This is a genomic window from Streptomyces sp. NBC_01669 (genome assembly GCF_026339735.1).
Lineage (GTDB): Bacteria > Actinomycetota > Actinomycetes > Streptomycetales > Streptomycetaceae > Streptomyces > Streptomyces yanii.
Genome location: NZ_JAPEQG010000001.1, coordinates 8,079,013 through 8,136,683 on the forward strand (window position 1 = coordinate 8,079,013; position 57,671 = coordinate 8,136,683).

The 57,671-nt window shown below is 68.8% G+C and carries 38 protein-coding genes and 9 pseudogenes (1 of these 47 running past the window's edge); 17 read left to right on the plus strand and 30 right to left on the minus strand.

The window, feature by feature from the left end:
• Positions 1 to 14: 14 nt before the first annotated feature.
• The 3 genes from OG972_RS36305 to OG972_RS36315 all read right to left on the minus strand — a co-directional run bounded on the left by OG972_RS36305 (position 15) and on the right by OG972_RS36315 (position 2,521).
• Positions 15 to 803, minus strand: coding sequence for a maleylpyruvate isomerase family mycothiol-dependent enzyme (locus OG972_RS36305; protein ID WP_266988755.1), 789 nt, complete (start codon positions 801 to 803; stop codon positions 15 to 17).
• 21 nt (positions 804 to 824) lie between these two features.
• Positions 825 to 1,193 (minus strand): SCO4225 family membrane protein, encoded by a 369-nt coding sequence (locus OG972_RS36310; RefSeq protein ID WP_266990939.1) that lies wholly within the window; start codon positions 1,191 to 1,193, stop codon positions 825 to 827.
• 110 nt (positions 1,194 to 1,303) lie between these two features.
• The gene (locus OG972_RS36315) at positions 1,304 to 2,521 is read right to left on the minus strand and encodes an MFS transporter (RefSeq protein WP_266988756.1); all 1,218 of its coding nucleotides are present in this window, start codon (positions 2,519 to 2,521) and stop codon (positions 1,304 to 1,306) included.
• Between the two features lie 165 nt (positions 2,522 to 2,686).
• Here OG972_RS36315 and OG972_RS36320 point away from each other — a divergent pair, with 165 nt between their 5' ends.
• Positions 2,687 to 3,901: an ROK family protein gene (locus tag OG972_RS36320; RefSeq protein ID WP_266988757.1), complete on the plus strand. Its 1,215-nt coding sequence runs from the start codon at positions 2,687 to 2,689 to the stop codon at positions 3,899 to 3,901.
• Between the two features lie 24 nt (positions 3,902 to 3,925).
• Here OG972_RS36320 and OG972_RS36325 read toward each other — a convergent pair whose 3' ends face one another.
• The 7 genes from OG972_RS36325 to OG972_RS36350 all read right to left on the minus strand — a co-directional run bounded on the left by OG972_RS36325 (position 3,926) and on the right by OG972_RS36350 (position 15,844).
• Positions 3,926 to 4,339, minus strand: a complete 414-nt coding sequence (locus OG972_RS36325) for a RidA family protein (RefSeq protein ID WP_266988758.1) — start codon at positions 4,337 to 4,339, stop codon at positions 3,926 to 3,928.
• Between the two features lie 417 nt (positions 4,340 to 4,756).
• Entirely contained in the window at positions 4,757 to 5,140 is a 384-nt protein-coding gene (locus OG972_RS36330; RefSeq protein WP_266988759.1) for a hypothetical protein, read from the minus strand.
• A gap of 4 nt (positions 5,141 to 5,144) precedes the next feature.
• Complete coding sequence (locus OG972_RS49630; protein WP_353961655.1) at positions 5,145 to 5,441, minus strand: DddA-like double-stranded DNA deaminase toxin; 297 nt, start codon at positions 5,439 to 5,441, stop codon at positions 5,145 to 5,147.
• 361 nt (positions 5,442 to 5,802) lie between these two features.
• Complete coding sequence (locus tag OG972_RS36335; RefSeq protein WP_266988760.1) at positions 5,803 to 6,315, minus strand: hypothetical protein; 513 nt, start codon at positions 6,313 to 6,315, stop codon at positions 5,803 to 5,805.
• 69 nt (positions 6,316 to 6,384) lie between these two features.
• Positions 6,385 to 6,819, minus strand: a complete 435-nt coding sequence (locus OG972_RS36340; protein ID WP_266988761.1) for a hypothetical protein — start codon at positions 6,817 to 6,819, stop codon at positions 6,385 to 6,387.
• A 43-nt stretch (positions 6,820 to 6,862) separates the two neighbouring features.
• The gene (locus tag OG972_RS36345) at positions 6,863 to 7,570 is read right to left on the minus strand and encodes a hypothetical protein (RefSeq protein WP_266988762.1); all 708 of its coding nucleotides are present in this window, start codon (positions 7,568 to 7,570) and stop codon (positions 6,863 to 6,865) included.
• Positions 7,571 to 7,660: 90 nt separating this feature from the next.
• Positions 7,661 to 15,844, minus strand: a complete 8,184-nt coding sequence (locus tag OG972_RS36350) for a DNRLRE domain-containing protein (protein ID WP_266988763.1) — start codon at positions 15,842 to 15,844, stop codon at positions 7,661 to 7,663.
• 480 nt (positions 15,845 to 16,324) lie between these two features.
• On the opposite strand from OG972_RS36350, the gene OG972_RS36355 reads away from it, so the two are divergent.
• Positions 16,325 to 16,792: a hypothetical protein gene (locus OG972_RS36355; RefSeq protein ID WP_266988764.1), complete on the plus strand. Its 468-nt coding sequence runs from the start codon at positions 16,325 to 16,327 to the stop codon at positions 16,790 to 16,792.
• A gap of 116 nt (positions 16,793 to 16,908) precedes the next feature.
• Positions 16,909 to 17,523, plus strand: a complete 615-nt coding sequence (locus OG972_RS36360) for a M23 family metallopeptidase (protein WP_266988765.1) — start codon at positions 16,909 to 16,911, stop codon at positions 17,521 to 17,523.
• A gap of 8 nt (positions 17,524 to 17,531) precedes the next feature.
• On the opposite strand, the gene OG972_RS49320 is transcribed toward OG972_RS36360, so the two are convergent.
• Complete coding sequence (locus OG972_RS49320; RefSeq protein WP_323135917.1) at positions 17,532 to 17,654, minus strand: hypothetical protein; 123 nt, start codon at positions 17,652 to 17,654, stop codon at positions 17,532 to 17,534.
• On the opposite strand from OG972_RS49320, the gene OG972_RS49325 reads away from it, so the two are divergent.
• Positions 17,653 to 17,991 (plus strand): hypothetical protein, encoded by a 339-nt coding sequence (locus OG972_RS49325; RefSeq protein ID WP_323135918.1) that lies wholly within the window; start codon positions 17,653 to 17,655, stop codon positions 17,989 to 17,991. The two genes, OG972_RS49320 and OG972_RS49325, sit on opposite strands and share 2 nt — an antisense overlap.
• A gap of 330 nt (positions 17,992 to 18,321) precedes the next feature.
• A pseudogene (locus OG972_RS36370) lies at positions 18,322 to 19,502 on the plus strand (helix-turn-helix domain-containing protein).
• 96 nt (positions 19,503 to 19,598) lie between these two features.
• Here the strand turns inward: OG972_RS36370 and OG972_RS36375 are convergent.
• Positions 19,599 to 19,762 (minus strand): annotated as a pseudogene (locus OG972_RS36375) (TetR/AcrR family transcriptional regulator); the annotation flags it as partial.
• Between the two features lie 203 nt (positions 19,763 to 19,965).
• Here OG972_RS36375 and OG972_RS36380 point away from each other — a divergent pair.
• The 3 genes from OG972_RS36380 to OG972_RS36390 are packed head-to-tail and all read left to right on the plus strand — an operon-like array spanning position 19,966 to position 23,608.
• Complete coding sequence (locus tag OG972_RS36380) at positions 19,966 to 20,268, plus strand: SHOCT domain-containing protein (RefSeq protein WP_266988766.1); 303 nt, start codon at positions 19,966 to 19,968, stop codon at positions 20,266 to 20,268.
• Positions 20,265 to 21,041: an ABC transporter ATP-binding protein gene (locus tag OG972_RS36385; protein WP_266988767.1), complete on the plus strand. Its 777-nt coding sequence runs from the start codon at positions 20,265 to 20,267 to the stop codon at positions 21,039 to 21,041. Before OG972_RS36380 ends, OG972_RS36385 begins: the two co-directional genes overlap by 4 nt.
• Positions 21,038 to 23,608 carry an ABC transporter permease gene (locus OG972_RS36390; protein ID WP_266988768.1) on the plus strand — a complete coding sequence of 857 codons (2,571 nt, stop codon included), beginning with the start codon at positions 21,038 to 21,040 and terminating at the stop codon, positions 23,606 to 23,608. Before OG972_RS36385 ends, OG972_RS36390 begins: the two co-directional genes overlap by 4 nt.
• A gap of 77 nt (positions 23,609 to 23,685) precedes the next feature.
• Here the strand turns inward: OG972_RS36390 and OG972_RS36395 are convergent, their stop codons facing one another.
• A complete protein-coding gene (locus OG972_RS36395) occupies positions 23,686 to 24,210 on the minus strand; it encodes an ATP-binding protein (RefSeq protein WP_266988769.1) in 525 nt (174 codons plus the stop codon).
• Positions 24,211 to 24,397: 187 nt separating this feature from the next.
• The gene (locus OG972_RS36400; RefSeq protein ID WP_266988770.1) at positions 24,398 to 24,742 is read right to left on the minus strand and encodes a hypothetical protein; all 345 of its coding nucleotides are present in this window, start codon (positions 24,740 to 24,742) and stop codon (positions 24,398 to 24,400) included.
• Positions 24,743 to 24,993: 251 nt separating this feature from the next.
• Here OG972_RS36400 and OG972_RS36405 point away from each other — a divergent pair, with 251 nt between their 5' ends.
• Positions 24,994 to 26,127: a PLP-dependent cysteine synthase family protein gene (locus tag OG972_RS36405; protein WP_266988771.1), complete on the plus strand. Its 1,134-nt coding sequence runs from the start codon at positions 24,994 to 24,996 to the stop codon at positions 26,125 to 26,127.
• Positions 26,128 to 26,209: 82 nt separating this feature from the next.
• Here the strand turns inward: OG972_RS36405 and OG972_RS36410 are convergent, their stop codons facing one another.
• The 3 genes and pseudogenes from OG972_RS36410 to OG972_RS36420 form a co-directional block, all read right to left on the minus strand.
• Positions 26,210 to 26,689: an SRPBCC family protein gene (locus OG972_RS36410; protein WP_266988773.1), complete on the minus strand. Its 480-nt coding sequence runs from the start codon at positions 26,687 to 26,689 to the stop codon at positions 26,210 to 26,212.
• Positions 26,690 to 26,787: 98 nt separating this feature from the next.
• Positions 26,788 to 28,260: an SDR family oxidoreductase gene (locus OG972_RS36415; protein WP_323135960.1), complete on the minus strand. Its 1,473-nt coding sequence runs from the start codon at positions 28,258 to 28,260 to the stop codon at positions 26,788 to 26,790.
• Between the two features lie 177 nt (positions 28,261 to 28,437).
• Positions 28,438 to 28,986 (minus strand): annotated as a pseudogene (locus OG972_RS36420) (hypothetical protein); the annotation flags it as partial.
• A gap of 103 nt (positions 28,987 to 29,089) precedes the next feature.
• On the opposite strand from OG972_RS36420, the gene OG972_RS36425 reads away from it, so the two are divergent.
• Positions 29,090 to 30,841, plus strand: a complete 1,752-nt coding sequence (locus OG972_RS36425) for an IS1182 family transposase (protein WP_266988775.1) — start codon at positions 29,090 to 29,092, stop codon at positions 30,839 to 30,841.
• Here OG972_RS36425 and OG972_RS36430 read toward each other — a convergent pair.
• A pseudogene (locus OG972_RS36430) lies at positions 30,800 to 31,997 on the minus strand (RNA-guided endonuclease InsQ/TnpB family protein). The gene OG972_RS36425 and the pseudogene OG972_RS36430 overlap by 42 nt on opposite strands.
• Positions 31,998 to 32,079: 82 nt before the next feature.
• Here OG972_RS36430 and tnpA point away from each other — a divergent pair.
• Positions 32,080 to 32,478, plus strand: a complete 399-nt coding sequence (gene tnpA, locus OG972_RS36435) for an IS200/IS605 family transposase (protein WP_266990943.1) — start codon at positions 32,080 to 32,082, stop codon at positions 32,476 to 32,478.
• A gap of 103 nt (positions 32,479 to 32,581) precedes the next feature.
• Here the strand turns inward: tnpA and OG972_RS36440 are convergent.
• Both OG972_RS36440 and OG972_RS36445 read right to left on the minus strand, forming a co-directional pair.
• Positions 32,582 to 34,060: pseudogene (locus OG972_RS36440) on the minus strand (hypothetical protein); the annotation flags it as partial.
• Positions 34,061 to 34,212: 152 nt separating this feature from the next.
• Entirely contained in the window at positions 34,213 to 34,659 is a 447-nt protein-coding gene (locus OG972_RS36445; RefSeq protein ID WP_266988777.1) for an SRPBCC family protein, read from the minus strand.
• Positions 34,660 to 34,789: 130 nt separating this feature from the next.
• Here OG972_RS36445 and OG972_RS36450 point away from each other — a divergent pair, with 130 nt between their 5' ends.
• The 3 genes from OG972_RS36450 (at position 34,790) to OG972_RS36460 (ending at position 43,271) form a co-directional block, all read left to right on the plus strand.
• A complete protein-coding gene (locus OG972_RS36450; RefSeq protein ID WP_266988779.1) occupies positions 34,790 to 35,602 on the plus strand; it encodes an ABC transporter ATP-binding protein in 813 nt (270 codons plus the stop codon).
• Positions 35,603 to 36,077: 475 nt separating this feature from the next.
• Positions 36,078 to 39,026, plus strand: a complete 2,949-nt coding sequence (locus OG972_RS36455) for an AAA family ATPase (RefSeq protein WP_266988781.1) — start codon at positions 36,078 to 36,080, stop codon at positions 39,024 to 39,026.
• Between the two features lie 498 nt (positions 39,027 to 39,524).
• The gene (locus tag OG972_RS36460; RefSeq protein WP_266988783.1) at positions 39,525 to 43,271 is read left to right on the plus strand and encodes a S8 family serine peptidase; all 3,747 of its coding nucleotides are present in this window, start codon (positions 39,525 to 39,527) and stop codon (positions 43,269 to 43,271) included.
• 843 nt (positions 43,272 to 44,114) lie between these two features.
• On the opposite strand, the gene OG972_RS36465 is transcribed toward OG972_RS36460, so the two are convergent.
• The gene (locus tag OG972_RS36465; protein WP_266988785.1) at positions 44,115 to 44,957 is read right to left on the minus strand and encodes a DeoR/GlpR family DNA-binding transcription regulator; all 843 of its coding nucleotides are present in this window, start codon (positions 44,955 to 44,957) and stop codon (positions 44,115 to 44,117) included.
• A gap of 302 nt (positions 44,958 to 45,259) precedes the next feature.
• Here OG972_RS36465 and OG972_RS36470 point away from each other — a divergent pair, with 302 nt between their 5' ends.
• Positions 45,260 to 47,581, plus strand: a complete 2,322-nt coding sequence (locus tag OG972_RS36470; protein ID WP_266990945.1) for a hypothetical protein — start codon at positions 45,260 to 45,262, stop codon at positions 47,579 to 47,581.
• A gap of 141 nt (positions 47,582 to 47,722) precedes the next feature.
• Here OG972_RS36470 and OG972_RS36475 read toward each other — a convergent pair whose 3' ends face one another.
• The 6 genes and pseudogenes from OG972_RS36475 to OG972_RS49635 form a co-directional block, all read right to left on the minus strand.
• Positions 47,723 to 50,155: a right-handed parallel beta-helix repeat-containing protein gene (locus OG972_RS36475; protein ID WP_266988787.1), complete on the minus strand. Its 2,433-nt coding sequence runs from the start codon at positions 50,153 to 50,155 to the stop codon at positions 47,723 to 47,725.
• Between the two features lie 150 nt (positions 50,156 to 50,305).
• Positions 50,306 to 50,914, minus strand: a complete 609-nt coding sequence (locus tag OG972_RS36480) for a hypothetical protein (protein WP_266988789.1) — start codon at positions 50,912 to 50,914, stop codon at positions 50,306 to 50,308.
• A 133-nt stretch (positions 50,915 to 51,047) separates the two neighbouring features.
• Positions 51,048 to 51,872, minus strand: a complete 825-nt coding sequence (locus OG972_RS36485) for an MOSC domain-containing protein (RefSeq protein WP_266988791.1) — start codon at positions 51,870 to 51,872, stop codon at positions 51,048 to 51,050.
• 87 nt (positions 51,873 to 51,959) lie between these two features.
• Entirely contained in the window at positions 51,960 to 52,439 is a 480-nt protein-coding gene (locus OG972_RS36490; protein ID WP_266988793.1) for a DUF6643 family protein, read from the minus strand.
• A gap of 691 nt (positions 52,440 to 53,130) precedes the next feature.
• A pseudogene (locus OG972_RS36495) lies at positions 53,131 to 53,664 on the minus strand (class I SAM-dependent methyltransferase); the annotation flags it as partial.
• Between the two features lie 256 nt (positions 53,665 to 53,920).
• A pseudogene (locus OG972_RS49635) lies at positions 53,921 to 54,229 on the minus strand (hypothetical protein); the annotation flags it as partial.
• Positions 54,230 to 54,700: 471 nt separating this feature from the next.
• Between OG972_RS49635 and OG972_RS36505 the strand changes: the two are divergent.
• A pseudogene (locus OG972_RS36505) lies at positions 54,701 to 54,871 on the plus strand (sensor histidine kinase); the annotation flags it as partial.
• Positions 54,872 to 54,891: 20 nt separating this feature from the next.
• Here OG972_RS36505 and OG972_RS36510 read toward each other — a convergent pair.
• Together OG972_RS36510 and OG972_RS36515 are read right to left on the minus strand one after the other, a co-directional pair.
• The gene (locus tag OG972_RS36510) at positions 54,892 to 56,175 is read right to left on the minus strand and encodes a cytochrome P450 (RefSeq protein WP_266988797.1); all 1,284 of its coding nucleotides are present in this window, start codon (positions 56,173 to 56,175) and stop codon (positions 54,892 to 54,894) included.
• Between the two features lie 143 nt (positions 56,176 to 56,318).
• Positions 56,319 to 56,582 (minus strand): transposase, encoded by a 264-nt coding sequence (locus OG972_RS36515; protein ID WP_266988799.1) that lies wholly within the window; start codon positions 56,580 to 56,582, stop codon positions 56,319 to 56,321.
• On the opposite strand from OG972_RS36515, the pseudogene OG972_RS36520 reads away from it, so the two are divergent.
• Positions 56,502 to 56,884 (plus strand): annotated as a pseudogene (locus tag OG972_RS36520) (transposase); the annotation flags it as partial. The gene OG972_RS36515 and the pseudogene OG972_RS36520 sit on opposite strands and share 81 nt — an antisense overlap.
• Here OG972_RS36520 and OG972_RS36525 read toward each other — a convergent pair.
• A protein-coding gene (locus tag OG972_RS36525; RefSeq protein ID WP_323135919.1) for a 2OG-Fe(II) oxygenase family protein crosses the window boundary here: on the minus strand, positions 56,859 to 57,671 show its 3' portion. It continues 30 nt past the right edge of the window; 813 of the gene's 843 nt are visible here — the last part of the coding sequence; its start codon lies off the right edge, out of view; the stop codon is at positions 56,859 to 56,861. The pseudogene OG972_RS36520 and the gene OG972_RS36525 overlap by 26 nt on opposite strands.

Below are 57,671 nucleotides of genomic sequence, written 5' to 3' on the forward strand. Positions count from 1 at the left end.
TGCCCGTACGCCGGTCAGGACCAGGTGATCCCCGAGTTCTCGCACCACAGGCGTGCGAGCCCCCGGTCGCCCGACACCGCCACCGCCGTGAGCGGCTTCCGGTTCCAGAGCGTGAGATAGAGCTCCTCGGCCGTTCCGCTCAACTCGCAGTCCCCGGAACCCTCTTCGGGTTCGCCCGCCCCCGTGGTGCGGACGGCCTGCGGCGGCTCCGCCGAGAGACGCACGGTCCATGCGGCGTCCGCGTCCGTGGCATGCACCCGCAGCGTACGCGGGACGTCGGTGCGCACCCGGCTCTTCGGGCGGGCGTGCAACCCGCGCAGCAGCTCGTCGATCCCGTCCAGCGCCAAACCCGCCGCCACCGGTGACAGGGGACCGCCGCGCGCGGACTCGGCATCCACCCGGTGAATCGTCGTCTCGTGCGCCTGCCGTCGGGCCCAGAACGCAAGCGGGGACGGTGCGGGAAGAAACGTCCAGCACTCCAGATCGGCGGGGGCGCCTGCCAACGCGGCCACCAGCCCGCCGTGCCCCTCGCGGAACCAGTCGAGCAGCGCGCCCCCGTCCAGATCGGGCTCCCCGCCGTCGGGGTGGTACGCGGTGTGGCCCTCGATGACATACGCGGTCGCCCAGCGGTGCACCATGCCGGTGTGCCGGAGCAGATCGCGTACCTGCCAGCCGGGACAGGTCGGCACCGGTGCGCCGGGCCCCGCCTGTTCCGCCGCGGCGGCCAGCAGGTGTCCCGCGCCGGCGAGCGACCTGATGTGGTCGGCGATTCCCGTCGTCTCCATGCTCTCCATGCTTTCCATGGTCGAGATTGTGACAGCGGCTCAGGCACCCTGGGGACGGGCGGAACGGGACCGGCCGCCACGGCGCACCAGCCGTACGAACCAGCCGAGGGCGAGCGCCTGCACCAGGACGGACACGACGAGGGCGAGATAGACGAACCAGGCCGGACCGGCGGCGTCCGCTCCCCACAGCGTGCTGCCGACGAAGAACACGAACACCGTCGGCGCCGCGAGCAGGAACAGCCACACGCCCGCGAACGACGCGTCCTCGTGCGGGACGAACAGGGTGTCCACGGCGACGAACACCGATGTCGCCAGAACCACGCCGAGGTAGATCAGCGAGGCGGGATTGCCGAAGGTCAGTCGTGCGAGCGCGCGGAGGTGCTGCTTGTTCATGCCCGGCTTGTTCATGGTCTGCTCCCCGTGGACGGTTGACACTTCCATGGTGCGACCGGGGAGCGGGACCTGCCTGAGTACACCTACTCAATCGGGCATCAGTACGTGAGACGTGCGTACGTCGATCAGGCGCGGGTCACCGCATGGCGAGCCGCATAGCCCAGCACGGATGCCGCGCCCGCCAGCACCGCCACCGTCGTCAGAGCGACGGGCAGCGAGAACCAGTCGGCCAGGAACCCGATCGCGGGCGGCCCCAGCAGCATTCCGCCGTAGCCGATCGTCGACGCGACGGCCACTCCGCTCGGACCGGCCAGCTCGCCGGCCCGGCCGACGGCGACGGGGAAGATGTTGGCCAGCCCGAGACCTGCGACGGCGAAGCCGAGCAGGGCGAGCCAGGCCGTCGGGGCGAGCGAGCCGAGGAGCATGCCGGCCGCGCCGGTGGCGCCGCCCGTGACGAGCGTGCGGGTCTGCCCGAGTCGTTCCAGCAGCGCGGTGCCGGTGAGCCGGCCCGCGGTCATGGCCAGGGCGAACAGGGAGTATCCGGCTGCGGCGATGCCCGGTCGGGCATGCAGGTCCTGTTCCAGGTGGAGCGCGCTCCAGTCGGCCAGTGCGCCTTCCCCGTACGCGGTGCAGAGCGCGATCACGCCGAACAGCAGCACCACCTTGCGGGCGCGCCCGGTCATCCGGCGCGGCTGCTCGGTGCGGTCGGTCACGGATACGGTCCAGGGAGCCCGGTGCCGCAGCAGGGTCGGTCCGGCGGCGGCGGTGACGAGCAGTCCGACCCCGGTGAGGACGAAGAGATGGGTGGCGGGGGAGAGCCCGCCGGCGACCAGTCCGCCGAGGCCGGCGCCGAGCATGCCGCCGAGGCTGAACGCGGCGTGGAAGCTGGGCATCACGGGGCGCCGCAGGCCGGCGACGAGATCGACCGCTGCGCTGTTCATCGCCACGTTCATCGCACCGTACGCCGCACCGAAGACCAGCAGCACCGAACCGAGCGCGAGCGCCGAATGCGTCTGCGCGGGCAGGGCGATGGCGAGTGAGAGGAGTACTCCGCACACCACGGTCACGGGGTGGCTGCCGAATCGTCGGCAGAGCCCGCCGGCGAGCATCATGGTGATGACCGCCCCCGCGGAGACGCCGAGCAGCGCGAGGCCGAGAGTGGAGGCGGAGGCGCCGGTCTGGTGCTTGATGGCCGGGATGCGGACCACCCAGCCGGCGAAGAGGAAACCGTCGAGGGCGAAGAACACGGTCAGTGCGGTACGGAGGCGGGCCGACGAGGGTGGGGCGGTGTCTCCGCCTGGTCCCCCCGGTAGGGCCGTCCGCAGTTTGTTTAGTTGCGGCACAAACTCAGCATAGGGGCCCACGGACAACAGACGCAAGACGGTCTCCCGCCGGAGCGGGCAGCGGCATCCGACCCGGCGGCGCAGGGCGGCCTCCGTGACCGAAGCCGACAGAAGTCGGCCACCGGGGCGTCGGCAGCGGCTCCGGATCATGGGAGACTCGGCCCCATGAACGGCAAGGCGACCACCACCCGGACGAAGTTGGAGAGGGGCCGGAGCGCGCTCGGACCCGCGCTGGAGCTGGTCCACACCGGACGCGCGCCCACCCGCGCCGTGCTCACCTCCGAGCTCGGCGTCACCCGCGCGACCGCCGGCGCGGTCGCCGCGGAGCTGGAGGCGCTCGGCCTCATCCGCGTCGACTCGAGCCCCGGCTCCGCAGCGGGCTCACAGGGCCGCCCCTCGCACCGGCTGGCCGTCCGGGAGTCCGGTCCGGTCGCCATCGCCGCGCAGGTGCATGCCGACGGATTCCGCGCCGCGCTGGTCGGGCTCGGCGGGCGGCTCGTCGCCACCGCCCCCGGCTGTGTCACGGTCACATCGGACCCGGCACAGGTCGTGGGCGAAGTCGTCGACGCGTGCGCCCGGTTGCTGCACGACAGCGGGCTGCGCTGCGTCGGCGCGGGACTCGCCGTCCCCTCCGCCGTGGCCGAACCGGAGGGCACCGCGCTCAACCCGCTGCACATCGCCTGGCCGGCAGGCGCCCCGGTCCGCGAGATCTTCGCCACGTGTGTACGGGAAGCAGGCATCCCCGGCCCCGCGTTCACCGGCAACGACGTCAACCTCGCCGCGCTCGCCGAACACCGGCACGGCGCCGGCCGCGGGGCCCAGCACCTGCTCTGCGTGGCCACGGGCCACCGTGGCGTCGGCGGTGCCCTTGTCCTCGACGGCCGTCTGCACACCGGCAGTTCGGGCCTGGCCCTGGAGGTCGGCCATCTCACCGTGAACCCGGAAGGGCGCCCCTGCCACTGCGGCGGGCGCGGCTGCCTCGACGTCGAAACCGACCCGCTCGCCTTCCTGACCGCCGCCCGCCGGGAACCGGGCCCCGAGGAATCCCTGCTCAAGCAGGCGAGTGACCTGCTGCGCACCGAGTACGAGGACGCGGCGGTTCGGAACGCGGCCGAGGAGCTCATCGACCGGCTCGGCCTCGGCCTGGCCGGCCTGGTCAACATCCTCAACCCGGACCGCATCATCCTCGGCGGGCTGCACCGTGCACTGCTCGACGCAGACCCGGAGCGACTGCGCGCGGTGGTCGCCGACCGCAGCCTCTGGGGGCGCAGCGGCAGCGTGCCGATCCTGCCGTGCACCCTCGACCACAACAGCCTCGTGGGCGCGGCGGAACTGGCTTGGCAGCCCGTCCTCGACGATCCGCTGGCCGCACTCGCCTGAACCGGCGGGTGAGGTCCGGCGCCGCTACCGCGCGGGCTCGGGTACGAGGGCGAACGCCTCGATCTCCAGCAGCAGTTCGGGGCGGAACAGCGCAGCGACCTGGACGGCGGAGCTTGCGGGCAGGCGTTCGGAGTCGATGTACGTGTCGCGTACCGTGCGGACGGCGGGCAGATGGGCGATGTCGGTCACGTAGTAGGTGAGCTTGACGACGTCGTCGAAGGACGCACCGGCGGCCGCCAGACAACGACGCAGGTTCTCGAACACCTGCCGTGCCTGCGCGGCGGCATCACCCGCTCCCACGACGTGGCCGTTCGCGTCGAGTGCCACCTGCCCGGACACGGCGACGAGCCGACCGGAGCCGGTGACGACGTGGGTGTACCCGACTCCCGGGGTGACGCCCTCCGGAGCCGTGATGTGTGTGAGATGCGTGTTGTCCATGGCAGCATCCTCACCCGCAGACGAGCGTCGGCACCAGCGCATATGTGTCGGGATCAGAGGCCGCGGTCCTTGCGATGCACCTCAGCACACACGGGCCAAGGCTCATCCTTCGGCCTCAGCAACGGCCCGCCGGCTGAGCTGTCATGGATGGAAGGGTCCCCCCGCCTCGGGTGAAGACGCGTGGTCGTCAAGGCGCGCCCACTCAACTCCGGAAATCGTCAGCCGGGATGGCCCGCCGGGAAATCTGGCGGGCTATCCCGGCTGTATCAGCAGGAGCAACTGAGAACGTAATCGACAGTCGCGTCGAAGAGATTCAGAAGATCCCGCCTCGCGCCGAGTTCAGAAACGCCGGACTTCCTACTCGCTGTCCAGGTTCTCCGAGAAGTCGGCCGCCTCGAGGAGCCCATTTCCATTGAGTCAGTGAGCGATCGCCTCGATGGCGAGATCCCGATCGATGAAGCACCTGGCCGAGATCTCCAGCGAGTCGTCGAAGATCACTCGCCGCAACGGACCACCGGGGTGATCGGTCGACCTGGTCACGGTCTGCCAGAAGTCCTCGTTGGTGTGGATGAGAACCCAATCGTCCAGCGACACACCGATGTTCAGCGAGTCCTCGGGAATGTCCTTCCCTCTCCAGAGGGAGAGCCCTGGAAAGTCTTCCACTCCCGCTTCCCGATAAAGTTCGAGAGCCTTCTCCGCGGCCGCTACTACCTGCCCGACCTGAGATACTTCCAGCCCGGTCTCTCGGTTTGTGGTCGGATGCCAGAACCTGAGATAGTGCTCCGCAGTCACACCTTCCATCCTCTTACTCCTTCGGTGAATTCCCAGGTCGACGTGGTTCCGTTGTCCGGGAAATTGACTCTGAGTGTAGCTTCGTTGGGTAGCAGCTTGTGGAGCATGTGCCTACGGAAGCCGGCGGCCGCGCAGGGGCCCCCTCGTAGTTGATGTAGAGGTCCGCATCGCTGATGCCTATTTTCTGCATGATTCCTGCAGCGTGCCCCTCAACGTGTCTCGTTGCGTACGTCCTACCTGATCCGGGTCCCCCCGGAAAATTGTCGCCTTCGTGGAACCATCGCCCCGGGCCCGGGATCTGACTCCTCAGCGGGACGTCCGCTGTCTCCGCCCGGAGTCGGCGGGTCCGCTGCGCTCAGTAGCCATATCGCCTGCTGGCGAGCGCCAATCGGTTGCCCATGTACGGGTCCGTGGCGAGGCCATCTCGTCCAGCGCGCCACAAGCTCATCGAGCGCCAACTCGGCGTCGCCAGCAGTGTTGGCTGCTGCAGAGATCACAAGTGCCACCGCGGGAACGGAATGTAACAGGCGGTGCTGCCGGACCAACGCCCGGCAGCACCGCCTTGATCCATTTCGCCGCGGCCAGAGGCCTATTCGCTGCAAGATCCCACAGCTACTGCAGGGTCGTCAGCTGCCCCTGAGCACACCGGAATCGGGTGCTTGCTTGAGAACTCATGCACGGGATTCACGGCAAAGGTACAGAGAAACCCTGATGGGGGTGTCATCGGGATCGAGATGCTCGAGACCCAGTATCACGTGCACATCGGAGACCCTCCAGCAGCCAACCCACACGAATGCGAAGTAATCGCTGTCGAGCACCAGGTCTTCTGGCTCCACTGAGAACTTCTCGCCCATCAGAGAAGTAAGCCGACCTGCCAGCTCGCGACAATCACGAATCTTTCCCTGGTGCTCCCCAGTGACGTCGCTGACGTAATCGGGGGAGCCCCAATCGACCTGCCACTCCTGCAATGTGACGCCGAGCACCACCAGGCCCTCGTAATCTTCGATTCCCAGACGGAGGCCATTCCGCGTCAAACGCTTCGGGTACGGCAGAGATACCGAGCCAGCAGGATCCCAGCCAGACAGGACGAGTTCAGAGGAAATCCGCTCCGCATCCCACGGAGATTCGAACCGCGCAGCCAGCTCAATGAGCTGGAGAGCGTAATCCAAATCGACATCAAGCATCAGCTTCTCCCTCCGGAAGAAAAATGATGGACCGCAAGTGCACCGCTTTCCAAAAAAAACGGCGAAGCGTCAGTCCGATCCGTTCGGATCCTCCGCGTCCGACTCGACCGACCCGAAGGTCAGGTCGGGGCCTGGGGGCCACAGCTGACTCGCGGAGAACAGTGAGGGCGCAGCGTAGGGTCTGGGCGCCTCACGCCACGACGGCTTACTTGAAACGACGCAACTGTTCCCTTCTCCTTCGAGCATCCAGGTCCAGTTTCGCGCGTCGGAATCCAGCCCGGCGAACCTTGCAACGTCATCGAACTCAGCGCTTGTGGCAGGTCGTACGTGGATTCCACGATAGACCGGCTTCAACAGCATGAATTCGACATGCCCGAAGTAGATTTCGACCCTGGTCGTGGTGTTGTCGATCGCGACTGGATCGCTACGCAGGATCAGATGACGGTGCGACACATCAAAGCTCCACACTTTGAACATCCGGTCGCGTCGGGTGAATTCAGACATACGTCACCTCCTGCTAGTCGGCCCAGTCGGCCGCGGCATGTTGCTAAATAATGGCGAATTTCAGCGCAGCCGAGACTTGCCCCCTGTCACGTGCCCAAACATTCCAACGAATAGTTGATTCGTCATTGAACAACTCGGCACATGTGCGCCACACGTGCACGCGCACTCCACCCTCCTCCCACCACCATTCATGAGACCCCGAGGGCTCGTCCACGAAATTTAGGGCTTCAGCCCGTGACATCACATCAGCAACGCCCTCGGGCCCTCCGGTTGCCACGCTGATCCAGCTCTCACATTCCCAGTACATAGCAGCGGACTCGATCAACGAGTTGACGTTGTTGAACGCCTTCAAAAATCGGGAGTCATTGCCGCGTTCGCCGAAATAGTGGATTGAATCATCAGGTGCCACGAAGACGCCAACAGGAAGAAGAGAGGAATCTACGAGCGAAACCATGGGAACGCCGTCGTCCGGATCCAGCTCGGCGAACGGCTGAAAGTTGACAGTACCTTCCGATGCCCATCCAGCACTCTCGTAAGAAAGCCCCCCGTAACGCATGCGAAGGAAGTGCAGACGTTCCCAGAACTCTACGCCCCCCTCCCCGAACGACTCAATATATTCGGCCAGCACCTCCTCGCGGTCATCAGACCATGCAATCGCCCCCCGCCGAGCCCTCCGAGAGAGGAAGATTTTGGCCCGCTCGGTCAGACCTGCAGGGTCTTCGAGAATAAATGGGGTCAAGAAAGGATTCACTCAGAACTCCCCTATCGGAGATGCGCAAAGCAGCCTGCACGGTATTGAGTGCAGGCTGCTTCGCATACTATACCCCTACTTCATCTCCTATCAGAGTAGGGGGCGATCAGCCCGTCCGGTGTAATTCACCCCCAAATCATTGAGGACTCGGGTGCACTGCGCGCAGGGGAGCATCAGCTCTCCATCGAGTTTCGTCCCGATTCGCTTGGAAAGAATGCCGATGGTCGTGAGCTGGTGGCCAGCCGGATCAATATTGGCGTTAAACGCCTGATTGATACAGTGCATCTCACTGCACCGCCCGTTGGTCACATTGAGTTTCGCGTAGAGATCCTGCAACTTCGGATGGATCGGATCGGTGAACCCGGACCTGCCGAACTGAGCTCCCGGAATTGTTGAGTCAGTAATCGTTCCAGGACGCTGCCTCTTCGGCGCTGCATTTATGATGGCCTGGCGCTGGCTGCCCAACCTTTCGAGCGATTGCCCGAGATCATCAGCGAAATTGTCGACCGCCGTACCCGCGCTGTCGACAGTGAACCGGGGGGCACGGCTCAGGCCACGCCCCGCATCAACCGCATCGTCAAGAAGCTTGGCGCCCTTCCCTACACCCGGGAAGACCGACGCGGCGGCGATGGTGCATTGCCACGCCGACGGGTCGTTCGAGCAACCCTGGATGTCGGAGAATCCGGACAGTTCCTTGACGAAGTCCCAAGGGTCCACCCAGTTCTCGAGCCCCGTGGAGCCGTCGTGGTACTGGACGTTGAACTCGAGGCGCTCCGGGTCGGGGATGATCGGGTCCCCGCCCATCTGGTACTGGTTGCGTGCCTGGCAGCCGACGTCGCAGGCTTCGTGCCCGTCCCGCTCGATGCTGTTGACCGGGTTGCCGCCGGCGAAGCCGTAACGGTTGCTGGTGGCGGGCCCGGCACCCAGGCTCATGTCGGCTGCGGCGCCGGTGTACGAGTCCCGGTTGATGAACCGGTTGTGCTCCGGGCTGTAGTCCCGGAAGCCCATGTCGTAGGTCTCCGACTGGGCGTTCCAGCGCTTGCCGTTGAAGCGGTAGGGGTTTTCCCCCTCGTCGCCCGGCGCCACGATGCTGTCCAGGCCGGTCCACTCGTCCTTGGCGTCCTGGCCATAGGCGGTGTAGCCGTAGGTGGAGCTGGGCTTGCCGTCGGACGCGTTGGTGAAGGTCTCGACGTCGCCGTGGCTGTTGTAGCCGTAGTAGCCGCTCTCGCCGTTCAAGTGGTTCAGCTGGGAAAGGCGTTCTCCTCCCAAGCCGAACTGGTAGGTCTTGACGAGGGTTCCGTCGAGCTCGTCGCTGAACACCTCACTGTCCAGCCCCAGGTAGCTGTACTCGTCGGTGTAGGCGTTGTTGACACTCTTCTCGACCGTGCGGTCGAGAGCGTCGTAGCGGTAGTTGGTCGTGTTTGTCTTGTCGCCCGCCTTGCGGACCGTGCCGATGAGCCGGTCGAAGCCGTCGAAGGTGTTCTCCTCGACGGCGGCGCCACCGTTTTCGGTGACGGACTTCATCCGGCCGAAGGTGTCGTAGTTGTAGATGGCCGAGGAATCGACCAGATTCGAGGAGGAGCTCAGCCGGTTCTTGTTGTAGTAGAACTCGGTCACCTCCGACTTCTGGAGGAAGAGCTGCTTGACGACATTGGAGTTGTCGTCGTGCCAGTACTGCTCCGTCCGCGGCTTGCTGCCGGTCTTGTCCAACTCCCTGATCCGGTCGACCGGATCGTAGGTGTAGTTGGTCACGGACTGCCGGACCCCGTCGCCGTCACCGCTCAGCAGCGACGCCGTGTCCTTGCTCTTGTTGCCGTTGGCGTCGTACTCGTAGCCGTGCGACGAAACCAGCGCACCCTGGCTCGTCTTCTCCGTGCTGGTCTTCGGGGCGCTGTTTGCGTAGTAGGTGTAATCGACGGTGTTGCCGTTGCCCTTGGTGAGGGTGGCACGCTGACCGCGATCCGTGTACGTGAACTGCGTGATGTCCGGCTGGGGGTCGGTCGGCACCTGGCTTGCCGTGACCTTCTTGAGCAGGTTGCGCAGGTCGTACTCGTACTTCGAGTTCTGTTGGGGATGGCTGACGGTGTCGAGCTGGCCGTCGGCGTCGTAGGTGTAGGAGGTGGTCTTCGGCTCCTGGCCGGTGAGCGACTCCGCGACCTTGTCCACCTGATTCAGACCGGTGTAGGTCATCGTGTACGGCTCGCTCGTGGTGCTGCCGACCGTTTCGCCGATCGTGAGCATGTTGCCGTTCAGGTCGTAGTCGTAGGCGTACGACCTGTCCGCGGAAGGGTCTCCGGCGGCGTCTGTGCGGCCCTTCAGGGATCCGTCGGGGTAGTGCGACCAGCCCATGGCCCGCGTGGACGTGCCGTTGTCACCGGTCAGCGTCCGCTTCTCCTGCTGACCGACGTTGTTGTAGTCGTAGGCCGTCTTGGTGTTCCACGCGTCGGTGGAGGTCTTGATCCAGCCGTTGTCGAAGTAGGTGTAGTCGGTGTCGATGCGTGCCGGGTCACCCGCCGGCGGCAGCGAGGTCTTCTTGACCCGGCCTACCTCGTCGTAGACCGTTTCGGTGTAGACATCCGCCTTGTTGTACTTCTCGTCCGCCGGGTCGTACGGCTGGAACTGCTTGACCGGCCGGTCGAGCTTGTCGTACTCGGTGCGGGCTGCGAAGTCCGCGTCCGTCCCGGTGGTGGCGGTGCCCCGCGGTGTCTCGACCTTGATGGTGTTGCCCACCTGGTCGTAGTGGAAGCGGGTGGTGCGCACCGTGGTGCCGTCGTACGGCACCTTCTGCTCGGCGACCATGGCCCGCGCGTCGTAGACGACCTCGGACTTGTTGCGCTCCTCGTCGGTGGTGGCGACGACCAGGGAGTCCTTGTCGTAGCTGGTGGTGGTGTACTTGCCCGCCGCGTCGATCTGCTTGACCGGCCGGTGGTCGAGGTCGTACTCCGTCTTGCTGGAGTAGTCGGTGGTGTCCGCCGACGCGTTCTTCTTCGGGTCGATAACCGTGACGGCGTTGCCGACGTTGTCGTACTCGTAGGAGACCTTGTCGTCCTTGGCGTTCACCGCCGACGTGAGCTGGTAGATCGCGTCGTAGTTGTTGGTGGTGACGTAGTCCGTGGCGTCCGCGGTGGTCGCCACGCCCTTCGGCTCGGTCGTCGTCCTGAGGTTGCCGACCTTGTCGTAGGTGTAGGCCGTCTTGCGTTCCGTGGTCAGGTTGTTCGCCGGCGCGGTCGCCGACATCACCTGGTCCATCGGGTCGTAAACCGCCTTCGACACCGCGTTCGTCGGTGACGTCGACTCCACGATGTTGTCGTTGGCGTCGTACACCGGAGCCGGGGTGGTGATGTAGATGCCCGCCGCCTGGTCCTTCGGCACCTTGCTCACCAGCGGACGGCCGTAGGTGTCGTACGTCTGCGTGCTGGTCTTGATCAGCGCGTCGGTGGCCGAGGTGACCTGGCCGCGCTCGTCGTAGACGAACTTCGTGGCCTTGGCGTAGGGGTCGGTGACCGTCTTCGGGGAGCCGACCGGGGCGAAGTCCGACGTCTGCGTCGCGTTGCCGTTGGCGTCGGTGGCCTTGGTCTGCTGGCCGTATGCGTCGTAGTCGTACTTCGTGGTGTAGTCGTCCGCCGTGGACGATTCGACGCCCTTCGGGTCGGTGACCGTCTTCAGGTTGCCGAAGGAGTCATAGCCGAACTGCCACTTGCGGCCCTCCGGGGAGGTCTTGGTGTACAGGTCGGCGCTGTAGCCGTCCAGTCGTGTCTGGTACTCGAACCTCTGACTGTTGGCCGGATAGGTGCCCGGCGCGCAGTCGCTGGACGGCGGCACGCCCGCCTTGTTGTTCTCCGCGTCACGCTGCCACAGCGGGTAGCCCGTCTTCTGGTCGTAGCAGTACGCGGTCTTGGCGCCGTTCGCCTCCTCGATGTAGGTGACGTTGTTGTCCGCGTCCCACGACGTCTTTGCAGTCTGCGACTTGGCATTGGTGGCCTGTACGGGCCGCCCGAAGTCATCCGAGGTGGTCGTAGTGGTGTGGGCCTCGGCGTCGGTGACCTTGGTGTCGGTGAACTTCGTGTTAGTGGCGTTGGCCGCGTACGTGAAGCCCGTGGCGCCGTTCAGCCGGTCGGTGATCGTCTTGGTCCACCAGTGGTACTTCGGATCATCGCCAGTCTGCGGGGCGTAGTACGCGAGCTGTGTGGCGTTGCCACGCGGGTCGGTGACCTTGACCAGCTTGACGTTCTTGTTGCCCTGGGTGGCGTCGTAGGTGAACTTGAACACCTTGGGCTGGGCGGATCCGTCACCGTCGGTGATCTGCCCCAGCAGGCCCTTGTCGGTGTAGGAGAAGGAGACCTTGCGACCGGAGATGTCCGTCATGGACTTCACGTGGTCGTAGATCTTGGAGTTGGTCAGGTTCGTGCCGGTGACCTTCGCTCCGGTGGCGTCGATGTAGTCGTAGGACGCGTCACCCTTCTTGAAGTAATCCACCGTCAGCGACTGCCGGCCGGCCGGGTCGGTGATGTAGGTGAGGAACTTCGTCGGCTTGTTGTTGGACTTGCGCTCCTCGTACGTGAACGACTGGGTGTTGCCGTTCTTGTCGATCTCCGAGGTCAGATAGCCGTCACAACCGAACAGGAAGCGGGTGCCGTCCGGACTGGTCATCGTCCAGGCATCCGGGACCGGGTCCTTCAGCGGGGTGCAGTCCAGACCGGCCTTCGGGGCCAGCTTGAAGTGCGCACCCGCCGGCGCCTTCCAGGAACCATCACCCTGCTTGGCGAAGATGTGCGTGGTGCCGTCACCGTCCGGAAGCTTGATCTCCGTCGGATTCGGATTCGGGCGGAAATCCAGCGGCGCACCCATCCGGATCGGCCCCGCGGCCTGACCCGACCAGCCCGCACCCAGCACCGTGTCACTGGTGTCGAGCGAGTTGTAGGAGAACCCCGCGAACGTGTTCAGCCCGCGCCCCGGGTTGGTGAACGCGTTGTAGGACCACACCGCATTGCCGGACGACAGGTTCGACATGAACGCCGAGCCGGCACCCGTGTTCTTCCCGGTGTAGGAGTAGAACCTCTCCAGACCCAGGTCGTTCGAGGTCGGATCCTCCACTGCCACGTTCTGCTTCAGCGTCGGAATGCCGCCGGTGCCGGCCGACAGCCAGGAGCCGTCCGAGATCTTGCGGACGTCCCAGCCCAGCACATGGTCCGTGCGCTTGGACCCGTTGTCCGAGTTGATCGGCGTCTGGACCTTCGCCTTAATCGTGGCCGACTTGCCCGGCAGCAGCGCCGGAATCGCGGTCTTGAGCTGGTTGCCGCCGGTGGTCACGTCCGTGCCGTCGGGCAGCTTCCAGGTGTAGGAGAGCTCACGCTCACCCGCCGCCCAGGCCGCAGCCGTGGTGTTGGTGACCGTGAAGTCCACCGTGTACGTGGAGTTCGGCGTCATACGTGCCGGCGTCTGCGGCGCGTAGTAGGTGTCCTCCGTCGCCGCATCGACGTAGATCACCTGCATGTACGGACGCAACTGCGGTTCGGCGGCCTCGCCGTTCAGAAACAGCGTGCGCTCCTGCGGACCGGTGGTCGTCTCGTCCTTGAGCTTGACCGCGACACCGTGGTTGCCGGTCGGGGTCTTCACCCACGACTGCATCAGACCGGTCGCGTCCCACCAGTGCCGTCCCACCTCCGAGACCGAGGCGACGGTGTCGGAGACGGTCGCGGACATGTCGCCGCCCGCCGTGGTCCACGCGGTGGTGGCGTTGAGGTTGTTCCAAGTGGCGGTGGTCTCGTCGAAGTCCTTGGTCAGACCGTGGAGTTCATAGATTGCACCGTCGGTGCCGGTCGTGGTCTCCGCACCCCACATGTACATCTTGTTCTCCAGCACCGTGGCGGTGGTGGGGATGCCCGTGGTGGGGAACTTCAACACGGCACGGGTCTTGCCGTACGTAGTGGAGTTGTTGCCGACACTCAGCCACTTCTGGCCCACGCCGAAGGACTGGATGGCATCCTGGTTCGTAGTCGGCTGTTGCGAGGACAGGGTGGTGTCGGTGACGCCACCCTGGCTGCCCTGGATGATCTTCATGGTGCGGCCGGCCTTGGGGATACCGACGACGCGGGTCGGCGAGCCGAGCAGCTGGCCGTCCTTCGTCTTCACCGCGAGCTGGTAGTAGTACGACTTCCCGATCTCGGCCGAGGACGAGTCGGGGGTCGGCACCGCCGTGGTGTCCGTGTAAGTCGTCGCGCCCGATGCGATCGGCGCGATCAGCGTCGCCGCGGACGGGGTGAAGACCTGCTGCGTGGAGCGGTGCAGCTGGTACTCGGCGATGTCCAGACCCGTGTCACCCGTGGTGTTGGTGTACTTCGACCAGGACAGCTCGGGGCCCGTGGAGTGCACCACAGTCGGCGACTTCAGCGAGGTGCCGACCTTGCCGTAGGTGACCGTCAGCCGCGGGATGCTGGAGGTCTCGCCGCCGTAGACGGAGCCGTCGCCGGCCTCGTAGCGCGGACCACCGGTCAGGGCCGTACCGGACTCGTCGGTGCCCTTGAGAATGAACCCGTAGTTGGTCGCCGTGCCGGAGACCCACTTCTGGACGGTGTCGGTAACCGCGAAGTCATGCCACTGGTTGTACTCGCCGGTGTTCTTCACGATCGAGGCCGGGTTCACCAGCCGGATCGAGTCGGCCAGAGTTCGGGTAGTGGCCGATCCCGTACCGCCGAGCACGATCTTGCCCGTGTTGCCCTTGGCGAAGTAGTACTGGGTGGCATCCAGGGTCTTCCAGGTGCCGGCGGTGCCGGTCTGGTTGACCGTGTAGTTCTTCGTGCCGTCCCGGTAGGTCACCGTGTACGGGGCCGCGGTGGCCGCATCGGAGGCCGCCGGGTAGTGCACATCCACCCGGTAGGACGCGGTCTCGGCCACATTGGGCTGCCAGGTGTAGGACTGACCGGTGGAGGTCGTCTTGTTGTAGACGAAGTCGTCGTTGGTCGCCGCCCCACCTGTGGTGGTGCCACCCGGCCACGAGCCGACCGCCGCGGTGCCCGCATCACCGTCGTCCTGCGTGACGGTGGTGCCGGACAGCTCGCCGACCAGGGCGTTGGTGTTGGTCCACGTCGCCGTCGACTCGTCCCACGCACCGGTCGCCCGGTAGGCGCCGATGGTCACATCGTTGGCGTTGGTGGTGTGCGCCTGGTCGAAGTACATGCCCAGACGGGCATAGTCGATCTTCGTGCCTGAGGGGATCTCGGAGAGCGGGAACTTGATCAGGGAGCGGGCGATGCCGGTGTCGGTCTTGCCGGCCGACAGCTTCCAGGTGTTGTTGAAGTTCACCCCCGCCTGATCCGAGAGGACCATGGTGTCCTGCGAGGTCGCCGCATTCGGCGCGATCGTGATCGTCGGGTCTATCGCGACCGGGTACTGACGGTCCTTGGCGGCAAGCCACGCGGTGTCCGGGGTGACGACCAGCTTCCACTGCTTGCCGACCCGGGTCAGCTTCTGAGTGACCTTCGTGGAGTACGTGCCGCCGGTCGGTGACAGCGCATCCTTCTTCGCGTCCGTCATATACGGAGCCGGGATCACCATCACCGGGGTGTTCGGCAGCTCACCGAACAGCGCGACCGAACCGTCCTTACGCGCCTTGGGAGTCAGCCCGTCGGTGTTCAGCGTGAAGGTGTACGAGACCGGGCCCGCCGGGGCCTGATCCAGAACGATGTTTTCCTTCACCTGGCCACGGCCGACCTTGTACTCCAGGTCCGCGCCGGAGACCGCGTCGCTGTAGGTGACGGTGTCGCCCTTGACGGTGGGCTTGAGACTCGCCTTGTCGGCGTCGAGACCCATGGTGACCGAGCGGCCGTCAGGGGACTGGAAACGCAGCAGCCTGCCCGCGTCCGAGCCGAACCAGCTCTTGCCCTCGTTGGCCGTGTTGGCGAAGTCGAAACCCTTGGCCTGTGAGGACCGCACCGTAGTGTCGATCGGCAGCCAGGATGTGCCGGACCTGTAATTCGTGGGCACGGCCGTCAGGTCGGCCTCAACGCTGCCGTCCGACATCTGCCAGAACCGGGCCTGCGAAGTCCGCTTGCCCGTCAGCTCCTTGACCCGAGTGGCCTTCGGAGAGTTCTTGCTCTTCGGTAGCTTCTGCCGACTGGGTATCTCCAATTTGTCGCCGGTGGGCGGCTTGTTATCGCTGTCATCGTCGTCGGAAAACCAGCTCTTGACGGTGCCGACGATTCCCTTATCCCCACCGCCGTCTGATGACGAGGACGGTGCGGCATACGCGATCTGCGGCAGCAGTGAACTCATCATGGCCGAAACCACTAGACAGGAGATGTATCTCCCGTACCGAACTTTCACCCCAAACCCTTTCCATAGTGCACCCGTTGCACAGATACCGAAACGGGCACGTCGTGGTCCGCCCGGAAGCCTGGGGGACCCGGAGGAACAACACCGTGACCCATCCCGCGAGCTGGGCATGCTTGAGGAACCGCCGACGCCGACGGCACGTCAAGAGACAGCTCACCCCTCCCGGGCGAATCTCGGTCACAGCGCCGCGGTTTCTAGTTCGAGAATTGATGCACTGTCAAGCGACAAGACATATCAGGATAGTTAGACGCCGAATTGGCCTCACTATGCCCTGCTTGTCTTAGCGTTGGATTCGATGCCTCGCCGTGGTGTATAACCGCCCGACTTTGCATCGGACGAATTCAGCCTGGAGGGGCCGTGAGTGCACCAGCAGACCCGACGTTGAATACCGGCCAACCGGTTTCAGTCGCAGAATCCTCCGATGTGGCCGAAAAGGGACCCGCTGGCCCGGCGACGGCATCGCGCAACGGCTCAAGCAACAACCGGCGCGGCTTCGTCATCGCCGCCGCGGTCGTCGCCGCGTGCACCGGCCTGGTCCTGTATGGCGTCCTGAACACCGAGGACCAGCCGAAGCCGCGCGCTGTCCCCACCGCCGAGGTCACCTACGAGGTCACCGGCACCGGCACCGTCGAGGTCTCCTACCTCGCGCGCAGCGAGGCCGGCGACGCCACCGTCGAGAAGGCCGTCAAGCTCCCCTGGAAGAAGTCCGTCCAGGTCCCCCTCGGCAAGGCCCCCAGCGTCAACATCGCCCTCGACGGCAAGGGCGGCCGGGCCCTGTGCGCCCTCGCCATCCGCGGCCGGCACGTCCAGAGCGCCACCGCCTCCGGCACCTACGGCCGCGCCACCTGCACCGGCGAACTCCCCGCCGCCACCGAAGAGAGCACCGGCTGACGTCCGCCCTTCCCTGTACCGCAACGCGCACCGCGGCCCGTACCGCCGCCGCGGCCGCGGTCGTCCTGGCCGCCCTGGGCCTCACGAACCTCGTCACCGGTCAGATGAAGTCCATCATGGAGAGTCCGTGGGCCAAGTCGGTTGCCAAGATCCCGATTAAGCTGCTTGCCGGCCTGAAGGATAAGGCCGTTGATCTCCTTGGGGTCGGCGGAGGAGGCGGCAACTCCACCTGGACCAAGCCGGTAAACGCGCCACACGGCACCCAGTTCGGCGTGGCCGGCTCGATGTGGCCCTCCGGGCATCACGCCGGGCTCGACTTCCCCGCAGCCGTAGGCACGGGCATCAAGGCCGTGGCTGACGGCCGCGTATCGATGTCGACGAGCGGTGGCCCATACGGGAACCACGCCGTGATCAACCATGGTGGCGGACTCGCCTCTCTGTACGCCCACATGTCCTCCATCCTGACGTCGGTCGGCAAGGCCGTCCGCCAGGGCGAGACGATCGGGCGCGTGGGTGCGACGGGTGACGTCACTGGCCCTCACCTCCACCTGGAGGCACGGCGCCAGGGGCGTTCAGTCGACCCGATGCCGTACCTGACGGACGGCGGAGGGAAGATCTCCGGCAACGCATCGGCGCGAGCCGCGCAGACGTTCGCGCGGAACCTCCTGCCGACGTTCGGATGGGGCCAGGACCAGTTCACCCCGCTTCAGAAGCTGTGGCAGGGCGAATGAGGCTGGAACTACAGGGCGACGAACCCCAGCTCCGGCGCATACGGCATCCCACAGGCGCTCCCCGCGTCGAAGATGGCGTCCGCCGGCTCCGACTGGAGGACGAACGCCGCCACGCAGATCAAGTGGGGCATGCAGTACATCAAGTCCCGCCCGGACTGCGGAAGTCCAGCAGCTGCTTACTCGAAGTGGTTGTCCCGCTCGCCGCACTGGTACGACAACGGCGGCTATCTCCCGGAGGGCTTGTCCCTCGTCGCCAACGGCACTGGGAAGCCGGAGCCGGTCTTCACCTCGTCGCAGTGGGACACCTTGCGCGCCAGCGCGGGCCAGGGCGGGGGACAGGCGTCGAATATCACCGTCGTGTCGAAGACCTATCTCGACGGCAGGGAGGTCTCTGGCGTGATTGACCAGCGCATCGAGCTGTACGACGCCGACACCGGCCGCGCGATCAACGCCGGCCGCATCATCTGACGCACACACTGGCCCGCTCCACCGCCATGGAGGAGTGGGCCACCGTAGTACCCCAAGTGTCCCCGGTGAGCGCCGACATGGCGCCTCTGGGGGCTCCCACCACTTCGAGAGGACGAACAACCGTGAAGAGCAACGAGACCATCACTTGCGGCCACTGTCACGCCCCCGTGCCGCAGAAGGAGGGAAGGGGGTCGTCTGCGCCGCTTCCGCTCGCAGGGTCACGGGCGTCTCTACCGGCGCCGCATGCGTTCGCTGGCTTCGACGTGTGATGGCCCCATTGCCGCTCGTCGGCGTACCGTCTGAGCTGTGAGCGAGCATCTCGGAGACAAGCTGAGCCGCCTCCGCCGGCTGTCGAACCTGACACAAGAAGAGCTGGCGGAGAAGTCGGGTGTGTCCGTTGACGTCGTGCGGAAGCTGGAGCAGAAGCGCAAGGGATCCGCACGCCTGCCGACGCTGCACGCCCTGGCCAGCGGGCTCGGCGTCGAACTGACGACCCTGCTGGGCGATCCTCCCGGCGTCCCGTCGACGGGGGAGGCCGACCCGCCGCAGTTGGTAGCGGTGAGGCGAGCCATTCACCCGCTCATGTTCGCCCCTCCGCAGGAGTCTGACGGGGCAGAAGTACTCACACCCTCACTGCTGCGAGCAGAGATCGCTGACGCGTGGCCCATGTATCGCTCGGCAGAGTTCCCGCAGCTCTTGAACCTGCTGCCGGGAATCCTTGATGATGCCCGGCTCACGGCGTCACAGGAACACCACGAGGGACAGGCCGCGCTGAGCAAGGCGTTCCAGTTGGCCGGGCACCTGAGCATCCGTCTGGGAAGCTTGACCTTGCGCTAGCCGCCCTGGAACGCGCCATAGCGGCCGCGGAAGTCTCTGGGGATCCCCTTCTGGTCCCGATGATCTGCAACTCTCTGGCGTGGGCCTACCAAAGATCCAATCGGCTGGACGACGCCAAGAGCATTGCCCTGCACGCGGCACAAGGCATGGAGCGGGACGGGCTCACCGACGACGCACCAGGGCTACGCGTGTGGGGCGGTCTGACAATGAGTGCGGCTACCTCGTACGCCCGGATGGACGATTACGACGCAGCTGACCAGATGATGCGCGCCGCTGAGAAGGCCGCCGGACGCCTGGCGAAACTGCCGCCCACAGATGGTGACGGGCGTCTCCTGTCCGTCTTCAGTAAGTCTTCCGTCCGCATCGAACGCGTGCGCCTGGCGGTACAGCACGGGCGGCCGGAAGAGGCGCTAAGCCTAGCGAAGGGTATGCGCCTGTCCAAGGACACGCCCCCTTCGTGGCGTACCTGGCTGCTCCTGGACGTGGCACGCGCGCACACCGACGTCGGCAACGCGGAAGGGGCTGTGAAGGCGCTCGAAAGCCTCCGGCGAGTCGCCCCCACGTGGATGCGGCACCACACCTTGGCCGTGGCCATCGTGACGGACTTGTGGGCTCTACCGAACCGTCCCGCGGGTCTACGGTCCATCGCGGAGTTCCTGGGCGTCGCCGATTAGCGTGGCGGAACTATGCCGCTGCATCCCTGTTTCGTCGTTCGGCGTGACGAAATCCTGACGTCACGAGCCCGCGGCGGAGGAACGGACATGGCGACCTTGGATGGCCGCCAGCGCCAGGTCGGGCTTGCCCGTGAAGTGGTGGTACATGCTGCCTGGTCCACGCCCGCCTGCTGCTGGATGGCCTTCGGGCTCGTGCCCACATAGCCGCGCTCCCACAGGAGCTCCTGGGTGGCTTCGATCAGACGACCCGCAGTACTCATGAAGCTCACTGCACATACCAGTAGGTACAGAAACCGGGAATGTTGGCCGGCCAACGGGAGCAGCCGCGGAACCGCCGCATACTCCCGCGGGGGTACGTGCACTGCCGCTGGCCGTACGACGACTCGGACCCCCTCCCGGGGCCAGGCTCGGAAGCGTCGGAAGAACGCCGACCGAGAACTCTGAACCGAGGGAGCTGACCGAGATGAACACCCTGGCTTACTCCGGTGGACCCGGGCCGTGGATCCTCCTCTTCCCGCTGGTCTGGGCGGCCGTCGCCGTCACGGTCGTCACCGTCCTGCGCCGTACCGTGTGGCGAGGCGGCCGACGCGGTCCCTGGGGCCCGCGCGCCGCGCACAGCGACCCCGCCGCCCTCGGCGAACAGTCGCCCATCACTCTGCTCGGCCGCCGCTTCGCCGCGGGCGAGATCGACGAGGACGAGTACTGGCGCCGGCTCTCCGTCCTGGACGAGCAGTTCGGCCGTACCGGCCGGCGAGGTGCGGCATGACCACGACCATCCGCACCGGCGTCGTCGCCGCCGCCCGCGTCGTCGACGCCGTGAAGGTCTACGGCACGGGCGACACCGAGGTCAGGGCCCTGGACGGGGTGAGCGTCGACTTCCCGGCCGGCCGCTTCACCGCGATCATGGGGCCCTCCGGCTCCGGAAAATCCACCCTGATGCACTGCGCCGCCGGACTCGACACGCTCACCTCCGGCTCCGCACTCATCGGCGACACGAACCTCAGCGCGCTCGACGACCGCAGGCTCACCCTGCTGCGCCGACAGCGCATCGGCTTCGTCTTCCAGGCCTTCAACCTCATTCCGACCCTCACCGTCGCCGAGAACATCACCCTTCCCATCGACCTCGCGGGGGAGCGCGGCGACCGGGAGTGGATCGACGCGCTCATCGACACCGTGGGATTGCGGGACCGGCTGCACCACCGGCCCAGCGAACTCTCCGGCGGGCAGCAGCAGCGGGTCGCCGTGGCCCGCGCCTTCGCGGGCAACCCCGATGTCGTCTTCGCCGACGAACCGACGGGCAACCTCGACTCCCGGGCCGGACAGGAGGTGCTGCGGCTCCTCGGCCGCACCGTTCGCCGGACCTCCCGTACGGTCGTCATGGTCACCCATGACCCGGTCGCCGCAGCCCACGCGGACGAGGTCGTCTTTCTCGCCGACGGGCGCCTCGTCGACCGCATGCCGGACCCCACCGCGGAGCGCGTGCTCGACCGGCTCAAGGCCTTCGACCCGTCGCCGGGCGCAACGGCGGTGACGCCATGACCGGCGCCCGCGCCTCCGTGCGCCTCAGCGTTTCCTCGCTCCGCGCCCACAAGCGTCGTTTCGCAGGCACGTTCACCGCCGTTCTGCTCGGCGTCTCCTTCCTCGCGGGAACGCTCGTCATGGGCGACACCCTGCGCGCCGGCTTCGACACGATGTTCGCGAACGCCGCCGGCGGTACGGACGCGGTCGTCCGCAGTACGAATGTGGTGACCGTGTCCGGTGAAGGGCAGGGCACCCGGCAGCCGGTGAGCACCACCCTCGTGAAGACGATCGAGCAGACGCCGGGCGTCGCCGCCGCGGCCCCCGACATCCAGGGCGCCGGGCAGCTGATCGGCGCCGACGGCAAGCCCATCGGCGGCCAGGGCCCGCCCACCGTCGCCGGCAACTGGATCCAGGACCCGAAACTCAACCCTTACAAGCTCGCCGAAGGGCGCGCCCCGTCCCGGTCCGGGGAGGTCGTCATCAACCGCGGCACCGCCGACCGGGGAGGGCTGAAGATCGGCGACACGACCGTACTGCGCACCCCCGACCCCGTGCGCGTCACCGTCGTCGGCCTGGCCACCTTCGGCGGCGAGGACGGCATGGGCCAGGCCACCTACACCGGGATGACGCAGGCCGACGCCGAGAAGTACCTGACCCCGAAGCCCGGCGAGGCGTCGAGCATCCAGGTGCGCGCCGGCCCCGGCACCAGCCAGCAGGAACTCGTGGACGCGCTGACTCCCGTGCTGCCCGCGGACACGGAGGCCATCACCGGACAGGCCTCCGCCGCCGAGAACCAGAGCATGATCTCCGGTGCGTTCCTCAGTCTGTTCACCACGCTGCTGCTGGTGTTCTCCGGGATCGTCCTGCTGGTCGCCACATTCTCCATCCACAACACGTTCGCGATCGTCGTCGCGCAGCGCACCCGGGAGAACGCCCTGCTGCGCGCCCTCGGCGCGTCCCGCCGTCAGGTCCTCGGCTCGACCCTCGTCGAGGCAACCGCGGTCGGCGTGCTCGCCTCCGCCGCCGGACTGGCCGGGGGCATCGGGATCGCCGCCGGACTGCAGGCGCTCTTCCCCGCCGTCGGCTTCCCGTTCCCCGACGGTGCGCTCGTGATCAGCGGGATCTCGCTGCTGCTTCCGCTCGCCGTCGGCGTACTCGTCTGTCTCGGCTCGGCCCTCCTGCCCGCCGTCCACGCGGGACGCACCGCACCGCTCGCGGCCCTGCGCGAGACCGCCGTCGACGACTCGGCGGCCTCCCGGACCCGAGCCGTCACCGGTGTCCTGCTGTTGCTCGCGGCGTTGGGCGCCATCCTGATCGGCGTCCTTGCCCATCCGTCCGTCTGGCCGTCGGCCGCCGGTGCAATCCTGGCGCTCGCCGCCTTCGTGGTGCTCGGCCCGGCCGCCTCCACATACGCCGTACGGATCCTCGGCGCTCCACTCGACCGGCTGCGCGGTGTCACCGGCGCGCTGGCCAGGCGCAACGCGCTGCGCAGCCCCAAGCGGACCGCCGCCACCGCGACCGCGCTGATGATCGGCGTCGCGGTCGTCTCGCTCTTCACCGTTTTCGGCGCCTCGCTGAAGGCGACCATGAACCAGACAGTGGACCGGTCCTTCGCCGGTGATGTCGCCATCAGCGCACCCGTGTTCGGCGCCGGTGGCAGCGGTCTCAGCCCCGCGCTCGCGCCCGCCGTCGGCCGGCTGCCGGAAGTGTCCACCGCGGTCGGCCTCGGCAAGGGCGTTGCGGAGGTCAACGGCGCGGGACGCGCCCTGACCGTCACCGACCCTGCCGCGCTCGCCAGGGTCTTCGACCTCGGCCCGGTCAGCGGATCCATGAACGCACTGGGTCCGAACGGCATCGCCGTGTCCGGCGCGGAGGCAGCCGAGCGCGGTCTGCACACCGGCTCCACCGCCCGGCTCACCTTCACCGACGGCAAGCAGCAGACCTTCACGGTCCGTGCGGTCTACGACCGGTCGGAACTGGCGGGCACCTACGTCATCACCCGGCAGGCCTGGGCGCCGCACCGCGCACAGGACTCCGACAGACTCATCGCCGTGTCGTTCAAGGACGGGGTGTCGACCGCCGACGGAAAGGCGGCAGTCGAGAAGACCGCTGCGGCGTACGGCAGTCCGGACGTGCAGACGCGCGGCGAGTACGCGCGGTCCTCGGCCGGCTCCATCGACATGATGCTCACGCTGGTCTACGCGCTGCTGGCACTCGCCGTACTGATCGCCCTGCTCGGGATCGCCAACACCCTCACTCTGGCCATCCATGAACGCACCAGGGAACTGGGCCTGTTGCGGGCCGTCGGACAGACCAGGAGTCAGCTGCGGACCATGGTCCGTTGGGAATCCGTCCTGGTCGCCGCGTTCGGCACAGCAGGCGGTCTGCTGCTCGGCGGCTTCCTCGGCTGGGTGCTCGTGAAGGCGTCCGAAGGTGCGGGCGACACCCCGTTCGCCTTCGCGCTGCCGCCCACCCGGCTGCTGGTGGTCGCGCTGGTGGGGATCACCGCCGGGGCGCTGGCCGGCTGGCGACCGGCTCGGCGTGCGGCGCGCCTGGACGTGCTCCGGGCCATCGCCGCCGACTGAAACAGGCAGCGAGGAGCGGGGCGCCCGCGGGCGCCCCGCTCCTCGCTGAGTCCGGGGCCTGTCTTTCGGATCAGGCCCTAACCGACCACGGCGGACCGGGCGTCGGTGTGCGCCACGGCCTCCAGGGGGGACGTGGTGGTCACGGCGCCGAACGGGCCGTCGGTCGTCGCCCCGTACAGCGAGTTCGGCGGCAGAGTCACCGTCGGAGAAGGAGCCGGCAGTGTGAACCAGACGACCTTCCCGGCCCGGCCCCACGGCCGGAAACCCCAGCTCTCGCTGACTGCGGCGATCATCGCGAGTCCGCGCCCCGAGGTGCTGGAGGCGTCGGCCGCGCGCACGGTCGGCAGCCGCGGGTCGTGGTCGTGGACGGAGACCGTCAGACGTTCGAGCAGCAGCTCTATCTCGACGGTGCACGTCTTGTCCGGCTGTGCATGCCGGTGGACATTGGTCAGAAGCTCCGTGACGCCGAGCGCTGCCTGGTCGATCAGAGGGTCGAGATGCCAGTAGCGCAACTGCGCGGAGATGATTCTGCGGACCTGACCGATCCGCGACGGCAGGGCCTGGAGCTCCACCGTGCAGTGCCTGCTTGGCTCGCTGATCACGGCTGCGACTCCCCGAAATAGGTCCGGAAGAAGACGACGGAACGGAGGCGGCGGGTGGCCGTCTGTCGTTCCTGGTCCGGCGGGCTGGATCACAGTGTCACCGCCGGTAAACCATGAGTGACGCGATTCCAATGTCACTCAGGGGTCAGTGCTCCGCAACTCGCGGTGACCCGGCCGTGGCGCACCGTCAGCCCCGCTCGGCCGGCCCCGCTTCTCTGCCCGGCCGGGTGCCCGCGCTGCGCAGCGCCTCCAGGAAACGGCGCGATGGCCCCGCACGGGCCGGCCCGCGGTCGCGCTGCCCCATGGTCAGCCGGTACCACGTCCCGTTGACCCGCGCCAGCGTCGAGTCGACTCCGGCGAACCATGGCCTGCGCGCACGCACCGCCCCCGCCGGGGCGCTGTCGATCTCCCGCCCGTAGCTGGTCAGCAGGGCCACCCGGCCGTCCTTGACGATCACTTGACCGGCCCTGGTGAGCGACCTGGCCCACCGCTCGATCCGTACCCCCGTCGCGCTGAACTCCGTTTCCTTCATGGCTGGTTCGCCCCCTTCGTGACGCTTCCGGCGGTCAGTCTGCCCGCACGGCCGTGGGCGCACCAGGTTGCAGCGAGGCGGCATGTCGCGAATGCGCCACGGCGTGCCGCAGTCGTCCCGTTCCCCGGTACCAAGGCAGTGCTATGGATCCCCAAAGTCAAAGTTTGTGCAGGTGGGGGGCCTATCGTGGGATGTGGAGTCCGGGGGGCCGGTGGCCCGCAAGTCCGGTCACGACGAGCAGGAGCGTGCTGATGAACACCAGTGAGCGCAGGCCCGACGGCGAGGTCACGGCGACCGTCGACATCGACCGCACCGATCATGACTACAGGGCCTGGCTGAAGGAGGCCGTCCGCAAGGTCCAGGCCGACGCCAACCGCTCCGCCGACACGCATCTGCTGCGCTTCCCGCTGCCCGAGGCCTGGGGGATCGATCTCTACCTCAAGGACGAGTCGACGCACCCCACGGGCAGCCTCAAGCACCGGCTGGCCCGCTCGCTCTTCCTCTACGGGCTCTGCAACGGCTGGATCCGGCCGGGCAGGCCGGTGATAGAGGCGTCCAGCGGTTCGACGGCCGTCTCGGAGGCGTACTTCGCGAAGCTGATCGGGGTGCCGTTCATCGCGGTGATGCCCCGCACCACCAGCTCCGAGAAGTGCCGGCTGATCGAATTCCACGGCGGTCAATGCCACTTCGTCGACGACGCCCAGAAGCTGTACGAGGAGTCCGCCAGGCTCGCCGCCGACTCCGGGGGCCACTACATGGACCAGTTCACCTACGCCGAGCGGGCCACCGACTGGCGCGGCAACAACAACATCGCCGAGTCGATCTACCAGCAGCTGCGGCTGGAGCGCTATCCGGAGCCCACCTGGATCGTCGCCACCGCCGGGACGGGCGGCACCTCGGCGACCATCGCCCGCTATGTGCACTACATGCAGTACGACACCCGGATCTGTGTGCCCGACCCGGAGAACTCCTGTTTCTTCGACGGCTGGACCCACCACAACGCCCTCGCCACCAGTGACTGCGGTTCACGCATCGAGGGGATCGGTCGGCCCCGGATGGAACCGAGCTTCGTGCCCGGCGCCATCGACCGGATGATGAAGGTGCCGGACGCGGCCAGCGTCGCCGCTGTGCGGGCCCTGGAGCAGGCCATCGGTCGCAAGGCGGGCGGCTCCACCGGCACCGGGCTGTGGAGCGCGTTCAAACTCGTCGCCGAAATGGTGGACCAGGGCTGCACCGGCAGCATCGTCACACTGCTCTGCGACCCGGGAGACCGCTACCTCGACAAGTACTACTCCGACAACTGGCTCGCCGAACAGGGTCTGGACATCGCCCCGTACGCCGCGACGATCCGACGCTTCCTGGCCACCGGCAACTGGCCCTGCTGAAGCCCGGCCGTCGCCACGGTCATGCCGACCTGATGCGCGAGCACGTCGACGGCGACGGGGGAGTGGCCCGGCAGCCCCGCTCTCAGGCGGAGGCTGCGGCCAGCCGCCTGTCGAGATTGCGCACCGCGTCCCGGAACGCCCGGCCCAGTGCCGGTCGGCCCAGTCGCAGGACGAACCGGAACGCCGTGGGGCCGTCGGCGGCGAAGGTCCACTGCACGCGTGTCCCGGTTGCCGTGGGGGTGAGCCGCCACTCCTCCAACAGGGCCTGCAGAGCGGGTGCGTTGGTCTCATCGACCCGGTACGCGTACCGCTCGCAGGGTTCCTTCGCGACGATCGTCTCGTGGAACACCGTGCCACCCTTGAGCCGGATCTCACGGCCCGCGCCCGCCGCGGTGGGCCGGGCCGCCGTCACCGCGGTGAACCAGCCGGGCCAGCCGTCGACTTCCTCGGCGAGCGCCCGGTACACCTCCGCGGGAGGGGCTGACGCCTCGGCGGCGAAGACCAGCCGTAGCGGGGCGGTCCGGACGAAGCCGAGGTCCACGGAGCGGAGCCGACGTGCCATGGGGCGCACCTCCCGTGCGATCGGCGGCGGACGCACCCGGTCCGCGGCGACCCGTACCATATCTGTCGCGTCATCAGATGTCTTCAGCTGTGCGGACGTTACGTCGCGGTCTGCCGCGGTGCTGCCCGGGCGGCCGCCGTGACGTTACGTGCCATGCCGCCGAAGACCACCGAATGGAACGGCCACACACTCCACCAGTAGGCGTGGCCGAGCAGCCCGCGCGGATGGAACAGGGCCCGCTGCCCGTACACGGTCCGCCCCTCCTCGTCCCGGCCGACCGACAGCTCCAGCCACGCGGGACCCGGCAGCCGCATCTCCGCACGCAGCCGCAGCAGCCGACCCGGAACGATCTCCTCCACCCGCCAGAAGTCCAGCGAGTCGCCCACCCGCAGCCGTTGTGCGTCCCGTCGTCCGCGCCGCAGCCCCACACCTCCGACAAACCGGTCGAGCCACCCCCGTACCGCCCAGGCGAGCGGGAACGAGTACCAGCCGTTCTCCCCGCCGATGCCTTCGATCACCCGCCAGAGCGCATCCGGCGCCACCGGTACGGTCAGCTCGCGCTCGTCGCGGTAGAGGCTGCCGCCCGACCAGTCGGGGTCGGTCGGCAGCGGATCGCTGGGCGCGCCGGGTACCGCGGCGGACGACCACCGGGTGTCCACCCTGGCCTCCTTGATCCGTTGCAGTGCCAGCCGCAGGGCCTGGTCGAAGTCGATCGGGCCACCCGGGGGATCGGGCACGTAACGGGTGATGTCCTGCTCGCGGCAGACGACCTCGTTGCGCAGCGACTCCGCCAGCGGACGGGCGATGGACCGTGGTACGGGCGTGACCAGACCGATCCAGTGGCTGGACAGCCCCGGTGTGAGCACGGGGACGGGAAGGATCACCCGGTGCGGCAGCCCGGCGACCCGCGCGTACCGCTGCATCATGTCGCGGTAGGTCATCACGTCCGGGCCGCCGATGTCGAAGGTGCGGTTCACGTCCGCCGGGAGCGAGGCGGAGCCGACGAGGCACCGCACCACGTCCCGTACTGCCACCGGCTGGATCGAGGTACGCACCCAGCTCGGCGTGACCATCACCGGGAGCCGCTCCGTCAGATGGCGCAGGATCTCGAAGGACGCCGAACCCGACCCGATGACGACCGCGGCCCGCAGCACTGCCGTCGGCACCCCGGAGTCCAGCAGGATCCGTCCGACCTCGGCCCGTGAGCGCAGATGCGGTGACAGTTCGCGATCCGGCACCCCGGCCGGGGTGAGTCCGCCGAGGTAGACGATCCGGCGGAGCCCGGCCGTGCGAGCCTGCTCGCCGAAGATCCGGGCCGACCGGCGGTCCGTCTGCTCGAAGCCGCGCCCCGATCCGAGGGCATGCACCAGGTAGTACGCCACGTCCATGTCCGCCAGCGCCGCCCGCACCGACGCGGCATCGGCGACATCGCCCTGCACCACCTCGACCCGGTCCGCCCACGGGTAGTCGCGCAGTTTGCGCGGGGTGCGGGCCAGACAGCGGACCCGGTGGCCGGCTTCGAGCAGCGCGGGCACCAGCCTGCCGCCGATGTAGCCGGTGGCACCGGTCACCAGACAGCGCAGCTGCGTACCACCGGGAGTGCCGGAGCCGTGGTCGGAGTCGGCGTGGGACGCGGAGCCGGAGAATTCGGTCACGCGGCCGAGTCTCGCACCGGACCGCCGCACCGACCTGGCGGAAGACGCCGAACGGCCTCTCCCGGCCCCCGCCCCTTCCCAGCTCCGCCCCTCTCAGCGCACCGCGGACAGCGTCCCGCCCTCGCGCAGCCGGGCCTTCAGCTCCAGCTGCGCGTCCTGCGGTGCCCGTACCGCCAGCGTCGTACCGTCCGCCGACCCGCGCACGGTGCCCGTCACCTCGATCCGGTTCACGGCCCGGCTGCCCGCCGCCAGCACGTACCACCGGCCGGACGGAGCTCTCCAGTGCGTGCCCGCCAGGACGTGCTGCCCGAACCGGCTGCACAGCGCCGTATCGGGCCGGTCGGCCACCACCGCACCAGGGGCGGTGAGCGACGCGGCGGGCTGCAGGAACTGGACCAGCACCCGGCCGGGTCCCTGCCAGGTGTCGGCCCGGGTGCACACCCAGCCCGCCGGTGTCCCGCCCTCCGGCAGAGGCTGCCGGGCAAAGGCCCAATTGTTGACCGCACGGACGCCGCTGCCCCGCAGCGCCCGCAGCGAGCACACCGTACGTGCCCAGTTCAGCAGGGCCGGACCACCCGTCGCCTCGCGCGGCCCGCGCGGCGGCGCGCCCTTGCCGGGCAGCGGTGTGTACGTGAGGTGACTCCTCCCCCTCGTGAACGACTCCGTTGGGAAATCCGTAAACCGGTGATGCCGAGTGTGCCGGGCTGCCATGATCGGCCTGTTCGCCGATCGAGGGTGGGGCTGGATGTCGCTGGAGCCGCGGGCTGATCGTGGAGTGCCGGAGCTGACTGCGCGGGTGGTGCGGGCTTCGTTCCCGAAGGGGACGCTTGCGGTCCGTGTTCGTGAGGCGCTCGGTCCGCTGTTCGAGGACGAGTCCTTCGCCGAGGCGTTCCCCGGACGGGGGCGGCCGGCGGTCTCGCCTGGGGCATTGGCGCTGGTGTCGGTGCTGCAGTATGCCGAGGGGCTCACCGACCGGCAGGCCGCTGACCAGGTCCGGGCCCGGATGGACTGGAAGTTCCTCCTCGGTCTTGAGCTGGACGACCCGGGGTTCGACTTCTCCGTCCTTTGCGACTTCCGTGCCCGGCTGCTCGAGCACGGTCTGGAGGAGAAGGTCCTGGACCTGATCCTTGAGCGCATCTCCGGGCTCGGGCTGCTGCGCGCGGGGGGCCGTCAGCGGACCGACTCCACCCACGTGCTCGCGGCGGTGCGGACGTTGAACCGGATGGAGTTCGTGGGCGAGACCCTGCGGGCTGCGCTGGAGGCCCTGTCAGCGGCGGCCCCGCAGTGGCTGTCCGCGCTGGTCACCGAAAACTGGGTCAGACGATACGGCGCCCGGATCGACTCCTACCGCTTCCCCAAGGGGGAGAACGTGCGCCAGGAGTGGGCCGAACAGGTAGGCCGTGACGGCTTCACGATCCTTGAGGCCGCCTTCGCTCCCGGCTCTCCGGACTGGCTGCGGGAGATCCCCGCCGTCCAGGTCCTGCGCCGGGCCTGGGTCGAGCAGTACCACCGTGATGGCGAGGGGGTGCACTGGCGGGAGGGCAAGGACCTCCCGCCGGGCAGACGCCGACTGTCCTCGCCCTACGACCCGGACGCCCGCTACGGCGTGAAGCGGGGATCGGGCTGGTGCGGCTACAAGACGCACCTGAGCGAGACCTGCGAACCCGATGTCCCACATCTGATCACCCACGTGGTGACCACGGATGCGACGGTCGCCGACACCGAGCTGACCGACGTGGTCCACCAAGGCCTGGCCGCACGGAAGTTACTTCCAGGCGAGCACGACGTGGACGCCGGCTATGTCACCGCCGCGCACATCGTCACCGCCCGGGACGAGTACGGGATCGAGCTGGTGGGGCCGGTCGGACTGGACACCTGCCACGAGAACCACGAAGGCGAGCACTTCACGCAGAGCGCCTTCACGATCGACTGGCAGACCAAGAAGGTCACCTGCCCCCAGGGCAAGATCAGCGCCAGCTGGTCCGACCAGCGAAAAAGCAGCGGAACTCCCATCGCGCGGGTGCACTTCACCGCCCAGGACTGCGGGAACTGCCCCGTGCGCGAGAAGTGCACCAAGGCAGCGAACGGCAAATGGGGCCGCAGCCTGACCCTGCTCCCCCAAGACCAGCAGGAGGCGCTGGAAGCGCGGCGCCGCGAGCAGCTGACCGACGAGTGGCAGCAGCGTTACAACATCCGCGCCGGCGTGGAGGGCACGATCTCCCAGGCAGTGCGGCGCACCGGCATCCGCCGGACCCGCTACACCGGCCTGCCCAAGACTCACCTCGGCAACGTCCTCGCCGCCACGGCGATCAACATCATCCGCCTCGACGCCTGGCTCGACGACACACCCATCGGCAAGACCAGAACCACACATCTCGCCGCACTTGACCTGACCGCCTGGCCGTCAGCCGATTCGCGGATTTCCCAACGGAGTCGTGAACGAGGGGGCTTCTCGCTATGCCGGTGCGGCTTCGCGACGGACCAGCCCGGCCCGTAGAACGTTCAGGGCGCCCACCGTGTCCGCGTGCGCGCTGTGGTCGCACGAGACGCAGTGGAACTTCTCCTGTGTGGGCCGGTTCTCCGCTGCGACGTGCCCGCATTCGGGGCAGGTCCGGGAGGTGTTGCGGGGGTCCACAGCGATCACGTCTCGTCCGGCACTTTCAGCCTTGGCGTGCAGGATCGTCAGGAACACCCCCCATCCGGCATCCGAGATCGAGTGGTTGAGTCCGGCCTTTGCGGCGGCCCTGTTGGGCAGGAAGCTGCCCGGCCGGTCGGGGTCGGGCCTCGGTGCGGGGGCCTTGACCATGTTGCGGATCTTAAGGTCTTCGTGCGCGATGAAGTCGTGTTCGCGGACCAGGCCCCACGCGGTCTTGTGTGCATGATCGAGGCGCTGACGGCGAACCTTTCGGTGCAGGTCCGCAACCTTCTGGACGGCCTTCTTACGCCGGTTGCTGCGGCGCTTGCACCGAGCGACAGCCTGCTGTGCCGCTTCGAGCTTCGCGGCGGCCTTCCGCCCGTGCCGGGGTTCTCGATGAACTCGCCGCCCGAGTCGGCAAGGAAGTTGGCTATGCCCATGTCGATGCCGACCACAGAGCCGGTCGCGGGAAGCGGCTTAGGCGCGGTCTGCTCGGCGGTCAGGATCACGTACCAGCGCTTGCCCTCACGCTTGAGGGACACGGTCTTGACCTTGCCGACCACCGGCCGGTGCTGGTTGACCTTGACGTGCCCGACACCTTGGAAGCGGACGCGGGTGACCGGGTCGTGCGGAGTGGAGTCCCAGCGGCAGCCGTCCCCGTCCTTGGGGAAGTCGACCGTGTCGAACCAGTTCACGCCACGGAAGCGCGGGTAGCCCGGCGTTTCCCCGCCTTGACGCGGCGGAAGAACGCGGCGAATGCCTTGCCGAGACGGCGAAGCGTCGCCTGCTGGGAGGAGAAGGACCACCGGCCCTGACGCTCCGGGTCGTGCACCCGGATCTCCTTGAGCTGCGCGGACTGCATCCCGTACTTGATGCTCGTCTTCGACACGTGCCGGTACGCGTCACGGCGTTCCTGCAAGGCACCGTTGTAGAGGGAGCAGTGATCGCGCAGCATCTCGCCCAGTGCGATCGTCTGGCCCACGGTGGGCCGTATAAGGAACTTGTACGCACGAATCATCCGACCCACCCCCCTTCCACGTTGGCTCGCTTGATCATACTACGCTTGGCGTTTGTCACCACGCTGGAAGCCAAATCCCGATATCCGCACCGGACGGCACGTCACCTACACCCTCCACGCACACTTGGTGTTCGTCACCAAGTACCGGCGTGACATCTTCGATGACGCCATGCTCAAACGGTGCGAGGAGATCATGCGAGAGGTCTGCGCCAGCTTCGAGACAGAGCTACGCGAGTTCAACGGCGAGGCGGATCACGTGCACCTGTTGGTGCACTACCCGCCGAAAGTCGCCCTGTCTAAACTGATCAACTCCCTCAAGGGCGTAAGCTCCCGGTACCTGCGGGCCGAGTACACCGGCCGCATCAACCGGATCGGCATGGGGGCAGTGTTCTGGTCCCGCTCCTACTTCGCAGGATCATGCGGCGGTGCACCGCTGACCGTGATCCGCCAGTACATCGAAGGCCAGAAGCGGCCTATCTGACCGCAACGACAGAGGCGGAGCGAACTCCGGCGCTTCGCGCCTCCGGGCTTAGGACGCGTTTCCCTCCCCGGCTGAAGCCGGGGATACCCACGCAAGAACAGGGATGGACCGGAGCGAGATCGCCCAGATCGGTGAGGAGGAAGGCGTGGTTCTCGGCGATGCGCTCCGAGGAACGCAGCTGCATCACCGGCCAGGAGCCACAACTGCCGCCCGGCGAGGGGCGCGATACGAGTGCGGTGACACCGTCGTGGCCCACCTTCAGCGACCGTGCCGGAGCTTTCGGCGCCAGCAGATCGCGCGTGGTGGTCTCCGAGACCCACGGGGCGAGCAGGAACCGGGCCCCGTCCCCCCTGCGGCTGACCACGACGGCCGCCCCCGTCGTCACGTCCGCGTCATCGATCCGGGCGAAGTCGAGCGCGGCCGGCCCGGCCCCGGTCAGCGGCTCCGCGTAACGCACCACGCGTACGCCGCCGTCGTGGAACAGCACCACGGCCGCACCGTCCACCTCGCCCGCGTACAGCAGCCGGGGCGGCTGGGCGGGCGGTACGGAGAGCGTCCCGGGCGACGTGGAGACGTGGACGGTACGTGGCGTGTGCCCCCAGGTATGCAGCGCCCGGCCGAGCAGATCCCGGTCCTGGGTGCGGTCCCCGCGGGCCGGCCACGCGGTGAAGTCGACGCGCGAGGTGTCCGCCCATTCCGTGGCAGCCGTACGCAGCAGCGCCGCCGGATCGACGGCGGTGGATCCGGCCCGCGCGGGACCGTCCTGCGGGCCGCCCGGACCGTTCTCGGTGGCCAGCACGACCAGACCGCCCGCCATCACGCACAGCGCGGCAGTGGAGGCCACGGCCCGCAGCCGGTGCCTGCGCCGCAACAGATCGCTGGGGCGGGTCTGGAGCGTGCACGGGTCGAACTCGGCGGAGCGCAGCAGCGATTCGGTCCGCGGCCGGTCGGCGGACCCCAGCCGTCCGGCCGCACGTACCGCGCCCGCCGCATCGCTCGCCCCCGCCCGGGCGAGCAGCACCGTTGCCTCGAGGTCGGTCAGCTCCTCCAGCAGCCGCAGCGCGAACGCCGCCCGCACGGCTGCGGACACCGTGGACAGTGTCCGGTCCAGGGCCAGTTCCTCCGCGCCACCGGCGCGCGGGAAGAGGCGCAGCCCCCGGACGAAGGGGAGCGCGGGGCGCAGCGAGGCCGGTGCCGGGATCCGCGCGGGCCACCAGCGGGGCCGCCGCTCGTACGCCAGCGCGGTACGCAACACCCGCAGCCGCACCCAGGCGTATGCGGAGGAAGCGCCGTGCGCCGCGGCGAGATGCCTCGGGGACGGTACGCTCCGCCCCTGTGCCGGGACCCGGGTCCGGAGCGGTTCGGGAGGTCCCGCGATGGCGGTGCGCCGACCGGGCAGGGCGCGCTGGACGGCCGCATGGGCGGCGAGGACCCGTCGGTGCCGGCCGAGCGACGGCGGCAGAACGAGGTAGGCGAGCCGGACGAGACGTGGGTAATGTTCCACGAGCGCGGCTTCGGCCTGCTGGACGCCGGGGCGTTCGCTGCTGCGGGTGGAGCGCTGCCGGGATGGGTGGATCGGCATGGGATCGGTGCCTTCCGAGCCGTTGGCGATAACCGTCGTACCGACAAACGAGTCGATCGTGTGACGGTCACATCGGGCGCAGGTCCGGATGCACGGCTGCCCGGCTGTCGCGTCGGTTGCACGGCCGCGGCGGCAGCCGCGCACCGCAGGAGTTACGGCCGCACCGTGCCGTCGAGCAGACCGTCCAGCACCCGGCCGAACAGCCGGCGGCCCGTTCCCGCGATCAGCGGATCGCCCCATTGCGGCAGCAGCCGGATACGGAGTTCCTCCACCCACACGACATGGGACCCGGACTTCGTCGGATACACATCGATCGACGCCCGGCCCAGTACCACCGAACCGCGCTTCTCCAACCGGCAGAGCCCGGCCCGCCCGGTCACCGGCGGCATCCAGCGCACCACTTCCATCGGATCGTCGAACGCCAGCGGGCCCACACCCGTGCGGGCCACGAAGACGGTCCCGATCCTTGTGGGCAGTCCGGTCGGGACGGTGATCCGGGTCAGCGGGACGTGTGCGCAGTGCCGTTCCCAGTCGGTCACCCGGCGCCAGGACTCGGCGGCGGGGAGGGAGGTGAATCGCTCGATCCGGAATACGGCCACAGCAGGATCCTAGGACGTCCCGGCCACGGCGCGAGCCGAGCGGAACCTCTGGCTCGCCGTTCCTCACCAGTGTGCGTAAGACCGACCGGCAATTGGGGGGTGGGTGAAGGAGCGGGGCTGGGATGCGTGCATGACCGGGGCGACCGAGGAACTCGTCGTTCAGAGACTGCGCAAGCGGTACGGAGACCACACGGCGGTGGAGGACGTGTCCTTCACCCTGTCTCCGGGCTCCTCCCTCGGCATCGTCGGCGAATCCGGCAGCGGCAAGACCGTGACGGTACGGATGCTCGTCGGCCTGGAGCGCCCCGACGGCGGCACCATCCGCATCGGTGGACGTGACCGCTCGGCGCCCGCCCGGGGCAGAGCCGAGCGACTCGCCCGCGCACGCGAGATCCAGATGGTCTTCCAGGATCCGTACCTGTCCCTCGATCCGCGGGTGAGCGTGGGCCGGTGCGTCGAGGAGGTCCTGCGCCTCCACTTCCCGATGGAGGCGACGGCCCGGCGGGAGCGCGTCGCCGAACTCCTCGACCAGGTCGGGCTCGGCGAACGGGAGGCGGCCGCCCTGCCCGGCAAGCTGTCCGGCGGCCGGCGCCACCGCGTGGCGATCGCCCGCGCGCTGGCCGCCGAACCGCGCGTCCTCGTCCTCGACGAGGCCGTGGCGGCCTTGGACGTGTCCATTCAGGCGCAGGTCCTCGAACTCCTGGGCACCATCCGGCGTGAGGTCGGTATCGGCTTCCTCTTCGTCACCCATGACCTCGCCGTCGTCCGGCACATCACCGACGAGGTGATGGTCCTCAGGGAGGGACAGGTGGTGGAGGCGGGCCCTACGGCCGAGATCCTGGACGCGCCTCACCACCCCTACACACGTCTGCTGCTCAGCTCCGTCCCCCGACACCGCTGGAACCCCACCGACGCCGCGGCCGCCCGCCGCTCCCTCGGTTGACCAACCCGTTCCGAGCCCCGGACACCGCGGCATCCCTCAACTTCCTACCGAAGGGCCTGGAGGCCCTCGGCCTGGGCTCTGCCGACCAACTCGTCGATTCAGCTCATCCGGCTCTGCCGGTGACAACTGCTGAGCCTCGGCAGAGCGCGTGACGCCCCTTCGGGGAACCCGCTGCCCAAAACCGCGCGCATGCGGTGCGAGAATGCGGCGCCGGTGCAGCGTCCGCCGGTCTGTAGCCACCGCGGCGGCAGAGCGGACCGGTGCGAGGCTGAGGCAAGTGACACGGAGACCCCTGCCCCGGGCGGGCTGATGGCAACACAAACATCAGCCCCGGTACTCCACAGTGATCGCCTTCTGCACCACGCCTGTGAACGTGGCCTATCCCCCTGCCACCCCGCCTTGTAACCTCTGATCATATTGTTCACGGAAGACGACGGTTCGGGCACGCCGTCGTCTGTCTCCAACGGTGGGGCGAATGTCTACCAGCGATTCCGACACACGCGACCTACCGGCGATCGCATCACCCGGCTTGGTCGGACGCGAGCGCGAACTCGCCGCCCTGAGAGCGGCGTTGTCCGACCCGCCGGTGGTCGTGCTGATCGAGGGCGAGGCCGGGATCGGTAAGAGCCGACTGGCCCAGGAGCTACTCGCGGCGCATGCCCCGGCCCACCAGCGGGTGCTGCTGGCCGTCTGCCCGGCTGTTCGACAGCCCTTTACGCTCGGGCCGGTGGTGGACGCGATCCGACCGGCGACCGAGGATGTCGCCCGGCTCGGCCTGAGCGGACTGGCTGGGGCGCTCCGGCCGTTGTTCCCCGAGTGGGCATCAGCGTTGCCGCCCACACCCGACCCGGCCGAAGACGCAGCAGCGGCACGGCACCGACTTTTCCGGGCCATCGAGGAGATCCTCGAGCGGCTCGAGATCGGGTTGCTCGCGGTTGAGGACGTGCACTGGGCAGATGAGGCCACCCTGGAGTTTCTGCTGTTCCTGGCATCACGTCCGCGGCAACGCATCAGTCTGCTCGTGAGCTACCGTCCGGAGGAAATCGCGCCGGACTCCTTGCTGCTGCGGTTGTCGTCGCGGCAACCGGCGGGAGCGGCGCGGCTGCGGCTGTCGTTGGAGCCGTTGGATGTTCCCGGGACTGCCGAGATGGTGTCCTCGATGCTGGGTGGGGAACGGGTTTCCGACGAGTTCGCGACCATCCTGCACGACCGGACCGACGGGCTTCCTCTCGCGGTCGAGGAGACCGTCCGGCTGATGTGGAACCGCGCTGATATGACCCCGCGGGGCGATTCCTGGGCGCGGCAACGACTGAGTGAGATCGACGTACCGCCGACGGTGCGGGACGTCGTACTGGAACGCGGCGCACGGCTTGGTTCGGCGGCGCAGGCGGCGTTGCGCGCGGCCGCCGTACTCACCGACCCTGCCTCCGAGGACGCCGTCGTTGAGGTGATGGCGCCGACAGGGGATCCGGCGAGTCGGCTGGCCGGTCTGGCGGAGGCGGTGGGTTCGGGGCTGCTGAGGGAGGACCCGAGCGGGCTGGTTTCGTTCCGGCACATGCTGGCGTGCCGCGCGGTGTACGAGGCGATTCCTGTGCCGCAGCGGCGGGCGATGCACCTGCGTGCCGCACACGTCCTCGAAGGCGCCACCCCGTCTTCGGTCGCCCAGCTGGCGCGCCACTTCCGGGAGGCCGGCGACACGACGACGTGGTGCCGGTACGCGGAACAGTCTGCCGACCTCGCCCTCGCCTCGGGTGACGATGCGACGGCGGTCATCCTGGTGCACGATCTGCTCACCAACGCGGACCTGCCGCCCGCCGACGTGGTGCGGCTGACCAGCAAGGTTCCGTTCTGTCTGCTCAGCGGGCACGAACGCTACCGCGAACTGATGGACGCTCTCCGCCTAGTGCTGGACACAGGTGAGCCGGCGCCGAGCGAGGCGGCGGAGATCCGCTTCCATGTGGCCCGGCTGCTGCAGCAGACGGAGGCGTTCGAGCAGTCCCGGATCGAGATGGAACGCGCACTGCCCGACCTCGGGCACGACCCGGCGAAGGCAGCCCGCGCAATGATGTTCCTCGGCCTGCCGTACGGGACGACGACACCGGCGGCCGAACACCTCAGGTGGCTGCGGCGCGTTGCGCAGGTGCCGGTCTCGATGGCGCCGGGGGATCGGCTGAGCATCCGGGTCGGGCGGGCGAGCGGGCTTTTGCTGCTCGGTGAGGAGGAGGGGTGGGCGGAGGCAGCGTTGATCGCCGATGACGCGTCCACCGCCGCGGAGAGGCAGCAGATCACGGTCGGCCAACTCAACGTCGGGCACATGGCGCTGATCTGGGGGAGGTACCCGGAGGCGAGGCGGGCGCTCACGCTGGCCGCAGGGCTGGCCGACACGTATCAGTACCAGAAGCTCCGCGGGAAGGGGCAGGTGACACTGGCCCACCTGGACTGGCTCACCGGAGACTGGGACGGGCTGGCCGACCGGGCCGGATCGCTGGCCGGTGACGAGGAACTCCTGCAGCCGGTGAGTCGCCTGGCGCCCGCCATGGTTACCGGCTTGCTGTATGCGGCCCGCGGTGATCAGGACCGAGCGGACGAGTGCCTGCGGCTCGTCCTTGAACAGGCGGTCCGCCATGGCGGGGCGGAGTACTCCATCGAACCTGCCGGCGCCCTGGCCAGGCTTCGGCTCGGCGCCGGGCGGATCGACGACGTGCTGCAGCTGACCGACGAGCCGATCCGGTTCCTGGAACGCAAGGGCACCTGGATCTGGGCCACCGAACTCGCCCCGGTCCGGGCCGAGGCGCTGCTCATGGCCGGCCGCGCCGACGAAGCCGGCGACCTGGTCGACGCTTTCGCAGCGGGAGTGCGCGATCGCCGCGCACCTGGCCCGCACGCCGCATTGTCGACCTGCAGGGCGATCCTGGCCCAGCATCAAGGCGATCCCCTCGGCGCCGCCGAACTGTTCGCGCGTGCGGCCGACGCGTGGCAGGGCCTTCCGCGGCCGTACGACGCCCTGCTCAGCCGTGAGCGACAGGCCCGCTGTCTGCTCCGTGCGGACCAGTCCGAAGCGGCTCTCTCCGTCCTTACGGAAACCTTCCAGGGGTTGTCCACCCTCGGCGCTCGTGGCGACGCCGAGCGCGTCATGCACACACTGCGTGCGTACGGTGTCGGGGTGAAGCGTCCGTCGTGGCACGGTGGTCGGCGAAGCTACGGCGATCAACTGTCCCCCCGGGAGCTCGACGTAGTCCGGCTGCTCGTCGGAGGCCGGACCAACCGGGAGATCGCCGGTGTCCTCATCCTGTCGCCGAAGACGGTCGCGCGGCACGTGGAAGCAGCGATGCGCAAGCTCGAGGTGTCGTCCCGGACGGCGCTGGCCGTGAAGGTCGTCGAAGCCGGCGTCGTCGTCGACAGCCCGGCCGGTGCCCACCGTTAGGCGGGCGCGGCAGCAAAGTTGGGTCATCTGCCCAATCGTCCGGTAGCCGGTGCGCGAACAACACTCAACGGCATGGAACCAACACCTCCGCCTGTCGCCACTCATCCCCCCGCGTCCGCAAGGCTTCTGGCGCACGGTCGAATCCGACGGATCGCCTCGGCCGGCCCATCCGTCCTGGATCTCCGACGCAGCCAGTGCCCCTCCCGGCACTAGGTTCCGGGGCGAACCCCGCAGGCTGACCGACCGGTGCCAGGTCACTGCCGCACCAGCAGGACGCGCCGTTCGCCGTCCGGCGCTGCGCCACCGATCGGCCTGGAGCAGCACTGGTTGGCACCACCCACATGCATCGCAGCCGCTCAGCGCGATGCCGAATCCCCGCAACCGCGCGGTATTCGTGCGCATTCTCCCCTCAGAAAAGGTCATTGCCGCATGAGACAGTCACCACCGGCTGGGGCATCCAGGCTCCCGGTCCACCTGACCATCCCCATACTCCGGCACTTGCCGCACCGCTCACATCGGGCACTCACGGCGCTGCTGGCCACGGTCTGTGTGGCCGGGACGCTCGGCATCCCCGCCATTGCCGCCGCCGAAGCGCCGGCCGCCCGGGCGAGTCAGCCGCAGCAGAACGGCCCGGTCGTCGCCACACACACGCTCACCCTCGTCACGGGCGAGGTCGTGACGCTGGAGCGCCACGCCAACGGCCTGCAGGCGGCGACGGTCGAGCCTGCGCCCGACGGCACCCCGGCGGCGTTCTCCACCATCAAGGTGGGCGACGAGGTCTATGTCATCCCGGACAAGGCACAGCCGTACCTTGACGCGAACGAGCTCGACCGTGAGCTGTTCAATGTCACCAAGCTGGTCGAGTACGGCTACGACGACGCGCACCGCCGCGCCGTGCCGCTGATGGCGACCTTCGCGGGCGCGCCGGGCAAGGCGGGCAAGGCGCTCAAGCAGGCCGCGCCGGCCGGTTCGGTGAAGGCCGACGAGCTGCCCAGCGCCAACGCGGTGGCACTGCGCGCGAGCAAGAAGAAGGCGACGACGTTCTGGGAGGCGGTCGACGACGACAGCGCCGCCGCGACGAAAGCACCGAAGCTCGCCGACGGCATCAAGAAGCTCTGGCTCGACCGGCCGGTGAAGGTGACGCTGGATCAGAGTGTGCCGCAGATCGGCGCGCCGGAGGCGTGGGCGAAGGGCTACGACGGCACCGGCACCAAGGTGGCCGTCCTCGACACCGGTGTCGACCCCAACCACCCCGATGTGGCGGGGCGGGTGAAGAAGACGCAGAACTTCACCGACGACCCCGACGCGGTCGACCACCACGGTCACGGCACGCATGTCGCCTCGACCATCGCCGGCTCGGGTGCCGCGTCGGGCGGCAAGTACAAGGGTGTGGCGCCGGGCGCCGACCTGTACATCGGCAAGGTCCTCAACAATGCCGGTAGTGGCCCCCAGTCGGGGGTCATCGCCGGCATGGAGTGGGCGGTGGCCCAGGGTGCGGACGTCGTCAGCATGAGCCTGGGCTCGGAGGCCCCCAGTGACGGCACCGACCCGATCAGCGAGGCCGTCAACCAGCTCACCGCGTCCTCCGGCTCGCTGTTCGTCATCGCGGCCGGCAACACGGGCCCGGGCAAGTCGACCGTGGGCTCGCCGGGTGCCGCCGACGCCGCGCTGACCGTCGGCGCGGTGTCCAAGCAGGACCAGCTCGCGAACTTCTCCAGCCGCGGCCCGCTCAAGGACACCTTCGCGGTCAAGCCGGAGATCACCGCACCGGGCGTGGGCATCGTCGCCGCGCGCGCCGCGGGCACCTCGATGGGTACCCCCGTCGACGCCGACTACACCGCGGCCAGCGGCACCTCGATGGCCACGCCGCATGTGGCCGGCGCCGCGGCGATCCTCGCCCAGCGCCATCCGGACTGGACCGCCGACCGGCTCAAGCAGGTGCTGGTCGGCACCGCCAAGCAGGGCTCGTACACCGCCTACCAGCAGGGCAGCGGCCGGGTCGACGTGCCCAAGGCCATCGACGCCACGGTCTACTCCAGCCCCGCCGTCGTCAGCATGGGCAAGTCGACGGCCGAGAGCGCGCCGGTCACCAAAACGGTCAACTACGTCAACACCTCCTCCACGGACAAGACGCTGTCGCTCAGCCTGGCCTCTTCCGGGGAGACCGGGCCCGCACCGGACGGCACGTTCACGCTCAGCGCCACCGGCGTAACGGTCCCGGCGAACTCCACCGCGAGCGTGACGGTGACCTACCACCCCGAACTCGGCGCCCTGGGTGACTACACCGGTGTCATCACCGCCACCGCGACCGACGGCACCGCGATCCACACCACCGTCGGCGCGACGAAGGGGGTGCCCACCGTCGACCTCACCGTCGACACGATCGACCGGCACGGAAACCCGGCGACCGGCGAGCTCGCGGTGTTCAACCTGGACACGGGGGCTCTCCAGCAGGTCTTCCCCCAGGGCGGAACCAAGACTGTCGCGGTGCCGCTGGGACGCTACTCCGTCATGGGTCTCGTCCACACGAGGGACGAGGCCTCGTCCCTGGTCACGGACTACACCCTCGCCGGTGAGCCCGTGGTGGAAGTGAAGGCGGATCGGACGATCACGCTGGATGCCCGGCTGGGCAAGGAGGTCAAGGTCGCCACGCCCAAGGAGTCCGAGCAGAGCCAGTTCAAACTCGGGTACCGCCAGCAGCTCCCCGGCAAGCTGGGGCTCGACTTCATGAAGGGCGCGTCGAGCCCGCTCTGGGACCACGCCTATGTGGTGCCCACCAAGCCGGTGGAGCTCGGCACGTTCGAGTTTCACTTTCAGCAGCGCAGGTTCTCGCCGGTGATCCGGGCGTCCTATGCCGGGCAGGAACGCGCGCTCCCGCTGGAGCCAGTGATCTATGCGGCCCGGCTGTACGGCCCCAGCACGCTCCAGGCGGTCGACGCCGGCATGGCGAGGCCGGAGGACCTGACCGGCAAGGACCTCGGCGGCAAGCTCGCGGTCGTCACCCGCGATGCCACCCGGAAGTCCATCGACCAGATCACCGCGGTCGCCGGCGCCGGCGCGAAGGCAGTGGTCATCGTCAACGACCGGCCCGGCCCCTTCGCCACCATCGTGCCGCGTGCCACCGGCACTGCCATCCCGGCCTGGTCCCTCACCCAGGACGAGGGCGCGGTGCTCTTCGGCCGCATGGCCGACGGTCCCACGCAGATCGTCCTGAAGGGGATCACAGGCGTTCCCCAGGTGTACAACATCGCGACGATGGTTCCCGGCAGGATTCCGGCCGACCCCGTCGACGCGGTCACCGCGGAGAACTCGACCGTGGTGAAGTCGCACTACCGCAGCACCAAGGGCACCATGATCGGCGACGCCGCCCTGGCGTTCCGCCCGAACGATTCCCTCGTCTCCGGCGTCCTGGACTCCTTCGACGCGTCGGTGGACCGGGAGGAGTGGTACTCCACCGGCAGCAGGTGGCCGATGATGAACCAGATTCGGTGGGCGCACAGCGTCTACCCGGACCGCACCGACATCTCCCGCAGTATGAGGAACGGACTCCGCACCTACCAGCCGGGCGAGCAGCACGAGGAGACCTGGCTGGGCGCGGCAAACGGCCCGGCCGGACCGGAGAACACCCAGGCGGTCCGTGAGGGTGACAACATCACCCTCACGGTGCCGGAGATGAGTGACAGCGAACCGGGGCACTACAGCCAGTTCGCAAACGACGCCGACAAGGCGACGGCGCGGATATACCAGGACGGGAAGCTCCTCAAGGAGGCGCCGCGACTCTCGCTGACCACGCTGCCGGTCAGTCCTGACCCGGCGACCTACCGCGTCACCCTGGACACCCAGCACCCGGCGTGGTTCCCGCTGTCCACACAGACCAGCACCGCATGGACGTTCAAGTCCGTCCGGCCGGCGAGCGGCAAGGAGAACCTGGCGCTGCTCTGGCCGAAGTACGGCTTCGACCTGGATGCGGAGAACACCGCCGTGGGTGACGCCATCGACGACTTCGATCTGGCGTTCGCGCTCCAGACCGGCGCTACCCCGGACATCGACGGGGTCGAGGTGGAGGCGTCCACCGACGACGGTGCCACCTGGAGCCCCGCGACGGTGAAGACCAAGATCGACGGCCACTACAAGGTGTCCGTCCGCAACCCGGCATCGGGCTACGTGTCCCTGCGCATCAAGGCACAGGACGCCAACGGCAGCAAGATCGAGCAGACCCTGATCAGGGCCTACGCCGTACGCTGACCCTCGCGGCAGATCCTGACTTGTTTGACCGCACCCCTGGCATGAGGCTTGTCCTTGTGCCAGGGGTGCCCCCCTCTGGTCGAACTGAGCGCGCCGGCGCAAATCCGAGCGTCAGTGCGCAGTGACTCCGCACCGTAATTGCCGGCGTCGGTCTCTTGCGATCTTTCGGGACGGCGCACAGGTCTACGACGCCACCACCAACACCCCCATCACCACCCCGGCCGGTGAAGGCCTGCTCGTCTCGGACTTCGTCGACTCGGGCAAGCCGGCCTCCGTCACCGTCCCGGCCGGGCAGCTCCAGGACGGCGAGACGTACAAGTTCCGTACGAACGCCTGCGACGGCACCCACTACAACCTGAGCGGGACTCCAGGGACCCAGTTCGTGGTGGACACCACTGCACCCGGCGAACCGACGAGTATCTCGTCGGCTACCTACCCAGAGAACTGGGGCGGCGGCGCCGCCGGAGTGGCAGGCAGGTTCGACGTCACCACTGGCGCCTCCAACACGCGCGACGTCCAGTACCGCCTCGCCCCGTACGAGGACGACGCAGCCGAATACGGCGGCTGGTCGACGGTACCTACCACGCTCTCGAAGGCTGTGGCGGCGGAGACCACCGCCTCGTTCAGCGCCACCCCCGCCGACGACGGCAACCATGTGATGCAGACCCGCTCGGTCGACCGCGCCGACAACGTCGGGCTGATCAAGGACTACGGGTTCACCGCGGGGAACCGGGACTACAACCGTCAGCAGAAGATCGACATCAAGCTCCCGACTCCGGACACCAGCTCCCAGGACCCGGAGCCGACCGACGCGCCGCCCGCACCCTTGGGATCCCCATTCCCTCAGCTCTCGGAGAGGTCGGCCGCGGTCTCACCCGCCACCACCAGGCCCGGCAGATGTTCCTCGATCTCCTCGCGGGCGCCCGCGGACAGACCGGAATCCGTGATGAAGGTGTCCACCTGCTCCAGCGTCGCGAACGAACTCAGGCCCACCGTGCCCCACTTGGTGTGATCGGCGACCACCACCACCCGCCGCGCCGACTGCACGAAGCGCCGATTGGTCTCGGCCTCCGCCAGATTCGGTGTCGAGAGCCCGGCCTCGACCGAGATCCCGTGCACCCCGAGGAACAGCACATCGAAGTGGAGCGAACCGATCGCCTGATCGGCGACCGGGCCGACCAGAGAGTCGGACGGAGTCCGCACCCCACCGGTGAGCACCACCGTGGCGGCCCCGGCGCGCGGGCCGCCCGTCGCCGTCGACCGCTGCGCGGCATGGAACACATCGGCGACCCGCACCGAGTTCGTCACCACCGTCAACTCCGGTACGTCCAGCAGGTGCTGGGCCAGCGCATACGTCGTCGTTCCGCCGGAGAGCGCGATCGCACTGCCGGGAACGGCCATCGCTGCGGCGGCCCGCGCGATGTCCTCCTTGGCGGTCAGCTCCAGCGTCGACTTGGCCTCGAAACCGGGCTCGTGCGTACTCGCCTCGACGACCGGCACAGCGCCGCCGTGCACCTTCTCGATGACACCCTGACGGGCCAGCGCGTCCAGGTCCCGGCGCACGGTCATGTCGGAGACGCTCAGCTTGCGGGTCAGCTCATTGACCCTGACCCCGCCACGCCGGCGCACCTCGTCGAGGATCAGTGCACGCCGCTGCTCCGCGAGGAGATTCTGATTCTCGCTCAACGCCGGGTCCGGTCCTTCCCTCTGGTATCCGTACAGCAGCCCGTCGGTTCAACAGTCTGTCGGACGGGCTCATCCTGCCACGCGGCTCCGTCCGGCGCCGCACTGGGGAGATTCGGTGATCCGGGTACCGGCTCGGCCCGGGTTCCGGGATTCTGGTGACTACGCATCAGTACGCGGGCCGGAACGCCGCGACAGCAAGAGAGCGAGTCATCCACGTGCCCCCTGTCACCGAGGCCCCGCACAGCACGGAGGCCGCGCTGGAACTCCTGGTCCATGGCGTCGGCGGAGCCACCCCCCAGTCGATGCTCCGGGATCCGCGCGTCGCCCGGGTCACCGGTGATGCGACGGCTGCCATATTCCGGCGCTCGGGGGACATCGACGCCGAGCAGCATCCGGAGCGGTACCGGGACCGGCCCATCGAGGAGGCGTACTGCTGGTCCAATCTCACCTCCGGCAACGGCTCGCGCGCGCTGTGGCTGCTGCTGCTCCCGTTCATGGTCGTCAACCTGGCCCACTGGATGCGGCCCACGGCCAAGGGCCGCACCCGCGCGGTCCGGCTGTACGGCGTTCTCGTGCGCCTCGTCGCCCTCAGCCTGACCGTCCTGCTGACGGCCGCGGCGTGCGAGGTCGCGCTGGATCTGGTGGCCTGGCAGTGCGCGGGTGTACCGGAGTGCTCGAACCAACGGTCCTGGCTCGGCTTCCTGTCGACGGCGCAGGACGGCTGGTGGTCGCAGCCGGGGCGGCGGCTCGCGCTGGCGGCTCTGGTGCCCACCGTGCTGGTGGGACTGCTCTGGTTCCTGTCCAACCGGACCTGGAGCGCCTACGAGTCGCAGCGCCCGCTCAACGGCGCGGAACCGGATGACGACGTCCTCGACAACGGGACCGAGGCCACCCCCGCGACCGAGGGCCCTGGCGCCGAAGCCCCCGCTGCCGAAACGCCCGTCGTCCGCCCGGCCCTCGGCCGCCCCGGCTTCTGGTACGGCCGACGGCTCGTCGCCCGGCTGCGGGCCGCGCACACCGCCGCCGGGTTCCTGACCGTGGCGGCCTCCGTCGCGGGTGCCGCGGCCCGTCACGACCGCGCCGTCACCGGTTCCGTCCCCGAGTTCCTGGGGCAGCTGATCGAGGCGATGCTCGTGCTGGGCACGCTCGTCGTGCTCTGGGTGGTCTGCCGCCGCGGTCGCAGCGAGCGGCGGCTCGACAACCGGCTCGACGGCGCCGTCATCAGCTGGCTGCCGGGCACCGCCCTCGCCCTGCTCGTCGTCACCGCGGTGTACGCGGCCTGGTCCCGTCCGGGCTGGGTCTCCGCCGGCACGCTCCCCGGTGACGTCACCTTCGGTGTCCTCACCGTCGGCCAGGGCATGCTCGTGGTTGCCCTCGCGGCAGTCGCGCTCGGCCTGTACCGCCGGACGCCCGAGCCCCGTACGGTCATGTACGGACTCGGCGGCCCCGCGGTCGCGATGCTCGCCTGCGCCCTCGGCGGCGTCATGACCGGCGGGGTAGCCCAGCGCGTTGCCGACTGGCTCGACGGACCGGGCACTCCCGGCATGGGCCGGAGCTCCCTCATCGACGGGCCGCCGGTACTGCTGAGCTGGCAGGCCTCGGTCATCCCGGTACTCCTGGCCCTGCTGCTGATTCCCGCCGTCGTGCTGGGCGTACGCACCTGGCTCGCCGCCCGCGCCATGGAACCCGAGGTCAACCAGGAGTACGGGGAGAAGCGGCCGGACGCCGCCCGTACCTGGCAGATCGCCAGGACCCGGGCCCTGGCCGGGCTCACCGACTCCGCGCCCTGGCTCCTCGGGCTGGTCTCCGGCGCCACCCTGCTGCTCGGCGCGGGGGCGGTCGCCGGGGCGTGGGTGAGCGGAGAGGTACCGGGGCTGGCCCTGGACGGTGCCGGCCCGTTCATCGAGTCGGTCGCGGAAGCCGCCCAGTCGACCGGCTCCTGGATGGTCGGCTTCGGCTTCATCGTCTTTGTGACCTGCGGCCGGCGCGCCTACCGGGACGCCTCCACCCGGCGCACCATCGGCATCCTCTGGGACGTCGGCACGTTCTGGCCGCGCGCAGCCCACCCCTTCGCGCCCCCCTGCTACGCCGAGCGGGCCGTCCCCGACCTGGCCTCCCGGATGTCCGGCTGGACCGGTCGCACCCGCGGCAGGCTCGTCATCTCCGGGCACTCCCAGGGCAGCGTCCTCGCGGCGTCCGCCGTCTGGCAGCTGCCCGCCGGGGCCCGGAAGCGGGTTGCGCTGCTCACCTACGGTTCACCGATCGAGCGGCTGTACGGGCGCTGGTTCCCGGCCTACTTCGGTCCCGGACCGCTGCATGGACTGCACCGGTCCGTGCACTGCTGGCGCAACCTGTGGCGGGCCACCGACCCGATCGGTGGCCAGGTCCGGCTCGACGTGGATGCCGGGCCCGAGGTGGACCGGGGGCCTCTGCGGGATCCGCTGGTCTACGGGCGTACGCCGGAGCACCCGCTGCCCGAACCGGTGCTGGGCCACTCGGACTACCAGGCCGACCCGGTCTTCGCCGAGGAACGGGCGGCGCTGCTCGTCCGGCTCGGGCCGGTGCTGCCCCGCCAGGCCGACGGGGGCTCCGGGGAGACTCAGAGCCTGTCGGGTGACCTCTGATCGGGCGGCCACGCCCTGGCACGCACGCTTCCGGCGTTGCCGAAATGCCCTGGTAGCTCCGCTACAAGGCCATCCCGGCGCCTTGGAATCGCACGCACCATGCCGCGTCCGCTCTCCGATCGAAGGTCACCCGACAGTCTCTCAGGGGAGTTCCGGCAGGTCCTCCGGGTAGAGCAGGGTGAGGTCGTCCGTGCTCGGTTCGGCGAGCTGGGCGACCCGGCCGGCATGCCGCTCGACCATCGACTCGAAGGTCTGGCGGGCGGTCCGGCCATTGCCGAACGCCGGGCCCTTGGGCAGCTCGGTGAAATACTTCAGCAGCGCCTCCCCGGTGCCCTCGGCGAGGCTGTACTCGTGCTCCTCGGCCTGCTGTTCGACGATCCGCAGCAGTTCGGCGGGCTCGTAGTCGCTGAAGGTGATGGTCCGTGAGAAACGGGACGCCACACCGGGGTTGACGGTGAGGAACCGCTCCATCTCGTGGGTGTAGCCGGCGACGATCACGACCACCGCGTCCCGGTGGTCCTCCATCAGCTTCACGAGCGTGTCGATCGCCTCCCGGCCGAAGTCCCGGCCGGAGTCCTCGGGCGACAGCGCGTACGCCTCGTCGACGAACAGCACCCCGCCGCGCGCCCGCTCGAACGCCTCCTGGGTACGGATGGCGGTCGAGCCGATGTGCTCGCCGACCAGATCGACCCGGGACACCTCGACGAGATGCCCCCGCTCCAGCACCCCGAGCGAGGCCAGGATCTCGCCGTAGAGGCGGGCCACGGTCGTCTTGCCGGTGCCGGGGGAGCCGGTGAAGACGAGATGGCGTCGCACCGACGCGGCCTTCAGCCCCGCCTCCAAGCGGCGGCGGCCCACCTCGATCATGTCGGTGAGGGCACGTACCTCGCGCTTGACGCTGTCCAGGCCGACCAGCGCGTCCAGTTCACCGAGAACGGCGCCCGAGGTACGTACCGGCTCGGCGGGTGCCTCGACGGCGGCGGGCACGGCCGGGCGCTGCGCGGGCACCGCACCGAGCAGCCCGGGGGCCGACTGGGCCGCCGTCAGCACCGTGGGCGGCGGGGGAGTGGCGGTGCGCAGTGCGCTCTCGTCGCTGGTGCAGTCCTCGACGACCGGGCCCGTCCCCTGCCCGTCACCGTGCGAGCCGCCCTCGGCGAACTCGTAGCCGCCGCGCGCGCACCGCTCGGTACGGCACCGGGTCAGCGTCGTACGGCAGCCGTCCATGACATGGAAGCCGTATCCGTCACTGCCGGTGACCCGGCAGCTGTCGAAGGTGCCACGTCCTTCGGCGGAGACGTAGAAACCGGCCTCGGCGGGCGAAGTGACCGTGCAGCGCTCGATGGTCGGGTCGGCGCCCTTGGTGACGATGACCCCGGTCTGTGCCGTGTCGATGGTGCAGTTGTTCAGCGTGCCGCCGCTGCCGTGGTCGCGGAACCAGGCGCCGGTGGACGCCTCCCGGATCCGGCAGTCGTCGAGTTGTGCGGTCGCCCCGTCGCTCACCGACACCGCCGTGTTGCGGACCTGGGTGAGATCGCTGTCGACGACATCGGCGCGCGAGCCCCGGTCGAGGACGAAGATCGCGTCCGGCACGTCATGGACCCGGCAGGAGTCCAGTATCACGGTCGCGCCGTCGCTCACCCAGACCGCCGGGTAGTCGCCCGTACTGTCGTGGATCTCGCACTGGTTGGCGTCGACCCGGGTGCCCGGGTCCCACACGGACAGGCCGTTGCGCCCGAAGCGGCGGACCGTGGAACGGGTCAGGGTGAGGACCGAACGGGAGCGCAGATCCACCGCGTTCTCCGGGATGTCATGGATGTCGCAGTCGGCGAGCGTCAGCACCGCGTCCGTGTCGAGCGTGACCCCGTCCGCCGAAGTGCGGTGCACCGTGCAGTCGGTGAGGTGCGCGGAGGCGCGGGCGGTGACCTGAATGCCGCTGCCCTTGATCTCGTACACCTCGCAGCCGATGGCCTCCAGCCCGCTGCCCTCACCGGTGATGCTCAGTCCGGCGCCCGAGGAGTGATGGATCCGGCAGCGTTCCAGCCGCGGATGCGCACCGTCGCGCACCGAGACCCCGGACTGCCCGGCCGACACGATCTCGCACTCCTCGAACACCCCGCCCGCACCGTCCAGCACGGCAATGCCGACCCCGGCCGGATTGTCGACCGTGCAGCGGCGCACGTTCGGCCGGGCCGCACCGCGCACCTCTATCCCGGCGGCCGACCGCGTCACGATCCGCAGATCCGCCAGCTCCGGGGCGCCGTCCTCGACGAGCAGTGCGGGGGCCGCCGAGTCCTGGCCCTCCACATGCAGATCCTGGACGACGGCGGAGGCACGCACCGTCAGCGGTACGCCGTCGACCGGCGCGATCCGCACGGAGCCGACGGAGCCCTCCGGACCGCGCAGGGTCACCGCGCGGTGCAGGACGAGATTCTCCCGGTAGGTGCCCGGCGCGACGGTGAGGACATCACCGTCCGCCGCGGCCTCGAGGGCTGCGGTGAGGGAGGCGTATTCGCCAGTGCGGCGCCGCCACCGCGATGTGCCGGTGTGCGTCACCTGGACCGTGCCCTGTGCCATGGCGCTGTTGTGCCCCCACCTCGTGCGTGTCCGATGCCCGTGCGGCCGGCCTTGCGGCAGGGGTCGTCACGGGTCCGTCCGCCGAAGAGGTGAGCGGACCGGTCCACCGTAGCGCGCGTGGAGGGCGGGAGTTGACGGGATCCCAGCTCATCAGCTGCCGGTGCCGGTCCTGCCCCAGTCCGGACCGGCCTCGGCCCACGCCCGGTCGAGCCGCGCATACCGCCGTTGCACCATGCGCCATACGATCAGGCGCCGCCCGCCCTCGATCAGTGCGACGCCCAGCAGCATCACCCCGAATCCGGCCAGTGCCGCATGGGTGTGGGCCGTGGGGGCATCCATCGGGCGCAGCGCCGGGCGGCCGTCCGGATCGGTCCAGATGCGCACCCTGGCGCCGGGATCGGTGGTCTTCGAAAAGGTCGTGACCCTTCCGCTGCGGGCGGTGCCGTCCGGGGCCTTCCAGCGCGCCACCACCGACGTCTGCGTCGTGCGCTCCGAGGAGATCTCGGGGTCGGAGACCAGACGCGGCGGCCCCGACGCCACGCGCACCACAACCGCCGTCGTGGCACGCCGCTGCGCCTGCTGGATCCGTACCGACTCCTGCAGGACGTCGTCCATGAGCGAACCGCACAGCCACCCGAGCGCAGGCGCCGCCACCGTCATCAACAGCAGCGCCACCAGAGCCACCCACGCCTCGCGCCGGTCAGTGGCGCGGCGCAGGGGATTGTGCCGCCAACGCCATACTCCCGATACCGCTCGCACAGTCCTGCACCCCCTTCCGCATCCGTCATATCCTGATACGGCACAGCCCGCGCGCCGAGCAGACGAAGAGAGAGCCACCTCACCCCGTCCAACGCGCGGGCCGGTCCCGCGAGTTCCCCTCCCGGCCGGGCCGTCAGCCGAGAATCCGAACCGGGTCCCCGACCCGGATCACTCCGGTCCCGTCCGGAATCAGATACTGGCCGAACAGCAGGTCCTGCCCGACACGGCGGTGGCGCGCGAGCGTACGCAGCGGCTCCTTGCCGCGCTCCGCCGTGCCCTGGTCGGTGGTGGTGATGACACAGCGGTCACAGGGTTTGACCACGCGGAACGGGACATCGCCGATGGCGATCCTGTCCCAGCCGTCCTCCGCCCACGGCGCCGTGCCGTCCACGACGACATTCGGCCGGAAACGGTTCATCGGCAGCGGCCCCTCGTCTGCGTGGTCGCCCTGCGCGATGAGTGAGTTCAAGGCGTCCAGCGAGGCGCTGGAAGCCAGGAGCAGCGGGTAACCGTCGGCGAATCCGACGGTCTCTCCGGGGCGCGCGTACGCGGGATCGATGAGACGGCGGGTCCCGGGCGCGTCGAGATGGACGAGCCGGACCTCCGTGCCCAGGCGCTCGCTGAACCAGGTGTGGGCGGCGGCCGCAGCCTCCACCACCTCGATGGTGGACCGGTGCAGCGCCACGGGGACCGTGCGTCCGGGCTCGGGCACCTCGACGGCCAGCGGCGCGCTCCCCGGCGCGGACAGACCGATGCCGCCCCCGGGCAGCGGCACGGCGGAGACCAGCGCCATGCGCGGCTGCTGCCGTTGTGTGACGGCCCGGCCCGTGGTGTCGACCAGCATCCACCGGCGGTCGCCGTCGAGTCCCCATGGCTCGACGGCGGCCTCGCCGGGCTCGCATCCGGCCAGCGACTTGACCGGATGGATGTGTACGGCGCGCAGTACGGGAGGACGCATGTCTCCATCCTGCCAGTCCCCCCGGGCCCGTCCTTCGGATCGGGCCCGGGGCGGACCGCGGCCGTGTGCAGCGGGTTCCGCGGCGGCTCAGTACCCCCGGCTCTGGTACGGGCGGTTGTACAGGTCCTCGTACGGAGAGGGCGCGGGGACGGGCCGCGGCGACGCCGGGCGCATCGACTCGTACCCCGTGCCCGGCGCCGGGCGCTGCTGCTGGGGCTGAGGCGTCTGGTAGCCGCCCCGCATGCCGGTCGGCTGCTGCGGGATGTACGGCGCGGGAGCGTGCTGCAGATGAGCCGGCTGCATCGGCGCGTAGTTCTGCTGCGATGCGGCCATCTGCTGTGGGTAGCCGTACGACGGGTTCGGCTGGGAAGGCGCCGCGGGAAGCGCCGGCAGCGCCGACGGGAGCGCCGGCAGGTAGCTGTTTCCGGTGTCGTACACGGCCGGCACTCGGATCGGGGCAATCTGGGGCGTACCCCGCTCCGCGACCAGGGAGTCGTAGATCGGAGTGTCGGGGAACGACGGTGCGGCGTAGTAGCCGCCGCCGTAGGTGGAGCGGGGGGAGGTCATGGCACCTAAGTTAAGCCCACGATGTGCTGGTTGGGGAGGCCTAATCTTAGGGTCATCTGTTTTACGCCGGTTTTGTCCGCCTGACCTGCGAAAACATCGTTAAAGCCTCCGTTAACAGCGGGCGCATTCCCGATGGAGGGCCCCATGGCTGACGAGAAGTGGCGGAGGGGCTACAAAGGGCGACATTCGCGTGGCACTTGCCGGGCTCGGCGGGGTCGCCGGCCACCGGTTTCGGGGGAACACCCAACCCGCTGCGCCGCCTCACCCTCATCCCCGGCCTCGGCACCAAGAAGGCCGTCCGACTCACGGTCAAGGACGTACGCACCTTCCTCCTGGCAGTAGCAGGGCCAGGTCACCGTCCCGCCGCCCCGCGGCCCGGCCCGCCGCGCAAGGACGCCCCGCAGGGCGAGCAACTCGCGCACCGGCGCCGCCAGTCCTCCCGCCCGGATCTGCGTCCAGGACGTCATCGGCGAGACGAAGAAGTGGAGGCCCCTCCAGCGTTACACCGGCCGCCGCGAGACCTACCCCGAGACCCACGCCGCGATCGCCTCCCTGGTCTTGACCGGGCCGCCCTGCGGCCTACCCGGCACCGGACGAGCACCGAACTCGTCCTCGTCCGCGACACCGTCTGCTGATCACGCACGAGCCGAGCTGCCAGGCCAGCACGCCCCCACCTCAATCGCCGACCACGTTAGTCCTGTGCCGGCCACTCGCGGGCCCGCAGAGGCATCCGGGAGGCCGACCGGCCCCCGGTGCGCACGGCGAGCACCTGGTTGACGCCTAGCCGGTTGTGGTCGAAGCCGAGCGCCGTGGCCGCCATGTACAGCAGCCAGACCCGGGCCCGCCCGGGCGAGGTCAGCCGGACTGCCTCCTCCCAGTGCTCCTCCAGCCGCGCCACCCAGGCCCGCAGGGTGAGCGCGTAGTGCTCGCGCAGTGCCTCCACGTCGCGGACCTCGAAGCCGGCCCGCTCCAGCTCGCCGACGGTGGTGCCGACCGGGGACAGCTCCCCGTCGGGGAAGACGTAGGCGTCTATGAACTCGTCGACCCGGTACGCCTCCTCGTCCGGCCAGGGGCGCCGGGCGCTCTGCTGGTCCAGCAGCCTTCCGCCCGGCTTCAGCAGGTCGTACAGGGTGTGGGCGTAGGTGCGGTAGCGCTCGGCGCCGACGTGCTCGGCCATCTCGATGGAGGAGATGGCGTCGTACGGGCCGTCCTGGACGTCCCGCCACTTGTCCCTGAACCCGCCCGCCCCTCCCGTGGGGAGTCGGGAGGGGCGGCGAAGCCATGCCAGATCGGGGAGTGCATGGCCAGGGTGCGTGCCTTCGCGGCAGGGTTTCACGAGGCCCGCTCGGAGAAACAATGCCACCGACTTCCCTGGCGCGGTACCCACGCATGCACGAACGGTCAGCGCATGTGCCTATAGGTACATCGGTCCGGCCCGAACCCGAATTACTTCGGCACCCGTCGGCGCCCACCAAGTCGTTCAGTAACTGCCCGGCCAGCCCCATGAGATGCATGCTCTCATCGAGAGCGATCTGCTCCTCCTCGGGGACGTCCAGCACCAAAGCTGCCGCGTTCACCGGCAATTGGAGCAACGTGGAGGTCTTCAGCGCGGCTACCGACTTCCAGAATTCGATACGCGATTCCGGGGACGCAGTCGCCAGACTCCGCTTGACTTCGGCGAGGCGCGTGGACATGTCGAGCGCCTGACCGGTGAATCCGTTGCGTACCGCGCCCACGGCATAGCTGACCACTTTGGGATCGGATATGTGGTGCAGCCCGGTCATCATCATCCAGCGGGTGATGGCGGCGAGGTAGCGGTCGGGTCGCTTGTCGCAGCGGGTGGCAATGCCGCGCCATTGCTAGAGGCGCTGGAAGCAGCGTCCGCCGACGTTGCGCCGACGGTAGGTGGCCTTCTCGAAGCCGTCGGGCTCGATGATCGTGTCGCGGGGTGACCCGAGAGCGTGCCTCCGTGAGGGGGCCGACGATCCATTCGCGGCGCGTCGCGGCGACGCCCACGGTGCCCCATTCCTGCTCAAATTGGATCGCCATGCGTTCGGGGTCGAGGAATCCGCGCGAGGTCCGTCGCTTGACCGTGTCGTTTGCGAGGGCCCGGATCTCGATGCGCCGGCCCGCCGGAATAGATCCGACGGGCCCGGCAAACGGATGGCGAACGCGCCCTGCCCGAAGGGGCCGTCGGTCTGGGCTGCGGTGTTGGCGGCCATCGGTCCGTGCAGGTATGCCGTGCCTGCGGCGGCGGTCACGACCTGGCCGGGCCGGCCCGTGAGGCCGTCGAGGATCTGCGGGTGCAGCAGCCCGAACGCCCGGTCACCGTCGCGGCTGCACTGCTCGAGTGGACCGACGAGTCCGGGCTGCGCCAGGTGTTGTGCCACCTGTTGGGCAACGTACGCGTGCACACGCCCGCCGAGATGCCGGCGGAGACGAAGCCCACGGATCATGACCGCGCGGTGAGGCGGACCGGCAGCCGGGCGGGGCCGTTGGTCGACAGCGATCCCACCCGCTCGATGTCCCCCAGTGGCTCCGCGGGGGTGACGATGAACCGCTCGTACAGGGCGGGCAGCGCGACCCTCGCCTCCAGGCGGGCCAAGGGCGCGCCCAGGCAGTGGTGCGGACCGTGGCTGAAGGCGCGGTGCTGGTGGGCGTTGCGCCGGTCCGGGAGGAACGTGTCCGGGTCGGCGAAGACGTCGTCGTCGCGGCCGATCGCCGCGATGTGGAGGAGCACGGGTTCACCGGCCCGGATGGTGACGCCTTCCACGTCGACATCCCGCTCGGCGTACAGGAACATGGTCGTGGCGGCGGGGGGATCGAAGCGGAGCGACTCCTCCACCACGCCGTGCCACGGGTCCTGGCCGGAGGCTCCGTCGAGGACGCGCGCCAGTTGCTCGGGGTGTTCGGCCAGGCGCTGGACCGCGTTGCAGATCAGGTCCTGAGTGGTCTCGTGACCGGCCAGGAGCATGAGGAACAGCGTTCCGGCCAGTTCCTCCTCCGACATGTGACCGGCGTCGAACTCCGTGATGAGGGCCGAGGTGAGGTCGGTACCGGGCTGCTTGCGCTTGGCGGCGATCAGCTGGGCCATGCTGCCGAAGATGCTGGCCTCCGCAGCCAGCCGCTCATCGGGCGGGGTCGCGCCGCTCAGCAACAGGTGGCTGTCCACGGCGAGTTGATCTCGCGCCTCCAGGTCGTCGAGGCCGTACAGCTCGCAGATCACGGTCACCGGCAGCTGGAAGGCGAAGGTGCTGCGCAGGTCCACGACCGATCCCGGCTCGGCCGCCGCGAGCGCGTCGAGCTGCTCGTCGACGATCTCCTCGATACGCGGGCGCAGCGCCTCGACCCGGCGCGTGGTGAACGCGGTCTGGATCGGCTTGCGCAGCCGGGTGTGGTCGGCGCCGTCCATGATGAGCATCGTCGGTGTGGTGATGAGCTGCAGCAGGGGCCAGGTGGCCGGTACGAGGCTGTCCTGGTAGGCGCGCCAGTGTCGGGGGTTCTTGCGCATGTCGGGGTGGGTCAGCAACTGGTCGGCGACCCGCCGCCGGGTCACCGCCCACGCCGTCACGCGGTCCGGGAGTTCCACAGGAACGAGCGTGCCTATCCCCTGGAGCGCCTTTCCCTCCGCCGCGAAGTCCCGGCCGAGGGGATCGAGGCGGTAGAGGGGGCGGCCGAGGTCCAGTTCGTGGGGCGCGGGGATGTCGTCGGTGAGCCGGGAATCGATGTCGGTCACGGGATGCCTCTGCTGCGATCGGGGACTGGGGCACGGCGGGACGCGCGCTGCGTCGCAGTGTCCCGCTGAGCCGGGCCGGGGCGGCGCCGAAAGTCCCGACTCAGCACGGGTGACTGGATTCTTGTTGCCCGAAGGGGAAAGAACTAATGATCTGGTTCGGAGACGCGTGAGCAGTAGCGGCAGATCTGGTCGGCGGTCTTGGTCCATGTGAAGGGCCTGGCCTCGTCGTTCCAGACCTTGATCCACTCTTCGAGTGCGGCCTTGAGGTCGTCGGGGGAGCAGAACACTCCGCGTTCGAGGCAACGCCGTTCCAGCTCGGCGAATCGCCGCTCGACCTGGTTGGTCCACGACGAGTGGGTCGGGGTGAAGTGGAGCTGGAAGCGGGGTGCGCGAGCACGCCGGACCAACTCACAACCAGATCACTAGGGTGGCCTCGCCACCGGCCTCGCCGGCTGTTCGTCGACCGCGGCTACGACTACGACAAGTACCGCCGCCTCCTGCGGGCCCGCGGCATCACCCCGAAGACCGCCCCCGCAAGGGCATTGCCCATGGCTCTCGCCTGGGCAAGAGCCGCTGGATCGTCGAGCGGGCCTTCGCCTGGCTCCACCAGTTCAAGCGGCTCCGGATCCGCTAGGAGATACGCGCCCACCTCCACCTCGGCCTACTCCAACTCGCCCGCATCATCATCTGCTTGAGACGCCTCCGAACCTCACTCCGAAGTGATCAGTTGGGCCGGTCCCACTCGATCGGGGCGAGGGAAAGGCCTTCATCCGGAGCTTTTCCAGCACGGACAATCTGCCCTCGGCGTGGATCCTCTGCGTTGTGATGCGGTCTGGGTAGCAGCGGGTGAACATCGAGGTGAAGTGGCTGCCGTAATGGAGGGATTCTGCGTCGTCCGTGCTGCCGAGCGGACGGACCACTGCCTGGAAGTTCGGCTCGTGGAAGTACGCGAAGGCGTACCGTTCCTTGTCGGCGAGCTTCACTTTGTGCGGTGTCGAGAGCAGTTCCCCACCGGTGATGAACTGGAACATGTCGCCGGGGAACACAGTGAAGGTGTGCGGTACGGGTTTGACGTACGTCCACTTGTCGTCGTCCTCGTATGCGCCCGCGGCGCTCTCTTCGGCCAGCCAATTGCGATTGCGGCTCTCTCGTGGGATAGGAGGCCGGATGTGCAGGGCCTGTCCGACCTCGTCCTGGGCGGCGATGACCAGCAGACCGTAGTCGGTGTGGGCGCCGATGCCGCGTTCGCTGGTGGTCGATGCGGCAGGGAAGCGCAGGACCCGCAAGTAGTGCCATCCGTCGTCGGTCAGACGGGTGAACGCGTCGATGTCCTGGCCGAGTCCAAGCGCAGTGAGTCGGAGGATCCGGTGTCCGACGTCACCGGACTGATCCATGGGGGCGTTGATGGCGTTTTGGTACTGCTGATCGGGCCAGGGCGCGGGGCCGTGGCATGGCCAGCCTTCGCCGACCCGGGCGTCATCGAGGGGGACATGCTT

Bases quoted from the DNA above. Each gene is read 5' to 3' on its own strand.
- OG972_RS36485 (WP_266988791.1), bottom strand. From the start codon at position 51,872: ATGCGTCCTCCCGTACTGCGCGCCGTACACATCCATCCGGTCAAGTCG.
- OG972_RS36330 (WP_266988759.1), bottom strand. From the start codon at position 5,140: ATGGAAGGTGTGACTGCGGAGCACTATCTCAGGTTCTGGCATCCGACC.
- OG972_RS36475 (WP_266988787.1), bottom strand. From the start codon at position 50,155: ATGGCACAGGGCACGGTCCAGGTGACGCACACCGGCACATCGCGGTGG.
- OG972_RS36490 (WP_266988793.1), bottom strand. From the start codon at position 52,439: ATGACCTCCCCCCGCTCCACCTACGGCGGCGGCTACTACGCCGCACCG.
- OG972_RS36455 (WP_266988781.1), top strand. From the start codon at position 36,078: ATGTCTACCAGCGATTCCGACACACGCGACCTACCGGCGATCGCATCA.
- OG972_RS36470 (WP_266990945.1), top strand. From the start codon at position 45,260: ATGCTCCGGGATCCGCGCGTCGCCCGGGTCACCGGTGATGCGACGGCT.
- OG972_RS36410 (WP_266988773.1), bottom strand. From the start codon at position 26,689: ATGGCACGTCGGCTCCGCTCCGTGGACCTCGGCTTCGTCCGGACCGCC.
- OG972_RS36335 (WP_266988760.1), bottom strand. From the start codon at position 6,315: ATGCTTGATGTCGATTTGGATTACGCTCTCCAGCTCATTGAGCTGGCT.
- OG972_RS36350 (WP_266988763.1), bottom strand. From the start codon at position 15,844: ATGATGAGTTCACTGCTGCCGCAGATCGCGTATGCCGCACCGTCCTCG.
- OG972_RS36310 (WP_266990939.1), bottom strand. From the start codon at position 1,193: ATGAACAAGCCGGGCATGAACAAGCAGCACCTCCGCGCGCTCGCACGA.
- OG972_RS36400 (WP_266988770.1), bottom strand. From the start codon at position 24,742: ATGAAGGAAACGGAGTTCAGCGCGACGGGGGTACGGATCGAGCGGTGG.
- OG972_RS36360 (WP_266988765.1), top strand. From the start codon at position 16,909: ATGGAGAGTCCGTGGGCCAAGTCGGTTGCCAAGATCCCGATTAAGCTG.
- OG972_RS49320 (WP_323135917.1), bottom strand. From the start codon at position 17,654: ATGCCCCACTTGATCTGCGTGGCGGCGTTCGTCCTCCAGTCGGAGCCG.
- OG972_RS36405 (WP_266988771.1), top strand. From the start codon at position 24,994: ATGAACACCAGTGAGCGCAGGCCCGACGGCGAGGTCACGGCGACCGTC.
- OG972_RS36305 (WP_266988755.1), bottom strand. From the start codon at position 803: ATGGAAAGCATGGAGAGCATGGAGACGACGGGAATCGCCGACCACATC.
- OG972_RS36425 (WP_266988775.1), top strand. From the start codon at position 29,090: ATGTCGCTGGAGCCGCGGGCTGATCGTGGAGTGCCGGAGCTGACTGCG.
- OG972_RS36325 (WP_266988758.1), bottom strand. From the start codon at position 4,339: ATGGACAACACGCATCTCACACACATCACGGCTCCGGAGGGCGTCACC.
- OG972_RS36380 (WP_266988766.1), top strand. From the start codon at position 19,966: ATGAACACCCTGGCTTACTCCGGTGGACCCGGGCCGTGGATCCTCCTC.
- OG972_RS36340 (WP_266988761.1), bottom strand. From the start codon at position 6,819: ATGTCTGAATTCACCCGACGCGACCGGATGTTCAAAGTGTGGAGCTTT.
- OG972_RS36320 (WP_266988757.1), top strand. From the start codon at position 2,687: ATGAACGGCAAGGCGACCACCACCCGGACGAAGTTGGAGAGGGGCCGG.
- OG972_RS36450 (WP_266988779.1), top strand. From the start codon at position 34,790: ATGACCGGGGCGACCGAGGAACTCGTCGTTCAGAGACTGCGCAAGCGG.
- OG972_RS36390 (WP_266988768.1), top strand. From the start codon at position 21,038: ATGACCGGCGCCCGCGCCTCCGTGCGCCTCAGCGTTTCCTCGCTCCGC.
- OG972_RS49325 (WP_323135918.1), top strand. From the start codon at position 17,653: ATGCAGTACATCAAGTCCCGCCCGGACTGCGGAAGTCCAGCAGCTGCT.
- OG972_RS36385 (WP_266988767.1), top strand. From the start codon at position 20,265: ATGACCACGACCATCCGCACCGGCGTCGTCGCCGCCGCCCGCGTCGTC.